The sequence below is a fragment of the Pseudoalteromonas sp. APC 3355 genome, assembly GCF_030407615.1.
GTDB lineage: Bacteria > Pseudomonadota > Gammaproteobacteria > Enterobacterales > Alteromonadaceae > Pseudoalteromonas > Pseudoalteromonas distincta.
This window is the reverse complement of sequence record NZ_JASDDB010000009.1, coordinates 124,391-182,061: the sequence shown is the minus strand read 5'-3', so window position 1 is coordinate 182,061 and position 57,671 is coordinate 124,391. Positions and strand designations below refer to the sequence as shown.

Below are 57,671 nucleotides of genomic sequence, written 5' to 3'. Positions count from 1 at the left end.
TTACAAAATTAAGAAAAAAATTACCGAAGTCGTTAAAATCTGCTGCAGTGGCTGTTTCTGGCCAAACAGTTATTACAAAAGTGATCTTCATGGATGTATCGTTAACAGATGCTGAACTTGAATCGCAAATTGAAATTGAAGCTGATAGTTTAATCCCTTACCCGCTTGATGAAGTGAGCCTCGATTTTGAGAAGCTTTCGACGAATGAGGCCGATCCTAGCAAAATGAATGTTTTGCTTTCGGCTGCTCGTACTGAGAGTGTTGAAGCACGGGTGGGCGCTTTAGAAGCCGCAAATTTAGAAGCCAAAATAGTAGATGTAGAAAGCTACGCATTGAGCCGTGCTATGGACGTTTACTATCAACAATTACCTAGCGATGCATTTAATAAGTGTGTGGCTGTGGTCGATATTGGCGCAGTTTTAATGCTTGTGAGTGTTGTGCAAGCTGGGGAAACCATTTATACCCGTGACCAAGTTTTTGGTGGCGATCAATATACAAATAGTATTGTTGCTTATTATAATAAAGGCTTTGATGAAGCCGAAATAGGCAAAACATCAGGTGATTTACCGCCAAACTATACCTTTGAAGTATTAGCCCCTTTTCAAACTTCGTTACTTCAACAAGTTCGCAGAGCTGTGCAAATGTTTTTAACAACCAGCGGTAAAGAGCAAATAGATTATATTGTATTAACGGGCGGTACATCGATGATAAAAGGTATCGACCGATTGCTTATTGAAGAACTCGGTATCCACTCCGTTGTTGCAGAGCCTTTTGTAAATATGGAAATTTCCCCAAAGGTAGATCGTAATATAATGCAGCGTCACAAAACGCAGTTTGCAATTGCAACAGGGTTGGCATTAAGGAGTTTTTCAACATGCCACATATAAATCTACTGCCTTGGCGTGAATCACAACGCGAAGAATCGAAAAAGAAATTTGTAACTATACTTGTTGGTGTCGTTATACTTTGTTTTGCAAGTATGTATTTATTAAGCTCTTTTTATAGTGCCTTAAAAGACGGTCAAAACTTAAAGAATAATTATTTAAGCTCAGAAATTAGCATGCTAGATAAAAAAATAAGTGAAATACGAAGCTTAGATAAAAGAAAGGAAAATTTACAACAGCGTATGAGGCTCATTGAAGAATTGCAAAGCAGCCGTAACTTGGGTACGCAAATAATGGATGAAGTTGCCAAAATAGTGCCAGGTGGCGTTTATTTAACAAAACTGGAGCGCAAAGGCAGTCAAATACATGTTTTAGGACGCAGTGAATCTAATAACCGCCTATCAACAATGCTCCGCCAAGTACAAAGCTCATATTTACTAGAGAACCCTTCAATGCAGGGCATTGTTGCAGGCGATCAATCTTCGCGTTTACTTAGTGATTTTAATATGGAATTTTATGTAAAACCATTTGATAAAATTGGTGAGGTTAGCGATGAACCTTGATTTTAAAGCACTGAGTGAAATTGATTGGAATGAAATAGAGCTTGATAACATTGGTGATTGGCCAATTGCTGTTAAAGCAATTTGCTGCACATTTGTTGCGGGCCTTGTATTGTTTTTTAGTTATAGCCTATTAGTTTCTGATGAAATTGACAGCTACCATAGTGCCGTGGCAAAAGAAGTTGAACTACGAACAACTTATCGAACTAAGTATGCAGTAGCGAGCAAGCTTGAAATATATCGTCAACAAATGATTGAAATGGAAGATAAGTTTTCACAGCTATTAAAGCGTCTACCCACTTCGAACGAAACTCCTGGTTTACTTGATGATTTATCATATGTTGGGACAACGAGTGGTCTGACTTTTTTAAAAATAGGTTGGCTGCCAGAAGTTGAGAAAGAATTTTATACCGAGCTGCCGATTAAAATCGAAGTAATAGGTAGCTACCATGAGTTTGGTGAGTTTGTAGGTAAAGTGGCCCAGTTACCCCGGATTGTAAGCTTACATGACTTTTCTATTTTATCATCGGGCGATAAACAGTTAACATTCAGTGTTGTTGCAAAAACATATCGTTATGAAGAAGGGGTTAAAAAATGAAACTCCTTCGCGTAGTACCTTTAGCTATAGCATTTGTTTTAGCGGGTTGTAATGATGACACTTCTGAGCAAAAAGAATTTATTGATCAGGTAAAAGCAAGCACCACACCAAGGGTTGAGTCGATTCCTGAGCTGACAAAGTTTGAAATATTTGAGTACAGTGCTGGTCAGCTACGCAGCCCGTTTGTAGCGCCTCAGCCTGAGATTATTCAAAATAAACTAACGCAAGTAAAAAACTGTTTGCACCCAGATCAAGAGCGTCGCCGCGAACCGTTAGAGAAATACCCGCTAGATAATTTAGCAATGAAAGGCACAATTGGTTCTAATGGACAAATATGGGCATTAATAACAGCAACAGATGACACTTTGCACCGCGTAACGGTAGGGAATTATCTTGGTAGTTATGATGGCAAAGTAAAAAGAGTAAGCAACGACTATATAGAATTAGTGGAATTAATCCCTGATGGGTCTGGCTGTTGGAAAGAGCGCCTGACGAAATTAGAAATGTTAGAGGCGGCAACAGATGGCGCAAATTAATAATAAAAAAGGTAAAAATAGGATGCATAAGGATGTACTTTGGCTTCATCGTATTTCACGGACATTACTGGCTGCTGTTGCTTTAGTCACTGTAAACTCAGCCATAGCTGGGCCATTGCTTTATGATGTTCGTTATAATCCATTACTTAAAGGCGAAACTGAATTACAGCTTGTTTTTGATGAAGAGTTAACCTTTGAACCAAAAGTTCAAGTGTTTAATAGCCCAGCCCGAATCGAAATGTTTTTTGATACTGCAGAGTTAGAGGTTGGTTTAAATGATGTTGAAGTTAATCAAGCTGGAATTAGCAGTGTTACTAATGTTTTAACTAACAGTGGTTTAAAGGTAACGGTAAACTTAGATAGATTAAAAATTTATGAGACTGAAGTTCATAACAATTTAGTATCGATACGTGTCTCTGATAACCCTCTTACAGAATCTGAAAATGAAGATGTAGTGATGGATTCAGGTGATGTAAGTGAAAATTACATTAACCGTATCCAGTCAATTGATTTTAGACGTGGTGAGAAGGGTGAAGCAAAAGTACTTGTATTTTTACAAGACACTCAAGCTGCAATTGAAGTCCATGAAAGTGGCGGGAAAATTTACGCTGACTTTCATCACACCGATATTTTAGACGATCTACTTTATGAATTAGATGTATTAGATTTTGGAACTGTTGTCAGTAATATCGAGACTTTTAAAGAAGATGGTTTAAGTCGTGTTGTTATCGAACCAAATGCTCAGTTCACGTTTACGTATCAGCAAATAGATAATATTTTAACGTTGACAGTAGAAAAAGATGAAACGCAAAATGCGTACTTAGATGGTGGTGTTGAGTATCAAGGTCGCCCTATGACCTTAAATTTTCAAGATATCTCTGTGCGTGCAGCACTGCAAATTATCGCGGGTTACAACGACTTTAACTTAGTAACCAGTGATTCAGTAACGGGCAATATAACGCTGCGCCTAGATGGTGTACCGTGGGATCAAGCGCTTGACGTAGTACTACGTATTAAAGGGCTAGATAAGCGCATGGATGGCTCTATATTAATGGTAGCGCCTGCAGAAGAACTTGCAGCACGTGAAGCCAAAGATTTAAAAGCTAAACAGCAAGTTGAAGACTTAGAGCCTCTATATAGTGAATACATCCGATTAAACTATGCTAAAGCCGAAAATTTTGCTGACTTATTAAAAACAGATACAAACAGTATTATAACTGCCCGTGGTAGTGTATCTGTTGATCAACGTACAAATACTTTGTTAGTAAAAGATACTGTTAAGAGTATAGAAAACATCCGCCGGATGATTGAAACGCTCGATATTCCAGTGCAGCAGGTTGTAATAGAATCTCGGATGGTAACGGTACGCGATAACGTTACTGAAGACTTAGGCGTACGGTGGGGCTTTAGTGACCAAGGCAGTAGTGTTGGTATTTCAGGCTCTCTTGAAGGCGCAGAAGGTATTTATAATGCGACATCTACTTCAAATGCACCAAGTATTTCAGACCGATTAAATGTAAATTTACCTATCACTAACCCTGCGGCTAGCATTGGCTTACACATAGCAAAACTGGCTAACGGTACGCTGATTGATTTAGAACTAAGTGCGCTTGAGGAAGAGAATAAAGGCGAGATTATTGCTAGTCCACGTATCATAGCGGCTAATCAGCAAAAAGCCCGAATAGAGCAAGGTACTGAAATTCCTTATACTGAGTCAGCTTCAAGCGGTGCTACTACCGTAAGCTTTAAAAAAGCGGTACTGAGCTTAGAAGTTACACCTCATATCACACCTGATAATAAAGTAATTCTAGATTTAATTATTACTCAAGATACACGTGGTGATACCGTACAAACAGGTACTGGTGAAGCGGTGTCTATTGATACTCAAGAAATTCAAACACAAGTGTTAGTCGAGAATGGCCAAACCGTAGTACTCGGTGGTATTTTCCAACAGCAAATCATTAATACTACGAGTAAAGTGCCAATTTTAGGTGACATTCCTTACGTAGGAAGACTATTTAAAACCACAAGTGAGTTTAATGAAAAGCGTGAATTACTTATTTTCGTGACACCGAAAATACAAATTGATTAAAATACAGTGGTTTTATGTTAACCAACGGGTGATTATTTAGATTAATTGCTCGTTATATGGCTTTTTATTCTAATTGACTTGAAATACCCCTGCAATTACTGAGATAATCCCCTCCTTAATTTTGGGGCCAGGTCGTTAGGCGGGGTTTTATTTCAAATTTTAGAGTTTGTTTGTACTAAAAGATATGGCTGAGAAACGTAATATATTTCTAGTTGGCCCCATGGGGGCTGGCAAAAGCACGATTGGTCGTCACATCGCTGACCAATTACACCTTGAATTTGTTGATTCTGATCAAGAAATCGAACGCCGCACAGGTGCAGATATTGCATGGGTATTCGATCTTGAAGGTGAAGAAGGCTTTAGACTTCGAGAAGAGTCTGTTATTGGCGATTTAACCGAGATGCAAGGTATTGTACTTGCTACCGGTGGTGGTTCAGTAATGAGCAAAGAAGTTCGAAACAAGCTTTCGGCTCGAGGTATAGTTGTATACCTAGAGACACCTATAGAAAAGCAAGTTGCACGCACGCAACGCGACAAGCGTCGCCCATTACTGCAAACTGAAGAAGCACCTCGTAACGTACTAGAGCGCTTAGCAGAAGAACGCGAGCCCCTATACAAAGAAGTTGCCGATTTTGTTGTACGTACCGATGAGCAAAGCGCTAAAGTTGTTGCTAACCAAATCATCGAGAAATTAGATTTTTAAAAACCAATAATAAGGAAATAACTAAGCATGCTTAAATTAACAGTTAATTTGGACGAGCGAAGTTATCCTATTTATATTGGGCAATCTGCACTTCAAGATAATGGCCGCCTGGTTCACCACATTGGTGATTGTCGGCCTATCATCATTACTAATGACACAATAGCGCCTTTATATTTACAAGCGTTACTTGACTCATTAGCAGATCAAAATCCGCTATCATTTATTATTCCTGACGGTGAACAATATAAATCACTTGAATGGTTTGAAAAAATATCAGCATTTTTACTACAAAATAACTGTGGCCGAGATACGTGCTTAATTGCGTTAGGTGGCGGTGTTATAGGTGATCTAACTGGTTTTGTAGCGGCGTGTTATCAGCGCGGCGTACCGTTTATTCAAATACCAACGACAGTGCTTTCACAGGTTGACTCATCGGTAGGTGGTAAAACGGCAGTAAATCATCCTTTAGGTAAAAATATGATAGGGGCATTTTATCAGCCTCAAGCGGTTTTTATTGATACACAAACATTACACACCCTACCAGCAAGAGAGTTTGCAGCAGGTATGGCTGAAGTAATTAAGTATGGTCTGATTTACGATACCGAATTATTTGCATACTTAGAGCGAAACGTAGCTAATTTGCAGCAACTAGATGAAACATGTTTACAGCATATTATTTTTAGATGTTGTGAAATAAAAGCACTTATAGTTGCGCAAGATGAAAAAGAGCATGGTTTACGTGCTTTATTAAACTTAGGTCATACATTTGCCCATGCAATTGAGGCAGAAATGGGCTACGGCGTTTGGTTACATGGCGAAGCTGTTGCAACAGGCATGGTATTAGCAGCTAAACTTGCCAAGACACGCCAAGATTTGAGCGCAAGTGAAGTTGATCGAATTATTAAGCTGCTTGAGCTATATAATTTACCAACAGAAATTCCAAAGCAAATGACTAGCGAGCAGTTCCTAACGCATATGCGTAAGGACAAAAAGAATAAAAGAGGCACTATACGCTTTATTCTACCTACCCAATTTGGCCAGTGTGCATTAGTTGATGATGTCTCTGATGACCAAGTTAGAGACTTAATCGAGCAGTAAATGCAGTCACAAATTTTACCAAGCCGTGCGGCTTTGGTGGATAGAATCGCACTGCAATTTGAGTACGGACAAAATTTAATAGTTTTACTTGGCACATCGGGGCTAGGTAAAAGTTATATGCTCGAAACCTTCATTACAGATAAATACAATGACTTTAATAAAGCGTTTGTGCAAGTAAGTGCACAAATGACTGACGCTCAGCTAATGAGCGATTTATTAGAGCAAAGCTTTAATTCCCCTTTAGTTGATCATAATTTAAGTTTACCTGAAAACTATTACCAGCTGCTTGAGCAACAGCAGTGCGGACCTTGTTTATGGGTGCTTGATGGCGGTAGGCAACTATCTGAAGAGATACTAATTGAGCTTGAGCTGCTTTCTAAAAATAGCCCTAATACGTTGTATATCATAATTGCATCACAGTCTAAACTTGCTTTAAATGACGCTGTCGAAATTTACTTGGAGCCACTAACGCTTCGAGAAAGCAAGATGTTATTGCAGTGGTACTTTACTGATTTACCTTATGATGAAGACCCTGTTTTTAGTACTTTTTTAGCCGAGGCTCATGGCAACCCCAGTTTATTGCTTGCTTGGCAACCTAGTGAGCACATAGCCGATATTATCGTTAAAGATAAAGTATCTTGGCGATTGCACTTATTGATTTTGATGTTGTTAATTATGCTTTTAATTATTGGCCTGCTTTATAAGTCTGATATGACGCAGTGGTGGCAACAATATTATCAGCAGGAAGAAACACAAGTCCTAAATACAGCAATATCTGTAGAGCAAGTAAGTGAGCCGGTTATAAAGCAAAATGACTCAGTAGTTACCTTAAATGACCCTGAAGTAGTTGAGCCAGATATTGAGCCAGAGAGCGTACACATTAATGATGTGCCTGCTATCATGCAAAGTCTTACCAAACCTGCAAATACCGTTAAGGCATTAGACAATGCTATTGATAATAGCGTTAAAAACAAAAGCAGTGAAGCAGGTGACGTTGTATCTAAAGCTCTAAAAGTAGAGAAAGTAAATACAGCAGAGCAAACTCAGATCAGCCAAGATAATATTTGGTACATGCAGCAAGCAGATACAAATAGTGTAATTCAATTATTAGCGGTAACTCAGCAGGAAGTTCGCGATAATTTCATTGCTCAATTCAATCTACAGCAGCAAGCACACACTTACCAAACGAAGCGAAATAATCAAATATGGTGGGTTGTTACATTTGGCAGCTTTGAGAGTATAAACGAAGCAAAATCAGCAATGGATACTTTACCCCCTGGGGTTAGAAAAAATAAACCTTTCTATAAAAAAATTAGTAAAATAAAGCAAGAAATAGCAGTCGTTGATCAGTAAAACACACTGCTTTAGTGTAAAATCGCGCAACACCAGATTGAAGTAAAGAGCCAATGCAGCAAAAAAGTAGAGCCTTCCTTAAATGGGCCGGCGGAAAATACAGCCTAGTTGAAAACATTAATGCGCGATTAAACCAAGCTAGCAAGCATGCTGATACTTTGGTTGAACCTTTTGTTGGTGCAGGCTCTGTGTTTTTAAATAGTGACTTTAAGCACTATATCCTCAACGATATCAATGCAGACTTAATTAACTTATATAAAGAGCTTAAAAGCTCTCCAGATGAGCTTATTAGTGACGCTAAAAAGCTATTTGTTGATTTGAATAATCACGCAGATGCGTATTACGAATATCGTGTGCAGTTTAATCAAAGTCGTGATGTATACGAACGTTCAATCTTGTTTTTATACATGAACCGCCATGGTTACAACGGACTGTGTAGGTATAATTTAAAAGGCATTTTTAATGTGCCTTTTGGTAAGTATAAAAAGCCTTACTTTCCTGAAAAAGAAATGTATTTTTTTGCTGAAAAAGCACAAAAAGCAACGTTCACTTGTTTAGATTACGATGACGTTTTTAAGTTAGTGCCTAACAATGCTGTTATTTATTGCGACCCACCTTATGTACCATTAAGTAAAACGGCTTCTTTTACGTCTTACGCTAAAGGGGGTTTTAATTTAGATGATCAGGCTAACTTAGCTAATTTGGCAGAACAAGCCGCATTTGAAAATAACACACCTGTGCTTATTTCAAACCACGATACCGTGTGGACGCGTAAAATTTATAGCCAAGCATCGCTTGAACAAATTCAAGTAAAGCGCACTATTAGCCCCAAAGGTGGCTCTAGAAATAAAGTTGACGAGTTGATGGCTATGTATTTAGCACCCAAGCAACCACTGCGTAAATTGCGATAACAAAAGCAACAAATAGTACAATCGCAATTAAAATGATGGATAAAGGGGAGTGTTGTTTAAAATCGACTTGGCGTTTATTTTCAGATTGAACACCAAAAAATGCAGCTAGCACACTTTGCAACGCGCTAAAAAATTGTAGCATTATTTAAAATAAAGGTTTTAAAGAAGGAGCGTTTTTAGAATCTTCAGAACTAGTAAGTAGTTCCAGTAAATCAAGGTAATGAAACTGAGCACTACGGCTATCGCCAGTTAACCACGAAAACCATGATGACTCTTCTTCAGCTTTAATACACGCAGTTAAAGTGTTTTGAGTACTTACCAGTTGTGTATTATGACAATTACTCACTGAGCTTAATTCTTGCTCAGAGCTTGAACCAAAGCTAAACGCCCCGATAAGCAGTAATGCCGACGCAATTAATATCCCAATTTTAAAAGCACGCATGATGAAATCCAATAATTTGTTACTTTTTTAATCATAGCAAATATTGGTTAAATATCAAACTTAAAGTTACCTAAAATGGGGGCTATTACGCCATATTACTTGGGTAACATCTTCAATTAAGTTACATTAACGCAATACACTATTTATTGATGGAGTTAATCATGTTTAACCCAGAACAAAAATATTTAATAGCCCCTTCTATTTTGTCTGCTGATTTTGCAAAGCTAGGCGAAGATGTTGATAAAGTTCTCGAAGCGGGTGCTGACGTGGTTCACTTTGATGTAATGGATAATCACTATGTACCTAATCTCACGATTGGTCCTATGGTGTGTAAAGCACTAAGAGATTACGGTATTACAGCACCTATCGACGTACATTTAATGGTTAAGCCTGTAGATAGCATAATACCTTTGTTTGCTGAGGCTGGTGCTTCTATTATTACTTTTCATCCTGAAGCCAGTGAGCACGTTGATCGCACAATACAGTTAATAAAAGATCACGGCTGTAAGGCAGGCTTGGTGTTCAATCCTGCAACAAGCCTAAGTTATTTAGACCATGTTATTGATAAGCTAGATACCATTTTACTAATGTCGGTAAATCCTGGGTTTGGCGGGCAAAGCTTTATCCCTCATACGCTTGAAAAATTACGCCAAGCAAAACAGCGTATTATTGAATCAGGCCGAGATATTCGCTTAGAGGTTGATGGTGGTATTAAAGTCGATAATATTGCAGCAGCGGCTCGAGCGGGTGCTGATATGTTTGTTGCAGGCTCAGCTATTTTTAATCAACCTGATTACAAAGTGGTGATTGATCAAATGCGTGAGCAGCTTGGAAGTGTTAAGTAATGAAGTACGATGTCGCCTTATTTGATTTAGATGGTACTTTGGTTGATAGCGTTTACGACTTGTATATCGCTATTAATTTAACCTTGAGCGATTTTGCTTTTCCTATTGTTAGTCAACGCTTGGTTGAAAGTTGGATTGGTAATGGGGTTGAAGTCCTTGTCAAGCGCGCTTTGAGTGGCGATATGCAAGTGAGTGAAAATCTAGATGAGTCACTTAGTGGCAAAGCAATATTACAGTTCTATAAATATTATGAACAACAAGTTGGTGAGTATAGTGTTTTGTACCAACATGTAGAAACAGGGCTTGCAGCACTTCGCAGTATGCCTAAAGCATTAATCACTAATAAGTCTCGAATTTTTACAGAGAAACTACTCGAAAAATTGGCACTAACGAGTCATTTTGATGTGGTTGTATGTGGTGACGACATGGCAAAAAAACCATCGCCAGAACCATTGCTATTTGCCTGCAAAAAACTAAATGCGGAGCCTAATAAAGCAATAATGATAGGTGATTCTAAAAGCGATATACTTGCAGCTAAAGCCGCTAATATAGACGTAATTGCACTTAGTTATGGCTATAACCAAGGTGAAAGTCTTGAGGATTATAATCCGCAGTACCTATGCGATAACTTCTTAGATATAATAGCTGTTCTAACGCAGCGTTAAATATTATTCATTAAGCAAAATAAAGGAAAATCATGAGTAAACCAGTAGTTTTAAGCGGCATTCAGCCAACCGGTGGTATGACAATAGGCAACTATGTTGGCGCTATTAACCAGTGGCTAAAGTTACAGGAAGACCACGAAAGTTTCTTTATGTTAGTAGACTTACACGCTATTACGGTTCGCCAAGAGCCTGAATTACTGCGCTCTCGAGTGTTAGATGGTATTGCTCTTTACGCGGCATGCGGCATTGATCCTGAAAAATCTGCGTTATTTGTACAATCGCAAGTACCTGAGCATGCACAATTAGCGTGGGTATTAAATTGTTACGCGCAAATGGGTGAGCTTAATCGAATGACTCAGTTTAAAGACAAGTCATCTAAGCACGCAAATAACGTAAACGTGGGCTTATTTTCATATCCAGTATTGCAAGCTGCGGATATTTTATTATACCAAGCTGATCAAGTACCAGTTGGGGATGATCAAAAGCAACACTTAGAGCTGACTCGCGATATAGCCACACGCTTTAATAATTTATATGGCGACGTATTTAAATTACCAGAGCCGTACATCCCTGAGTTTGGTGCACGCGTAATGAGCTTGCAAGATCCACTTAAAAAAATGTCTAAGTCTGACGAAAACCCAAATGGTTACATCATGTTATTAGATGAGCCTAAGCAAATTGTGAAAAAGCTTAAAAAAGCAGTAACTGATTCAGATGAACAAGCACGTATTTATTTTGATCGTACAGAAAAGCCTGGCGTATCAAACTTGCTTACTTTATTGAGTGTTGCAACTAAGCGCTCAATTGAAGACCTAGTTCCTGAATATGAAGATAAAATGTATGGCCATTTAAAGAAAGATACAGCAGATGCAGTTGTAAATATGATTGAGCCAATTCAAGCACGCTTTAAAGAGATCAGAGAAGATCAAAACCTACTTGATGGCATAATGAAGTCAGGTGCTGAAAAAGCAAGTGTACGCGCTGAGAAAACATTGAAATCGGTATACGATGCGCTTGGTTTTATTCCTCGCGGGTAAGTTTATTAAAATAAAAAAATGCCGCTTGTTAGCGGCATTTTTTATATAGCACATATCAACATGATAGACCCAAATAGAAACAGTAGCGATATAGCTAGTTTGTCTGTTTTATCCATTATTCAGCCCCTCTTACTGTTATATCTGCCGTGCTATCAATATTAACTAGAGAAACTTTATAGCCCTTGTTTTCAAGTAGGGTAAGTAAACTATCTTGTCCTGCAAGATGGGCAACTCCAACAAGTACAAACTCATTTTTGTCGTTGTTAAACATGGCTTCTACTTTTGGTAACCAATCATTATTTCTATCTGTAATGATTTGTTTATAGCTATTCGGATCATTTTTCTGCATATCTTCAAGTGCCACTTTATTCAGTGTGTCTGTATCACCTTTGCGCCAGGCAGCTAAAAGTCCTTTAAACATATCGCCATAGTTGTGCAGCTCGGCTAAGTTATGTTTAATGAAGTCGTTTTCGTTGCCTTGACCCATTTTTTTAAAAAGCTCTAACTGAAATTCCATTGTTTCTAAGTAATTTTTTGTTTTGTTATCTTCAGTCGCTTTTTTAGTAAAGTAAGCATCAACACCTTCACCCATTAAATTTTGCTTTTGAAGCTCCATCGACATTAAAACAATACCAACCATAGCAGGGCGAAAGCCATCTAACTTAGCGAGATTAGCGCCAAACTCGTTAAGCTTATTTTCAAGTGATGCCTTAATCTCGGGTTCTAGTTTTTGACTTAATGTTTCGTTATTTGTATACGATAGTGCGCCTAACATTTGCATTTGCGCATTAGTATCGGCTGGGTCAGATAACGGTGCTTCTAAAATAATTGTATCCGCTTGTTCATAAGCATGGTTGAACTCAGCGGGTAGTGGCATTTCAGCTTTAGGTAGTATGTGAACTGTACCGCCAATAAATAGTGAGTCATTACCATTGCTTACTTGCCATACAGAGCTTTGAGCCTGTGCTGTATTTGCTAAAAGACTACAGCTAAGTAATACGCTGGCAGATACTAATTTTTTTGTGAATTTTTTCATGATAATTCCTTTATGTAACTTTTAATTTTATTGTTTTTAGTTCGATAACACAGTGCTGAAATATGCAGTGATTGAGGATGTTACCTTTGAAAGGTTTTTATCAATTTGCGAGTTTATTTTGCTCATTGAAGAGTCAAGCTCAGCTGATATTTTTTCATCTATCGAAGAAAGTAACGTTTGTGTATCAACATTACTTTTTAAAGACTCAGTGGCGTCTATGTTGTTTGTTTCTTGCTGCTTTTTATTAACTGGGTTAATCGCCTCTACGCTTTCACCAATTATGCATTGATTAAAATTACTTTGAACGGTGTGTTGTTTAGCGTCAGCTGCAATAGCTGAAGTTGTATTAAAAGCAGTTGCTAGTAGTAAAGCCGGTAGTACTTTTTTCATTGTGCTATTCATAATTAAACCTTTTATATTTTTAATTGCAGCCAATTTAGAATCACAAATGATTTTTTACTAAGCTGCTTGTTGATGACGGTTTAAAGAATATCGCTGAATTTATTGAGAGTCGCTTATCTAGTTATGAGCAATTAATAGATAAGGTTTTTAAATTAAATAATTGTTTTAATTTAGAGGGTTAGCCTTAAACCTTATAATGCTAATATAAGGTTTAAAATGCTTTTTCTATAAAATAAAGTGTAGATGTGATACGGTTTATAAAAATAAAAATACGTAAAGACTATGAATTATCAAATCGGACCTTGGCAATTTATTAGTAATCGCTGTGTGATTACTTCAAACCATTTAGAAAGGGAATTAGATCCACTCTTAGTAAAGCTATTACTTCACTTTATAGACAAGCCTCAACAAATTGTTTCCCGCCAAGAGCTTATTGAGAGTGTATGGCAACAGAGCTTTGTTGATGATAATGCGATTAACCGTGCAATCTCAGAGTTAAGAAAGCAGCTTGCCCATCCAATTGAAAAAGCGCCGCTTTTAAAAACGCATTACCGTAAAGGATATAGCCTAACAGTAATACCTGAGCGTTTAACGAAAGCAAACGTTTCTAATGAGCCTGCAAACATTTTGCCTGACTCACCAGGTATTTCTGCCAAAAATGAAGAGATAGCTACTGCAACTACTTCTCAACCAGTTCAAAAAAAGAACAGTAAAAAGTTTTTGATTTATTCTTTACTCGTCATTATTTGCCTGTGCTCTTTAGTATGGTTTGGGTTGTTTTTTATTAATGCACCTTCTAGCGAAAAGATTAAACAGATCACGGTTAATAAGGTAGCAAGCACGTGGAATATAGGCAGTGAGGTTCACCCTGAGATGTCCTCAGATAAACAATATTTAGCTTATACAAATGTTGAACCTGAAAATGACGTAATGCATGCATTTGTAAAGCGACTATCTGATCAAAGGGAAGTTGAAATTACCTATCCTGGCTTTCAAGTATCTATTTTATCGTGGCAGTTAAATCAGCACGCAGTGCTTATACAAGCTACAAACTTAAAACAACAGCAGTGCGAAATGGTACTGGTTGATTTAAGCCAGTTTCCTATTGTTGGTGAGGCTACATTAATTAAAAAGTGCGACCTTAGATACACAGGTTATGCGCAAGTAGACGAAAGTGGTGAGCATATTTATTACACCGAATATAAAAATGAGCATGAGGGTTCAGGTTTATATAAATATGATTTAGAGTTACAAAAAGAGTCCATTGTTATTCCACCACCAGGTGTAATGTATGGCGTAATAATGCCGCGCTTATCTTCTTCAGGTAATAAAATAGCATATATACTTAGTCAAAAGGGTAAGCCTTTTTCTGTATTTAGCTACAACTTTGAGACCCATGAAACCAAGCGATTATTTAAAGCAAAGAAAAGCATAATTAGCTTCGCGTTTGACTGGCTTGCAGACGATAAAGGCGTGATTGTTTTTGAAGACTCTGACCTTTCAACCATTGTGTTTGATGAAAATAATATTATTAAACGCACACTAACGGTTACCCCAGCAATTTCACCTTATTATATTGCAGTTCAATCTGCTAATAGCCTCTTTTACTCAGCAAATAAAACACAAGCATTTTCGTTAATTAAAGCGACTAATCTTTTTAACGAAACTCCTGAGTATGAACCACTCTACAAAAGTGATGAAGACGACTACCACATTGTAGAAGTCATTAATGAGAAAGGGCCAGCGCATATTTTTGTATCCGAGCGCTCTGGCAGCAGTCAGTTGTGGTTATCTCAAAATGGACTTACAAAGCAACTTAGTAACTTTACTTATGAAGGGAAATCTACCTTTGCTATTGGCGGGCTAAGAGTATCGAGTAAGCAAGATCGTGTTTTATTAAGAGTTAATAGCGATATTGCATTTTTTGACGTTATGTCGAACAAACTCTATACCATAGCTGAGTTTAAAGGGCGAAAAATACTAAACTATGTATGGTCTAAAGATAATGAAAGTATAATTTATTTAGAGCGAAGTGGTTCAGAAAACCTATTTGCTCAGTTTAATTTATTAACGCGAGACACAACTATATTAGAGGATATTAAAGCCAACAAATTAATTTCAGGCGCTGACGGTACTAATTATGCAATTACTAATAATCAGTTAGTTAAACTATCAAATAAACAGAGTTGGGAATTACCCAAAGACGCGCGACAAGCACAACTTTTTGCCATTAATGGTAATTACCTCTACTACTCTGATGCTATTTCAAGAGTTGCTCGGCTTAATTTAGAAGATAAAACAGTAAAAGATGTGCACGTGGATTTTAAACCTGTCGCATTTTTTATTAGTGATAACAATCAAATTTTCTTTACAGAATCAAAATATAAAGACATGCAAATAATACAGATAAGTTGGAATAACTAGGGTCTGTTGATCTTTCAAGGTTAAATTTGCAGCAGTGTGTTGTTTTTCTTTAATAACATTTTCGATTGTTATACCAATTCGCTTAATTAAATAAGCTATTTTGAGGCTGGAAAAACGTGTTGGTAGCTAGGCAAAAAATTCGCTATTTAGTTGTTCTAAATGAGAATTTTTTAACACAGGTAGCGACACGTTTAGCCCCGCAAAATGATTAAGTATTATTGCGGATTGGTATTATGTTGATAAAAGAAAAATTAGAGCCAAAAAATAGCGAGAAGTGAATCTTCTCGCCATTTTTAATTAAGTGCAATCTCGACAGTTAAATAACCTCAAAGCCGATTAATTTGTCACAACTGGACCTCTATTTATTTAATAGAGGTTTTAAGTAATGCCCAGTATGTGAACGCTCACATTCGGCTACTTCTTCTGGCTTACCTGCAATGAGTATTTCACCACCACCAGCTCCGCCTTCAGGTCCTAAATCGATAACCCAATCTGCTGTTTTAATAACATCGAGGTTGTGCTCAATAACGACAATTGTATTACCGTGATCGCGCAAGCGATGAAGTACAACAAGCAGCTGTTCAATATCAGCAAAGTGTAAGCCTGTTGTTGGCTCATCTAATATGTAGAGTGTTTTACCTGTATCACGCTTTGATAGCTCGCGTGCTAGTTTTACACGTTGCGCTTCACCACCTGAAAGCGTGGTAGCGGCTTGACCTAAGCGGACATACGATAAACCAACGTCCATCAGCGTTTTAAGTTTACGCGCAATAGCCGGTATTTTATCAAAGTAATCATGAGCGTCTTCAACAGTCATCTCAAGTACTTGGTGTATGTTTTTACCTTTGTATTGTACTTCGAGCGTTTCACGGTTATAGCGTTTGCTCTTACACACATCACACGGTACATACACATCAGGTAAAAAGTGCATTTCAACTTTAATTAAGCCATCACCTTGGCACGCTTCACAGCGTCCGCCTTTAACGTTAAAGCTAAAGCGACCTACTTTGTAGCCACGTGAACGCGCTTCTTGTGTGCCTGCAAATAACTCACGAATGCCGGTAAATATACCTGTGTAGGTTGCCGGATTTGAACGAGGAGTACGACCAATTGGGCTTTGATCAATATCGATCACTTTATCAAAATGATCTAAACCGCTAATTGATTTATACGGTGCCGCTTCGGCAGTGGTTGCGCCATTTAGCTCTGTATGAGCTAGTTTAAATAAAGTATCGTTTATTAGCGTTGATTTACCTGAGCCCGATACACCAGTCACACAGGTCATTAAACCAAATGGAATTTTTAAATCCACATTTTTAAGGTTATTACCCGTTGCGCCAAATAGCTCTAGCCATTTGTCGTTCGTTGGGTGACGCTCTTTTGGTATTTCTATTCTACGAACGCCTGATAAAAATTGGCCCGTAACAGACTCTTTGCTTGCTAAAATATCGTCGCGCGTACCTTGAGCAATAATATGCCCACCATGAACCCCCGCACCTGGACCAATATCAATAATATGATCAGCAGCACGAATAGCATCTTCATCGTGCTCTACCACAATAACGGTGTTACCTAAGTCGCGTAAATGGATTAGTGTTTGTAGTAAGCGGTCGTTATCGCGTTGATGTAGCCCAATTGATGGCTCATCTAGTACGTACATTACACCTACAAGACCGGCACCAATTTGACTGGCTAAGCGGATACGTTGAGCCTCACCACCTGATAATGTATCGGCGCTACGTTCAAGTGATAAATAATTTAGGCCAACGTTAATTAAAAACGATAAGCGGTCGCGAATTTCTTTTAATATTTTTTCAGCTATTTGGCCTTTTTGTCCGGTTAACTCTAAACCTTCAAAAAATTCCATGGCTTCACCAATACTCATGCATGTGATTGCAGGTAAGTTGGTTTGTCCAATAAATACATTTCGAGATTCTTCGCGTAAGCGCGAGCCATGACAGCTAGGACACGCTTGGCTTGTTTGGTATTTAGCAAGCTCTTCGCGTACAGAGTTTGACTCGGTCTCACGGTAGCGCCGATTCATGTTATTTAAAACGCCTTCAAACTCATGGTTACGCGTAATTAAATCGCCACGGTCGTTACGGTAATTAAACGCAATTTTAGTGCTACCAGAGCCGTCTAATATAATTTTTTTCGAGTCGCTGTCTAAATCTTGATAAGGCACATCTAAATCAAAATTGTAATGATCTGCAACCGCTTGCAGCATTTGATAGTAATAAAAGCTGCGTTTATCCCAGCCTTTAATTGCACCGCCAGCAAGGCTTAACTCTGGGTTATGCACTACGCGATTAGGATCAAAATATTGACGTATACCTAAGCCATCGCAGGTTTGGCAAGCACCAGCTGGGTTATTAAACGAAAACAAGCGCGGCTCAAGTTCAGTCATTGCATAGCCACAAGTAGGGCAGGCAAAATTTGCTGAAAATAGAATCTCTTCAGCGCTGCTATCGTCCATATATGCTACATGTGCAACACCATTAGACATTTCAAGTGCAGTTTCGAACGATTCTGCTAAGCGTTGTTGTAAGCCATCTTTTACTTTAAATCTGTCTACAACAACTTCTATTGTATGTTTTTTATGAAGCTCAAGCGTTGGAGGATCAGATAAGTCACATACTTCACCGTCTATACGGGCGCGAATGTAACCTTGGCTAGATAGCTGTTCTAATAACTTAACATGCTCACCTTTACGCTCTTTTACTATTGGCGCAAGCAGCATTAATTTACTGCCCTCAGGTAGAGCCAAAACAGTATCTACCATTTGGCTAACGGTTTGCGCAGCAAGTGGTAAATCATGTGTAGGACATCGTGGTTCGCCAACGCGGGCAAACATAAGTCGTAAATAGTCGTAAATTTCGGTAATAGTACCTACGGTTGAACGCGGGTTATGAGACGTTGACTTTTGCTCAATAGAAATGGCAGGAGAGAGGCCTTCGATGTGATCCACATCAGGCTTTTCCATGAGCGATAAAAATTGTCTTGCGTACGCAGAGAGTGATTCAACATATCGGCGTTGTCCTTCTGCATAAAGCGTATCAAATGCAAGTGATGACTTCCCCGAACCAGATAGACCCGTAATAACTATTAATTTATCACGTGGGATGGTTAGGCTGATGTCTTTTAAATTGTGCGTTCGGGCGCCTCGGACTTCAATGTTTTCCATGCTATCTCGTTTATTACCAAAATTATTTACTCAGTATCGCATAATACGAAGCAATATTAATCCTTGATCAATGAAAAATCCTTACTTATAGGCGATTAATTATTGCCAAGCTTATGGTAGAATCCCAACCTCAATTTTTCATAGAGTAAGATCACGCAGATAATGACCGCATCTTCACTTAATTCACGAGAAAAACGCGCCGCTGTATCACTGGCGAGTGTGTTTGCATTTAGAATGCTCGGCTTGTTTATGCTGATGCCTGTATTGGCTATTTATGGACAATCGCTTGAAGGTTTTTCGCCTATTTGGATTGGTTTTGCCATTGGTGCGTATGGTTTAACGCAAGCTGTATTACAAATACCTATGGGTCGATTATCCGATAAGATTGGTCGTAAAAAGGTTATTGTTGGTGGCTTAGTTGTATTTGCTATTGGCTCTGTAGTTGCTGCATTAGCTGACTCTATCCAAATGGTTACTGTAGGCCGTGCTTTACAAGGTATGGGCGCAATAGCCAGTGCGCTACTCGCGTTTGCTTCAGATTTAAGCCGTGATGAGCAACGGCCAAAAGTAATGGCCGTTATTGGTATGAGCATAGGCATGAGCTTTGCTTTTGCTATGTTACTTGGGCCAATTGTCGCCGCTTCGTGGGGTATTGCTGGTGTATTTTGGTTGACTGCTATTTTAGCTGTCTTTGGTATATTTATAGTAACCATGTTAGTGCCAAAGGCGGTAAGTAAAGCGCCCAAAGGCGATACATTAGCAAGCTTTAGCGACATTAAAAAATTAATTAAACACCCTCAGTTAGCACGATTAAATGCAGGTGTACTGTTATTGCATTTAACGCTAACCACAATTTTTGTGGTACTGCCGAGTCAATTAATTAAAGATGGCTTGGTTGCCGACCATCACTGGTATTTGTATATTCCAGTGCTATTTTTAGCCTTTTTATTAATGGTACCAATAATGATTGTGGCCATTAAAAAAGAGAAAGAAAAACAAGCGTTCATTGGCTCAGTAGCCTTGTTAACTATTAGTATGTTAGCAATGTCGGTATGGGTTAATAGTGTAGTAGGCATTGCAGTGTGTATGCTGCTTTATTTTGTGGCGTTTAACTTTTTAGAAGCCACTATGCCTGCGCTTGTATCGCGAATAGCACCTGCAAGCCAAAAAGGTTCAGCAATGGGTGGCTACTCATCTAGTCAGTTTTTAGGCGCCTTTTTGGGCGGTATGTTAGGTGGCTATGTAGCACAAACTACAACGACGCAAGCTGTGTTTGCGGCAGCGGCACTTGTTGGGTTAATATGGCTTATTATTGCGTGGAAAATGCAAGTCCCACCCAAAAGTAAAGTTATTAGTTTAATGACCAAATTAGATTCTGAAGAGCATGCTCAAGTACTTGCTTCTCAGTTAGTTGCTTTACCAGGTGTAATAGAAGCAACTGTGGTTCGCGATGAAAGTCGCAGCTATTTAAAGATTAATGATAAAGAATTTGACCTAGACCAAGCGCGTAAAGTCGCTGGTTTAATCTAACATTTATAGGAGATGGTTCCATGGCACGCGGTGTGAACAAAGTAATTTTGGTTGGTAATTTAGGGCAAGATCCTGAAGTTCGTTATATGCCTAACGGCAACGGTGTAGCAAATATTACCCTAGCAACTTCGGATAGCTATAAAGATAAGAACACTGGCCAAATGGTTGATAAAACTGAGTGGCACCGTGTTGTATTTTTTGGCAAGTTAGCTGAAATTGTTGGTGAATATTGTCGTAAAGGTTCACAAATTTATGTTGAAGGTAAACTTCAAACACGTAAGTGGACCGATCAACAAGGCCAAGAAAAGTACACTACAGAAATAGTCGTAGATGGCTTTACTGGTCAAATGCAAATGTTGGGCGCACGTGGTGGCGATCAACAAAGTGGTGGTTACCAAGGTAATCAATCACAAGGTGGGCAACAAGGTGGTGGTTACCAAGGTAATCAAGCGCAAAGTGCTCAACAAAGCGGTGGTTACGGCCAAAATAATCAAGGCCAAAATAACCAGCAACAAGGTGGTTATGCTCCACAACAGCAAGCAGCACCTGCAGCGCAACCTCAGTCAGCGCCAGCACCACAACAAAATAATCAATACCAACAACCGCAAGGCGGCTTTGCACCACAACAAAATAGTGCACCGCAGCAGCAAGGTGGTTTCGCTCCTAAACCACAAAGTGCTCCGCAAGGTGGTGCATCAAACCCAATGGAACCAACCATTGATTTTGATGACGATATCCCGTTCTAGTTTTCCAACTTTTACAGTGTAAAGATAATTAGATTCTTTACACTTTTTACTCTAAACCCAGTATTCGTACTGGGTTTTTTATGCGTATTGCGCTGTGATGATAATCAAAAAACTATCAATATAAGACCTCATTAGGCTGTAAAGTGAAATAGTATTGTTGGTAATGTTAAATTACAGTAAATTTTATCTTGTATTTAATTGATATATATATCGTTAACACTTACCATTAAACTACTTTCCCCTGATTACACAATGAGAAACATGAAAACTAATATCTTATTTTTATTTCTTGTTTTTCAATTCTTGAGCCCTAGTTCACACGCTCAAACTCCTTCAAATGTTACTCATATTTTATTTATAAATTCAACAAATCAAGATATGCCTTGGTATAAAAGTGTTGAGCTTGGGCTGCGTACAGAGCTTACAAAACGTTCTTTTAGTTATGAACTATTTGTCGAAAATATGGATGTAAATCGCTTTGATGAAGTTAATCAAAAACAGTTAATGAAAGACTACCTCAAACAAAAATATAAAAATAAGCACATCGATATCATCGTTACTCAGTCGCCATCTGCAGCGACGTTACTATCTCAATTAGATGATTTTTTTATAAATGCTCCACGAATATACTTAGAGCCAGGCGCCCAGTTTAATCTACCAAAAAAGACCAGCGGAGCTGTGATCCAAGCTAAATTAGATTATGCGCAAGCAACAGCAAATGCTGTTAATTTAATGAAGCCTAAAAAATTGATCGTGATTTTAGATACAAAAAACGATATTGGTATGAGCTTTCATCGAGGACTATTTTCGGTTATTAACCGTGATTTTTCGTATTTAAATGTAGAAAAGTGGTTTGATCTTCCATTACCAGAATTACTCACCAGAGTAAGAAATGCCCCAGCAGATTCAATTATTTTATTTACCCCCATTTTTAGGCGTTACGATAATAAATCACTTAGCCCTTATCAGCTAGTAGAGCGATTAACTGAAGAAAGTCCGGCGCCAGTGTTTAGCTATTGGGAAGTACTATTAGGCTCGGGTGTTGTTGGTGGGTATGTTCTGTCGGGTGAAAAAATAGGTAAACGCATTGCCGATTCAATAGTTTTTTATAATGAAAACAAAGCGTTAAATGAAATTAGTGGTGAAGGGCTTAGTACATACTCATATGATTGGCGACAATTAAGTAAGTTTAATATTGCTCCGCAGAGCTTGCCAGAAGAGTCAATTATCTCTTATTACGAGCCAACTTACTTTGAGAAAAATAAAATATTAATTTACAGCGCTACTGCAATTATTTTTATTCTTAGCAGTTTTTTAGTTTTTGTTTTGTTTTTAAACCAACGCCGTATTCAACTTTTAAAAGAGCTTGATGAAGAAAAGCAAAGATTAGAGTCGCGCGTTAAAGAGCGCACTGAAGAGCTTTTGCACGCCAAGGAGGAAGCAGAGCATCTGACATCCGCTAAGTCTGAGTTTTTAGCAAATATGAGTCATGAAATTAGAACCCCTATGAGTGGAATTATTGGTTTGACTAATATTTTGCTCGAAAAAGGTTTACCTGGTGAGTATGAGCATTATTTAGATAAAATTAAATATTCCTCAGATCAACTCCTGGTGGTTATTAACGATATTTTAGACTTTTCAAAAATTGAGTCTGGAAACATTAACCTTGAAGAATTTCCCTTTTCTGTAAATTCGATTGTTGATTATATCAAAGCAACCTTCAATGAATTGGCCCAAAGTAAAGGGGTCACATTTGATATTGTCATTGATGAGGCAGTTAAACTGGACTTAATCGGCGATGTAGTGCGAATAAATCAGGTGCTGTTAAATTTATGCTCTAACGCAATTAAATTCACCCCTCACGGCACTGTATCGGTTTTAATTGAGTCAAGAAAGTTATTAGACGATCCGCAAAGTGTTTGCTTATATTTTACAGTTAAAGACTCAGGTATTGGCATCGCTGAGGATAATCTTAGCAATTTATTTGAATCATTTACTCAGGCAGATAGTTCTACAACTAGGAAGTTTGGTGGTACAGGGTTAGGTTTAACAATTAGTAAGCGTTTATGCCAATTGATGGGTGGTGATATAACAGTACACAGCACTCAAGGTGTGGGTAGTGAGTTTGTAGCTTCGGTGGAAGTTAAATTGAACAACCAAGCGTTGATTGATGATACGCCTAACCTAATCTTTACTGATCCGTTTGATGTATTAATTATAGATGATAATGAAGAGGACCTTAAAGTAATTGAAAATCAGCTTACAGCTATGGGTCTAGCATGTACTGCGTGCTCGTCTGCTAAGCAAGCTATTGATATTATTGAACAGAATAAAGAAAAATTTAAAGTCATTATTGTCGATTGGATAATGCCAGCGATGAGTAGTGAAACATTTTTAACGCGTATTTATAATATTAATCCCCAGCTTTGCAATAATATAATTGTACTTACAAGGGATCATGAGGTTTTACTTAATGATGTGGCTAACAAAATAAATATAAACACAATTTTGCAAAAACCTGTTTATTCGAGTGTCTTGTATGAGGAGGTTAAAAGTAGAGTAGTCGGTTCTTTTAATGAAGTGCCTAAAGTAAATACTGTGAGTGAACAGTCGCTGGCGGGTATTAAAGTATTAGTTGTGGAAGATAATTCAATCAATCGACTCATAGTTACCAACATACTAGAAAATAGCGGCGCTCAGGTTTACTTAGTTGATAATGGATTAGAGTGCATCCAAACAGTAAAATTAGAGCCGTTTGATATAATTTTAATGGATATTCATATGCCTATCATGGACGGTGTTGAGGCGACTCAAATTATTCGTAATGATAGTGATGAAACTATCGCAAATATTCCAATAATTGCCTTAACAGCTAATGTTATGAAAGATGATATTACACGATACTTATCCATTGGCATGAATGCTCATGTTGCAAAACCCATTAAAACACAAAAACTACGTGAAACTATAATTCGCTGTTTAAATAAATAGTTGCGCTATACATATAATTTAATATTTTTATCAAATACCTACCGCAATCCCTTCCATTGGCTTGAGCCGATTTGTTAATAACTCAAAAAAATTTATAAAATAGAATTTGACTCACGTGTGTATGTATGTGAAATTTCATATATTCGATTTTTCGTATATTAACTTGATAAAGGTTGAGTTATAAATGTCAGAAGTTAATGGGTTACCAAATACAAATAAAACACACAGCGTTGTTCCACATACTAAAAATTTTAACGTTAGTTTTTCTGAGCACAAACCTAAAATTTTATTGTTATATGGATCATTAAGAGCGCGTTCTTATAGTAAGTTGATAATAGAGGAGAGTGCACGTTTATTAACGTATTTTGGTGCTGAGGTTAAAATTTTTAATCCTGAAGGTTTACCTCAAACAGATAGTGAAGATGAATCACACCCTAAAGTACAAGAGTTACGAGATTTAATGCTTTGGTCAGAAGGGCAAGTATGGTGCTCTCCAGAACGTCATGGCTCAATGACGAGTATATTCAAAAACCAAATTGATTGGATACCACTTAATTTAGGTGGTGTAAGGCCAACGCAAGGTAAAACACTCGCAGTGCTGCAAGTTTGTGGTGGTTCGCAATCATTTAATGTAGTGAATCAGCTGCGTGTATTGGGGCGTTGGATGCGTATGGTAACAATACCAAATCAGTCCTCAGTGCCACAAGCTCATTTAGAATTTGAAGAGAATGGGCGCATGAAACCCTCTCCACTTTATAATCGGATTGTTGATGTTATGGAGGAGTTGATAAAATTTACTTTGTTATTACGAGATCAAAAAGATTACTTTGTAGATCGTTATTCTGAACGTGTGGAATCTGCAGAAGAACTTAGCCAACGCGTTAATCAAAGCTCTATTTAGGATAGAACAATGGGATTATTTGAACGTTATCTTTCTGTGTGGGTAGCCTTAGCTATTACTGTTGGTATTGTAGCTGGTTATATAATGCCAAGTGCATTTAGCTTAATTGCTGGTTTTGAATATGCCCATGTAAATATTGTAATCGCAGTACTTATTTGGTTGATGATTTACCCAATGATGGTGCAAATTGATTTTTCATCAATTAAAGATGTAGGTAAAAAACCAAAAGGGTTAGTGCTTACTATCGTTATCAATTGGCTTATAAAGCCCTTTACTATGGCGCTACTAGGCTGGTTATTTTTCAAAGGTATTTTTGCCGATTTTGTTGACCCACAAACAGCTACAGAATATATAGCTGGTATGATTTTGTTGGGTGTTGCGCCTTGTACCGCTATGGTGTTTGTGTGGAGTCAATTGACAAAAGGCGATGCTAATTACACCTTAGTGCAGGTATCAATAAATGACATAATTATGATTTTTGCCTTCGCACCTATTGCAGGGCTATTACTTGGTGTGACTGATATTAATGTACCTTGGGATACACTGTTATTATCGGTGGTATTGTATGTACTTATCCCACTGATAGCCGGTGCTGTTACCCGTAAAAAGCTTGATAAAGAAGATGACCATACGTGTTTAAATAACTTTTTAAAGGTAATGAAACCTTATTCTATTATTGGCTTACTCGCGACAGTAGCGCTATTGTTTGGTTTCCAATCGCATACATTAATAGAAAAACCAGAGGCAATAGTTCTTATTGCAATCCCGCTTTTAATTCAAACTTACGGTATTTTTGCGATTGCTTATATTGCAGCTAAAAAAATGGGGCTTGCACATAACATAGCGGCGCCTGCATGCATGATTGCCACTTCAAACTTTTTTGAGCTAGCTGTTGCGGTTGCTATTTCATTATTTGGTTTAGATTCTGGGGCTGCACTTGCCACTGTGGTGGGGGTGTTGGTAGAAGTCCCCGTAATGCTAAGCTTGGTATACTTTGCAAATAAAACACGCCATTGGTTTAATTAAGGCGGTATGCAGCATAATCTCTGCTGGCATACTTTTTTAAAATGATCTGTCGATGGCTTTCATCTATTTACAGAATAAAGGGCATAGCTGTTTATTTTTGTAAGCTCTCGTTTATCTGAGTGTTTTTTGTTTAGTGCTATTAATAAACGTTTAAACTTAGTTTGCAGCCTTGTGCTTCTATAGATATTGAACAACACTTTAGTTATTAATATAACGAGTGGCAGGCTATGCAAAAGAGTAAACTCTGGCTTTTAAAGTACTTCAAAGGTATCTCTTTTGTTTTGTTTTTGATGATACTTATTAGTTTTAATTTCATTTTAAATGATACATTACATCAAAAAGCACATGTTTCTGGGCAGCAGTTTGTTAAACGCATTTATGAATTAAATTTATCTCCCTCTATAAATAATGAAGTGTTGGTCGCATTAGCTAAAAATGAAGGCTTTAAGTTAGAGGTGCAAAATTCTTCAGATCACTTTAGGAACTTAGTAAATTTAGAACGAGAAGTTTTTACTTTTAAAACGTTAAGTTTGAGCCTTTATCACTATCCAGTGTGGGTAACACAAAGCTACTTATTTATATTTTTAAATCTGATTATACTAGGCGCTGCTAATTGGTCTTATCGCTGGTGGAGCCTGTTAAAAGTAAACCGTAAAGTAATGCTTAAAAATACAGTTATACAGCCGACTAAAATTATTCAACAAAGGCATAAAAATACTCAACTAATCGAACAGGCAAAAAAATGTGATTTAAGTTCTTTGTATGGAGTTAATACTGCATCACATAACTTATTTTTACTTATTGAGTGTAATTGTAGCTTTGATAAAAAAACGGATATAGAAGCCAATTTTAAAGTCTTAATTACTAAAAAATTAGCCGAACTTAAAGATGTGTCGGTAAAAATACTAAACTCTAATTACTTAGCGGTTACCTTACCAAACATTTCTATTAGCGAGTTGAATAGCTACGTTGAAAAGCTTCATAAAAATGTGTTTTTAATATGTCAAAATCATCAAAAAAATATTACTCATAAAAATATTAAAATAGGTGCGTGTGATTATCAATTAGGCGCTGATCAAGTGGCGGTTTATAAGTTAGCAAAATCAGCACTCGCGCTATCACAAAGCAGCCTATTGCAGCATTGCCACCGTCTAACGTTAAATCACTGCCAAGAAAAACACCTCTCTAGCAAGCAGGTTATAGAAAACATTAAAAAGAATAAGTTTATATTATTCTTTCAGCCTGTATTTGAACTCTCTAGTGGAGATATCCTGCAGCATGAAGCTCTTATTCGGGTGAGGCATAGCCAACTTGGTTTACTGGCCGCTCGTTATTTTATTAAACAGGTTTATAGTGATCAAGACGCTTTAATATTAGATAAAGCTGTAATAACACAAGTCAAAAAGCTAATGCTCAGTGAGTCTTCGGCTTTAACAGTTAGTGTAAATTTACACCCTAAAAATTGGTTTAATACTGTATTTTGGGAGTGGTTAGCCAGTCAAATGGCAGAGCTTAAGTTAAATACTAAATTACAATTTGAAATAAGTGAGGCAGAATTTTTTACTCATAGAGAGTCGATAACTAATGCACTTAATGTTATTAAAAAAGGGCATTCACATATTGTGATTGATAATGTAAAAAGCAGTGAGAAAGTAGCCATGCTAGTTGATTATAACCAAGTATGTGGGCTTAAGTTATCATACGAACTGGTTCATTTATTAAATGAAAAAATTCAAAATCAAAATAAAATAAAAAAGATAGTCGAAGCCGCTAGTCTTTTAAATCTACCCGTATACGCGGTGGGCGTAGAGACTCAAAAAGAGCTACTTACGCTTACCAAATTGGGAGTGGTAGGAGCTCAAGGTTTTTACTTTTCAGAGCCGCTTCAAGAGTTTACGCAAGCGGTATTTAATTAAGGTCTAGATTAACCCTCTATATTTAAGCCCATTTAATCCTTGAAGCCCGCCGGTATGAACAGCAATAATTTTACTCCCAGATGGGAAATAATCTTGCTCAATAAGCTGCCACAATGCATACATCATTTTTCCGCTATAAATAGGCTCAAGTGGCAGATTATAAGTGCGGCCCATATCTTGGCAAAACTGCCATAACTCAGGTGAAAACTTACCATAACCCCCATCATGAAACTCTGTGAGTAATTGCCAGTTAGTTTGGTTATTAGCTTTAGCGCTCAGCTTTTTTATTTCTTCATTTAAATATTCAGCTTGTTTTAATACCGCTATACCAATAACTTGTGTTGTTGAAGCACTGCCTTCTATTAGTCCAGCAAGCGTGCCACCACTACCTGTAGGACAAACTAAGTAGCTATGTTCGGGTAAGCTTTGTACTAACTCTTGACACCCTAATAAAGCATGTTCATTTGTACCACCTTCAGGGATGATATAAGCGTTTGGAAAACGCTCTTGCAGAGCATTAAGGTATTCGGTGTCGTGACGTTTTCGATATTCTATACGATTAACAACATGTAGGTTCATACCACAATGTTTTGCAAACTGAATTGTTGGATTGTTGTTATCAAGTTCTGGTCCGCGGATAATCGCGTGAGTTTTTATATTAAATTCTTTTCCCGCAGCTGCGCAGGCGTGAATATGGTTTGAAAATGCACCACCAAAAGTCAGAAGTTCTGTCTTATTTATCTTTTGCATGTACGCTAAATTATATTTTAATTTACGCCATTTATTGCCACTTATTAACGGATGAAGCAAATCATCACGTTTTATACCTAAATAAATATTTCTCTTTTTTAGAAACGAGCTATCTATTTGTTGTATTTGGTTATTTTCATCTATTTTGAATGTTTCATGCATTTTGTTGGTTTTCAATTTGGCAAAGTAGTTAAAATGTACGACACTTATTTCATACATAATTAACATTAGTAGCTATATGAAAGAAAAGCTGTTTTCGTGGTTAAATCGTAGTTTAGATCCAAATACAGCTATTGGTGTTGCAACTTACGCAGATACTGTTAACGCAGTATGTTTAAAAAAACAAAGCGACCAATGGATGGTTCACAGTTCTCACAGTGTTAATGTGTCTGAGCAAACTGATTATACCGCTGCAATTGTTGCTTGTACAAATGAGGTTTCTACTGATATTTGTGCCGTTAATTTAGTTATACCGCACTATTTTTATCAAATAGTGCAAATGGATAAACCAAATCTCAGCGATGAAGAAATAATTCAGTCACTCCCTTGGACTACAAAAGATTTAGTTGATATAGCCCCTGAAAATATTGTGGCTGATTTTATTGATTACCCAATAACACTCACAATGCAAAGCAGCAAAATGAATGTATTTATTACTAATAAGCTGCAGCTGCTTCCGTTTATAGACAGCTTTGGACAGACCAAGCCCGTTTTACGTGCAATGACCTCTGAGGAGATGGTGTTAGTCACCTTGTTTGGTACGCATAAAGAGGCACACATGCTGATTGTGCAGCATGCTAGTCATGAGCCTCGAATCTTAATTATTCGTGATGGGCAATTAGTTTTAGCTAGGCGATTAAACGGTTTTTTAGGTATTGCTGATAAAGATCAAAACCAAGAGTTAGTAGATGCGTTAGGGTTAGAAATTCAGCGTTCGATGGACTTTTTTGAAAGCCAGCTCAAGCAACCACCAATTCGCAGCATTCAGTTACAGTGCGACGATTTATCGTCATTAACTCTTAGAGCTGGCCTTGCAGAGTTTTTACAAGTAAAGGTTGTAGATTTTGAGCCTAACTTAGAACTAGCGCAGCAATTAGAGCCAAATTTTTATTATGCACTCGGTGCAGCCTATCAATTAACAGATCCTGAGTCTGTGCTATGAAAACCCGGATTAACTTTTATCATAAAACCCTTCGAGTGCGGCGAGACCCAGTCCCTTTATCGGGAATGATTACGTTGTGGTTAGGTGCGCTATTAATCATTGCAATCACGTGGGCTTTTTATAGTTATAAAACATATTCTAATAAGCTTGATTTAGAACAAAATAAGGAATACCTCAAGCAAGGAAAAGCTCAGTTAGAAGTTGTAAAACAGCAGTTGGCAGAGAAGCAAAATAAAGCACTATTTATTAATGAGCTAAAAACACTTCAGCAAGAGGTTTTGCATAAGCAGCAAATATTTACCTATTTAGAGCTAAGCACAGATCAATCTACAACCGATTACGCTCAGGTAATGCAAGATTTGGCAAAGTATCACGAACCTAACATTTGGTTGACCCACATTAAGTTTGCAGGGAAAAGTGTGACGCTTCAAGGACAAGTATCGCAGTCAAAATTTTTACCTATTTGGTTTAGTAATTTAAAACAATCGTCATTTTTTATTGATAAAGAGTTTTCAGTTTTAGAGCTTTCGACGCAAGACGGTGTGAGTAAATTTAATGTAGCGACAGACCTTAGTGATGAGGGCGATAGACCATGAGCCAAGAAGCAATTAGCCCGAACAATAAAAGCAAAGGTTCGCCATTGTGGGTCAAATATAAAACGCAGTTTGCATCGCTACAAAAACGAGAAAAGTATTCCACCTTATTTGTTGGTCTGTTTATAGTGATTTACCTCGGTCTCTGGTTTGTTATTTTTCCACAGCAAGATGAAGTTGCCAATATACGTTCAAAGCACAATATAACGCTGCAAGAGTTGCAGCAGATAAACACGCAACTTTCCATGTTAAATCAAGCACTAAACTACGACTACACTAAGGTTTTACGCGGGCAAATTGCACAAACTAGAGACGAATTAGCCGAAATAAATAATCAACTTAATAGTTTTAGCCAAGGCTTTGTTGCTGCTAAAAATGTACCTGCCGTTTTAAAAGATTTGCTCGTAGATAGTAGCGATGTGAAAGTAAGTAGCTTTAATGTCAAACCAGCACGGGCTATCGATGTAGAAAAGCTCGGTGAGCATGATACGCAAACATTATTTTTTGAGCATCAAATGGTGGTTACTTTACAAGGCAGTTATTTCGACTTACAAAAATATTTAGCTGCATTAAAAAACAATCAAAATAAGTTATTAATACAAGAGTTTAGTTATCAGGTACTAGAGTACCCTCAAGCTGAACTCGTCCTACATATAGCTACAGTGAGCGCTAATGAAAAATTTATCGCGTTATAGTATTTGTACTTTGGCTTTTTACATTATTGCGCCGAGTGCGCTTGCGCAACTTCGCGATCCGACTCAGCCAAATATGTTCGTGAGTAACAATAGTCCCACTAAGCAAAGTACAGAACTTAAATTGCAATCTATTATTAAAAACAGTACAGCATTTAAGGCTATTATTTCCGGCCATATTTATCGAGTGGGTGATGTTGTAGACGATTTTCGGGTGCTAAGCATTAACTCAAAACACGTTGTGCTAGCAAATGATGATAAACAAATAAAATTAGAATTATATGACTATGAAATTAAAAAATAATTTATCTCACCCGTGGCTTGTTCTCTTTTTGTTGCCTACGTTTTTAACGGCTTGCCATAGCTTTAAACCAGGTAAAGAGATTAAAACGCATATAGAGCAAGAGTTAGTAGAAAAACCAACAAAGCCTAAAGCCATTGCGCCTCTACAAATGCCAAGCGAACTTACACAAAGCTTATTGTCATCTATAAATAATGAGCAAACGATAAGTGATGATTTATCTATCAAGCGTTTTGATGTTGCTGCAAATGATGTTGAAATAGGCGCTTTTTTTGCAGGCTTAACAGACGATACTCCTTTTAGTGTTGCTGTACACCCAGAAGTAAATGGCACAATTAGTTTAAACCTAAAAAGCGTTACGTTTAACGAAGTCATTGCTGTTATTAAGCGTATGTACCCTTTAGATATTGTAAATGAAGGGCGAATTGTACAAGTATTACCAGCCAAAATGCGCACAGAAACGATACCTGTAAACTACTTGATGATGCAACGTCATGGTCAATCTACAGTGAGTGTTGTTGCTGGTGGGGTTAGTCAGTTTGCACAAAGTGGCAATGGATCGAGTAGTTCAAATTCAGGCAGTGGTAACCAACAAAATAGTAGCTCTGGTGGTGACAACCAAAGCTTGGATTTAAATGGCTCTCGTATCCAAACAATTAATAAAAATGATTTTTGGCAAGAATTAGAAGTAGCCCTTAAGTCTTTAATTGGCGCAAGCGATGGGCGCTATGTTGTTGCAAGCCCACAAGCTAGTTTGGTTACAGTAAATGCATTGCCCAGTGAAATTAGTCAGCTAAAAGAGTTTTTACGTCAAAGCCAAGAAAACCTGCAACGCCAAGTTATTCTAGAAGCAAAAATAATAGAAGTAACTTTAAAAGATGAGTACCAACAAGGAGTTAACTGGGAGCGTATAGCCAGTGGTTTAGAAGGTGGGATTTCGTTTGCTACAACAGCGGGTTCTACAATTAGTAATAGTATTTCGGCTGCAATTGGCGGAGCGTCATCGCTAACCATTCAAAAAGGTGACTTTAACGGGGTTATTAATTTGCTAGAAACCCAAGGCGATGTGCAAATGTTATCTAACCCTCGGGTTACGGCTACAAACAATCAAAAAGCAGTTATAAAAGTAGGGCAGGACGAATATTTTGTTACTAACGTATCAAGTACGACGGTAACAGGTACTGCTACAACTACCTCGCCTGAGATAGATTTAACGCCGTTCTTTTCTGGTATTGCGCTTGATGTAACGCCGCAGATTGATAAGTATGGCTCAGTCATTTTGCATGTTCACCCTTCAGTAACTGAGACAGAGGAGCAACTAAAGGTAATTACTTTAGACGATCAACGTTTTGAGTTACCTCTAGCGCAAAGCAACATTCGAGAGTCAGATACCGTTATTCGCGCTCAAAGTGGCGAAATAGTGGTTATTGGTGGCTTGATGCAAACGTCAACTCAGGATGAAGAATCTAAAACACCGGTGCTGGGTGATATCCCGCTATTTGGCAATTTATTCAAAAGTATTCGTAAACGCCAAGAGAAAAAAGAACTGATTATCTTAATCAAGCCAACCGTTGTTATGCCCGATACTTGGAAAAAACAACAAGGTGAAAGCCGTCAGCTTTTAAAAACATGGTATGAAAACTAACTATGTATTTAAGCTTTTTTAATTTAAGTGAAATGCCTTTCACGTTAACCCCTAACACACAATTTTTTTGTGCGCTTGAGCCGCACCACGAAGCGATGCAAGTGCTAACAACAGCCATTGAAATGGGTGAAGGGTTTATTAAAGTCACCGGTGAAGTTGGGACAGGTAAAACGTTGCTTTGTAGAAAGTTATTAAACCAACTTGAGCCAGATTACATTGTGGCTTATTTACCTAACTCTTATTTAAGTCCTGAAGAGCTTAGATGGGCGATTGCAATTGAACTGGGTATGGATGTAGATAAAGCATTGGACCAACAAGCACTAGGGCAGCTTATAAATCATCACTTACTCGACTTACAAGAAGATAATGAGCGCGTAGTGCTTTTGATTGATGAGGCGCAATGCTTGAGTTGGGAGACTCTAGAGGCGTTGAGATTATTTACAAACTTAGAAACAGAAAGCGAAAAGTTGATTCAAGTTGTGTTATTTGGGCAACCTGAACTTGATGAAAAACTGGCAAACAATAAAGTAAGGCAGTTACGCCAACGTATTAGTTTTTCGTATAAGTTACGGGCGATGACTGGCGCTGAGGTTGTTTATTATATTAATCATCGCTTACAAGTTGCAGGATTTAATAGGCCTCCTTTATTTAATAATAGTATGGGGCTTAAGATTGCCAGAGCAAGCCGTGGAATTCCTAGATTAGTTAATATTTTATGCCACAAAGCACTATTACAAGCGTACGGTGAAGGATTAAATACAATAACAAATCGCCATATTCAGCTTGCCATAAAAGATACCGAAGACTGCGCAAAATACCGAACAGGCCAATATTGGAGTTACAGCGCGTTAATGTTTAGTGTTTTAGCTGTTGCTGCCATATGGGTTTGGAGGCAGTGGTTATGAGCGTTATAAATAATATGCTTAAAAATATTGAGCAACGTGAAGCTAAGCAGGTAAGTATTCAAGAAGGTGTAAGCGTAAAGCCAATATATGATGTAAGAAACATTGTATTTAAAGCCGTAATTTTACTTATTATGCTAAGTGTCATTTTTTTAGCATACCTGTATTTACCTATCGCCGACAAAAAAGAGACCCAACGTGAGGCTGTGTTACCAAAGCAAAAAATGGTCGCGGTTATAACCTCTAATTTATCTGACTCCCAATATGAAAAAAGCCCTGCAGAACCTTTGGTTGAGCAAGAAGCTGTGAAGGCAGTTATGCCAATTGAGCAAATAAAGCCAAAAGTGAATGATTTAGCTGAACCCAAGTTGAGTGAAGCTACATTATTGGTTTCTCAGCCAGTAGTTGAGCCGGTTGTAATTGCCGAGGTTAAACAAAGCTCTGCACTAGCTAATAATAAAGAGTTAGCCGCTAGCGAAGTTACTGTGAGTAAGCCAAAAATTACGCCAATTACTAAAGCTAAGCCTCAAAATACTATGATTAAAAGCGTGGCAGAAGCTAAGTCGCCACAGGCTTTATTGGTTGAGCAATTAGCGGCAGCTAAGCAGGCAATACAGTTTGGCTTATACAACGAAGCTATAAGTGATTTAAACGTGATTTTAGCGCAATCGCCTTTACATGTTGAGGCTCGAAACTTACTGGCTGCAACTTACTTTAAACAACAAGACATAAATTCTGCACAGCAGGTTTTGCAAGCGGGTATTCGCCAAAATCCTCACGTACTTGAATGGCGTGTAATGCTAAGCAAAATACTTATTATGCAACAACAGTATGAAGGGGTATTGCTGCTTTTAAGTGATGAATTTGAGCCTCAAGCGAATCTTGATTTTTGGGTGCTGCAAGGGACTGCCGCGCAAAGTGCAAGTAAGCACCATAAAGCACTTGAAAGCTTTAAACATCTTACAAAGCTTCAGCCTAGTCAAGCCAAGTGGTGGCTTGCACTTGCAACCTCAAAAGATGCACTGGGAGAATATCTGGATGCTAAACAACTTTACAAAGTAGCTCTAGATTTAGGTGGATTAAATACTGCTATGACTCAGCATGCATTACAGCGTTTAGTTGCGCTAAAGGAGGCCGTATGAGACCTAGTTTAAAAATGCGCTTAGGCGATTTACTTGTTCATGAACACATGATCACCGAAGCGCAACTAAGTGAAGCATTAAATGTTCAAGCAGCGACAGGTCGTAAATTAGGTTCGACACTTATTACCCTTGAGTTTATTAGTGAGCCACAACTATTACGCTTTTTAGCGCAGCAATTACAGGTACCTTTTTTAGATATATCACAGCGAAAAATATCACATGATGTATCTAAGCTTTTATCTGAAGTATATGCGCGTCGTTACAGAGCATTAGTAATTGAAGATAATGGTGACTCTGTTTTGCTCGGGATGAGCGATCCTGCTGATTTAAGGAGCCTTGATCAACTTGCGACTATGCTTGCTCCTAAACGAATAGATTTAGCTGTTGTTCAAGAAAGCCAAATTATGGCTGCGTTTGACAACGTATATCGCCGTACAGATGAAATTACCAACTTTGCAGCACAACTTCATGAAGAATATCAAGACGTAGAAGAGTTTGATTTAAATTCTTTAGGTGATGAGACATCAGATGCAACCGTTGTAAAGTTACTGCAATCAATATTTGAGGATGCTGTACAAGTTCGTGCATCCGATATTCACATTGAGCCAGATGAAGGTTTGCTTCGCATTCGTCAACGTGTAGATGGCATATTACAAGAGCACACTCTTAACCAAGTAAAAATAGCATCGGCATTAGTGCTACGTTTAAAGCTTATGTCGGGATTAGATATATCTGAAAAACGCCTCCCTCAAGATGGCCGGTTTAATATAAAAGTGCGCAGCCATAGTATTGATGTGCGTTTATCTACCATGCCGGTTCAGCATGGTGAATCAGTTGTAATGCGCCTGCTTGACCAATCCGCAGGATTACTATCATTAGATGAAACGGGTATGCCTGTACACATATTAAAACGTGTGCGCAGCATTATAAAACGTCCACATGGGATGGTTTTAGTTACCGGGCCAACAGGTTCGGGTAAAACAACCACACTATACGGTGCACTAAGTGAGCTGAATCAACAAGAAAGTAAAATTATTACAGTAGAGGATCCTGTTGAGTATCGTATCGGTCGTATTAACCAGGTACAAATAAATAATAAAATAGGGCTGAGCTTTGCCAGTATTTTACGGACCGCTTTAAGGCAAGATCCTGACATTATAATGGTTGGCGAAATGCGGGACCAAGAAACCGTAGATATTGGGTTAAGGGCCGCTTTAACAGGTCATCTTGTGTTATCAACGCTACATACTAATGATGCAATCACTAGTGCTATGCGGCTAATTGATATGGGGGCACCGGCTTACTTAGTGGCAAGTTCACTGCGCGCTATTATTGCCCAACGATTAGTAAGGCGAGTATGTAATGACTGTAGAGTACCGTACTTGCCAGATCATCAAGAAATAAGCTGGCTAAAATATTTAGGCGAAGATGTTACTGAAGCTCAATTTTCTAAGGGGCAAGGTTGCACTGCATGTAACCATAGTGGTTATAAAGGGCGTGTAGGTATTTTTGAGTTGCTCGAAATGGATGATGCAATGATGGATGCATTACGAGTTAACGACACACAAGGTTTTGCAAAAGCCGCTAAAAATAGCGCGAATTTTTCGCCGCTCTCAACAATGGCATTAAACTACGCCAAGCAAGGAATTACCTCTTTAGATGAAGTATTTAAAGTGGCTGAATATATCCCAGAAATAGTAGGGGATATTGATGCAACTATATAGCTACAAAGCGAAAGACAGCAAAGGTATGTTGGTTAAAGGCCAATTAGAAGCGAGTAACCAAGCTGGCGTAGCTGATAGTTTAATGAAGCGTCAATTTATACCAATATCAATCTCTTTAGTTGAAACGAAAAATAACATCAAAATTTTTGATAATTTATTTGTCGAAAAAATAACGCTAGACGACATGATTATGTTTTCTAGGCAAATGTATTCGCTATTAAAAGCAGGTATACCAATTATACGAGCAATGGTTGGGTTGGCAGATACAACACAAAATAAAAAATTTAAAAATGTACTAATAGAAGTTACCAAGCAGCTTGAGCAAGGCCGCGACTTATCCAGTGCAATGGCGATACATAACGAGGTATTTAGCCGTTTAACAGTATCAATGGTAATGGTTGGTGAAGGCTCTGGACGATTAGAAGATGCGTTTTATCAACTCGCTATTTATTTTGAGAAAGAACAAGAAACCCGAAAGCGTATAAAAGCAGCTATGCGCTACCCTACTTTTGTTATTTTGGCTCTAGTAGCGGCTATGATTATTTTGAATATTTTTGTTATTCCTACCTTTGCCAGTATGTTCGAAAAATTTGATGCTGAATTGCCATTAATGACTCAAATATTAATTGGCACTAGCAGCTTTTTTGTTAACTACTGGTGGTTATTATTGGTGATGGGTATTGGTTCTGTTTTTGCTTGGAGGCGTTATTTAAATACAGAGCCTGGACGCTTTAAGTGGGATCAATATAAATTAAAAATTCCATTTATTGGGGATATTTTAAAACGGACATTGCTTGCGCGCTACAGTCAAAGTTTAGCTATGGTATTGCGCTCCGGTGTGCCTATGACCACTGGTTTATCACTAACAGCGCATGCCGTAGATAACAGCTATATGGAAAAAGCGATTATTACTATGCGCCAAGATATAGAAAAGGGCGATAGTTTGCTTAGGGCATCAAAAAGTTCTCAGCTGTTTTCTCAGCTTGTATTACAGATGGTGGCGGTAGGTGAAGAAACGGGCCGGGTTGATGAGCTACTTCAAGAAGCTGCTGATTATTATGAGCGTGAAGTTGATTATGACTTACGAAGTTTAACCGCAAAAATAGAACCTATTTTAACTGTGTTTGTTGCCATTATGGTGCTGATTTTAGCATTGGGTATTTTTATGCCTATGTGGAACATGATGTCGGCAATCAAAGGGAATTAAAGTGAACACAACAATAACTTTCTCAAAAGGTTTCTCGTTATTTGAGTTAGTTATTGTTGTTATTTTACTGGCAGTCATTTTGAGCTTTGCTATACCTCAATATATAGGTATTAAAAATCAAGCGCATAATGCAAGCGTTGACGCTATAGCAGGTAGTTTTTCATCAGCTGTTGGCATGGTTAGAGGACAATGGGAGTTAGAAGGTAGGCCAAACAGCAGGTCAAACAAAACATTTGTTAACTATGCAGGGGTAATAGTTGGTGTTGATGGGACGTTAGGTACACCAACAAGCGATGAAACAGAAAAAAAAGATACTCGTGCAGAAGTTATAAGTGCGAATAAATGCCGCCAAGTTTTAAATATAATTTTACAAGATGCACCCAGTAGTACGTTAAGTAATGAATTATCGATAATAAAAAGTGTAAGTTTTTTAGTTAGGTACAATGCAGAAAATACGCAATGCGTCTACTATTTAACTCACACCATTGATGTTAAAAGTATACCTACCAATACAGGGGAAATATCAGGTCTAACAGGTTTTTCATACTTTGCTAAAACAGGCAAAGTAAAAATATTTAAAAACTAAGTAATTAAAAAGAGGCTTATTTATGAAAACGCAATCGTTAAAAAGTTTACCAATAAATAAACAAGCAGGTTTTACACTTGTTGAATTGATCATCGTAATTGTTATTTTAGGCATTTTAGCTGTTACCGCAGCACCTCGCTTTTTAAACTTGCAAGGTGATGCCAATGCTTCAACACTTGAAGGCTTACAGGGCTCTATTCGCAGTGGTATGAATATTGTGAATGGCAAATCTATTATTGCTAGTGATCACAAAAAGGAAACGGCTGAAGTTACTGTAGATACAGGGGATGCAGTCGATACAGTTTATGGTTACCCAGCAGCAACCCTTGCTGCATTTGAAGCATTTTTAGATGTTAGTTTCGCTACTGATGATTCTGCGGATTTTAATCTAGATGATTCAGCAACCGATGGTACTTTAATCATTTACCCTAACAGTTATGTAAAAGGAGATGATTGCCGTATCGATTATAAGCAAGCTACTGCAACGACAGGCCCTGTAGTTGTAACTCCTCCAGTAATTACACTTGTTACTACGGGCTGTTAATTACATAAATGATAAGCAGTAGTAAGCAACGATTGCGTGGCTTCACACTCATTGAGTTAATTATTACTCTAGTGATATTGGGAATACTGTCGGTAACGGCAGTTCCTAAATTTCTGGGCAGCTCAACAGAAGACGCCTATTCGTATCGAGACCGTACTTTAAATGCACTTAGGACAGTGCAGCTACGTGCAATGCAAAACACAGCAACAACAAGTTGCCATACCCTTTATATAACCTCCACACTTATTGCTCCCCCCACAACTGATACATGTAACGGTGGCGCTGATGTAAACAACACCGATCATTTAGTGGTGCAAATAGACACACAAAGAAGTGATATAACATTTAGTGCTTTAGATAGTAACGCGAATATATTTACCCAAATTAGTTTTGATCCATTAGGCAAATCAAATCAAACCTGCACTACGCAATGTCGAATCGATGTTGGATTAGCTGGTGTATGCATAAGTGGAGAAGGGCTAATATATGCGTGCCCTTAAAGTAAAAGGTTTTACTTTAATTGAGCTTATTATTGGCATAGTCATGTTTGCGATTGCATTGAGCATTATTACCGCTTTAATTGCCCCACAAGCCAAAAAAAGTGCAGAGCCGATTGTGGCTTTAAGAGCCTCTGAATTTGGTCAATCACTAATGAACGAAATTCAAAGTAAATCATTTGATGAACACAGCGACAGAAGCTCTCCTTTTAAGCGGTGTGGCGAAATATCTATAGGTGCTGAGGCTTGTACCGCACCTGCTGACTTCGGAGTAGATAACTCAGAAACCAGAACCAGTTATAACGATGTAGATGACTATATTGCACTGTCTAACCAGCCTATTACTAATAGCCTAGGTGAGGTGTTAAGCCAATACAATGACTTTAACTTAGTTATTACAGTCCAGTACGATAGCGACTTTAACGAATTGACCATTAACGATGGCACAACCTTTAAGCGTATTACTATAGAAGTAACATCACCCTTAGGCGAAGTTTACGGATTTAGTGCTTATAAGGGGAATTACTAATGCAAAGAGCCAAATATCAAAATGCATTTACCCTTATAGAGCTATTACTTGTGATGGTTATTATTGGTATTTTAGCCGTAAGTGCATTTTCGTTTATTGGTGCCGGAGTCAGTATTTATTCGCAAGGGGTTGAACGTCAAGAAGCTGTAGCCCAGGCCCGCTTTTTAATAACGCGACTTAGTAAAGAACTTCGCCACGCTACACCAAATTCATTAAGGCTTTCTTGCGATAACAGTACTAGCGGAGCATGTAGTGCTCAGCAGTGCTTAGAATTTACGCCGTTTTTATCGGCCACTCACTATACAAATTACTTACCAACCGTAGCGCCTTTTAATGTTAGCGCTGTTGATTTTGAACTTAATAATTTAACGCAGCCGCAAGCTGGAGATTGGGCAACAACTTACCCGTTAAGCAGCTCTGATATATACGATGAGAATAATAATAAACGTTTAAAAATATCAGCATTTAATAGCTCCACCACTAGTGCAATTGATGAGTGGCAATTTAGCAAAGCCTTTGCCCAAGAGTCGCCAAGTAAGCGCCTTTATTTACTCTCTCAACCTGTAAGTTTTTGCGTTGAAGGGCAGTATTTATATAGATATACCAATTACGGTTTTACTGTTAATCAATTAGATGCCGTGAGCTTACAAATAAGCAGTGGTGTTAAACGTGATTTATTAGGTATTTACATTGCTAACAATTTAGCGAGCGATTTATTTTTTACTCTTGATTCACTCTCTCTACAAAGAAACGCTGTGCTTAATGTGAATGCGCAAATGCAATTTAACGGTACTGAAGTAATGAGCTTTAACCATGAGGTACATATTCCTAATGTACCTTAAAAAAAATCCTCACGGAAAAGCCTTACCCAGTAAGCAAAAAGGAAACTTAATAATAGTTTCTTTAGTCATTATTGTTGCTTTATTAGCACTAGGATTAGCATTAGTTAAAGTGCTTTCTGGTGCATCTCAACAAAATACCATTGAGTATTACGGCGCTCGCGCTTTTATGGCGGCGCAAAGTGGATTAGAAAGTGGCTTAACGCAACTATTTCCAATAAATAGCCCAGTTAAAAGCTGTACATCAGTTACTACTGATTTAACCTTCCAAACTGCATATTTAGCTAACTGTAAAGTAGTGGTGAGTTGCGATGAATATATAGACCTACCAGATAGCAGTACAACAAACGGGCTTGTGAATATATATTACTTACAAAGCAGTGCAACGTGCGCCGCAATTGATTGCCCTGCAGGGAGTAGCTGCAGAAAAGATTATTGGCAAACACAAAGAACGCTTAGTGTGGAGGCTAAAACCTTACCATGATGAAAAATGTATTGGTCACTATATTTTTTAGCTGCGTGTTACTTTGCAATTACGCAAATGCAGTGCCTCCAAAAATTGAAGGGCGTTATATAGAGCTGCAAGATACATATACATCGCCTGTTTGGACAAAAGTTAATTTTCAACAGCAATATATAACGCCTCCTGCTGTTTTTATGCTCTCAACAAACCAAGGCGGAAACCCTGCAATAATAAGAATACGTAATATAACCACAACTAGCTTTGAGGCCCTGCCGCTTGAACCCTCTGGGGAGGACGGTGGGCATATTAGTATGGGGGCGCACTATTTAGCTGTTGAGTATGGTGTGCATCAATTTCCTGATGGGACAATTATGGAAGTGGGTAGTACAGACTTATTACTCGAATTACAGTATGGCTCTAAGTCTGGTTTTGCTCCACTAACACCTAAAGGCTATAAGTCTTTAACATTTGCTGAACCGTTTACTCAAAGGCCAAACTTTTTTCATTCATTACAAACACTCAATAGCATAGACAGCAATCCACCAACGCAAGCATTAATACCGTTTTTAACAGTTGCAGTAGAAAGTAATTCTCTATCTGCCAGCGGCGTTAATATTGCTTTAGAAGCATCAGAAACAGCACTTGGGATTATAAAAACCGAAACTGTTGCCTATATGGCCGTAGAGCCTGGAAGTAATCGCATATTTTCTGACGATAATGGCGTTGAGGTGTCATGGGAAACTTTTTTCACAGGCTTTGAAGTCGACGGCTGGAGCAATGGCTGTAATTACTTTAGTTTTACTAATAATTTTAGTGTGGCTCCGTTAGTTGTAGCGAGTAAAAACTCACGCCAAGAAGATGATGGCGGGTGGCTACGCAGCTGTAACCTAAGGACTGACAGGCTAGGACTTGTTGTTGACGAAGATCGTGATGGCGATAACGAGCGCCGTCACGTAAACGAGGAAGCATCAATACTCGCCATGACCAGTACCTTTGTATTTAACGGTGATATTTTAGATTGTGATACGTTATTCCCTGGCGCTATTTCTACCTATAACAATGGTGAGGTGCAGTTAGTTCAGGGGGTAGAAATAACAGATGGCAATGCGCAGTTTGTCACCACCACAAGTTTAATTTCTACAGCGCTGACGAGCCCTCCTTTGTGTAATGGTCAGGCGTGTGTTGCTGGTGGTTATAACTCTTTAGAACCGAATCAAGCGGCGCAGGTGCCAACGGTTACAAATGATGGTAGCTCAACAGGGCCCGTACCTACTTCTTTAGCTGGCGACTATTATTACGATGAGTTGCAGTTAAGTATGCTGGAAACAAAGTACAGAGTAACAGCGCCTACACGTATTTTTTTAAAAGACACAACCTCACTATTATCAACTTCATTTTTGAATATAGGTAAAACAAATATAGTAGTAGAAACTGGCGCGTACTTGGCTATTTATGTGGATGGTGCGGTTGCTATTGCAGCCGATGCCAATATTGCGGGCTATATTGTTGCCACTGGTGAGGTCAGAATCGCACAAAATGTAACGTATCAGGGGTCAATTACATCGGCTACTCAAATTATTACCGAAGGGAGCTCAACGTTTGACGCTCTACCAGTACCTGAAAGTATCCCTGGTTTTTGTGGTATTTATACACCACAAACCCTAGATCATTATCGTTTAACAATAAGCGATAACAATGCTCTAACGTGTGAAGCTAAAGAGATGACACTCACAGCCTGCGCTAATGATGCCTGCGACTTATTATTTGCGGAACCCTCTAGTTTAAACCTTTCTCCAGATAATAGTGGGCAACAAAGCTGGGTTACAGGAGAGAATATTAATTTTACAGGATCAGCGGTTGTCGAATTTGCTAAACGCACCACAGGCAGTGTTACATTTGGATATAACACTGCAGAGCCTTCTGCACCTCTTCGTTGTTATATTGCAGGTAATAATGTTGGATTAAGCGGCTGTAAAGTTACATTTTCTGATGCTGGATTTATTTTTAATAATGATACAGATGGAAATACTACAATTCCAACTCAGCTATCAGCAAAGCCTTCAAATACTGGATTTAATGCAAAAGCGTTATCTATCCAGGCGGTAAAAACTAATACCACTACGGGCGTATGCGAAGCTGCATTTCCCGCTGGTGGTGATGTAAGCTTAGATTTATCGTATACATGCAGCGCGGGTGCAAGTTGCTCTGATACGGTTTCACTTAGTAATAACAATAATACCTTTGCGGTAGAGCAAGCTTCTAAATCGTTCATACTAAACTTTGATAGTGAGTCTAAAGCCCCGATTGTTATAAATTATCCCGACGCAGGAATGTTGAGTTTAAATGTAAATACCAATTTAATTTTAGACCCAGTCACTAATTTATCAGTAAATTTAACGGGTAGTTCAAATGAGTATGTTGTAAAGCCATTCGGATTAGCGATAGAAATTGCAAGTGATGGTTATGCAGCAGACGCTGATGGAAGTTTATTTAGATTAACTGGCGAAGCATTTGATTTAAAGATGAATGCGGTGCAATGGCAAACAGGGCAAGACACTAACAACGATGGTTACCCAGATAACTACAGCAATATAACAAATAACACCATTGCCAAGCACTTCATTACAGAGCAACCACTTGTAGAGCCATTACTTAAAGCGCCTACGCCAGGCATTCAAGGTACGCTTGAAGCGATGAGTACTGTTGCCTTTAGTGACACTGGTAGTTTGAGTGAATCTATATCGCAATATAATTACGACCAAGTTGGCATCATTGATTTAACAGTAGGTCTGCAAGATGCCGATTATTTTGGTGCGGGAGATGTAAAAGGTGAACTATATAACGTTGGTCGTTTTGCACCTTCGCAGTTTCAGGTAGTGGGGGTTCAAGCCGCCGCGCAATGCACGCAATACGGCAGTAATTTAACTTACCTTGATCAACCTTTTGAACTTGGCTTTACAGTACAAGCACAAAATCAAAATGGTGAGCTAATGGCTAATTATAAAGAGGGCTTTGATAAGTCCAGTGTAGCCATTAATGCCGAAAATAATGAAGTAGCTAACTATGTACCTGCAACTAATTTTGCTAGCCGCTTAGTAAACCTAGGGAATAATAACTGGGGAGATATAAGCGACGGCCAATGGCAAATGAGTCAAATAAACACCACACTTCAAAGATTAGGTGTAGGGCAAGCAGACGGACCGTTCGCTATGGTCAGTTTAATGGCAACGCTTTCTAACATAGAAGGAGCAACGCTCATTGATGCAAATGATAAACCTAATACACAAGCAGCATGCTCGGGTGGCTGTAATAGCGTACGACTAAATACATTACCAATAGAGTTTAAATTTGGACGCTTAGTCCTTGGTAATAACGCAGGCTCCGATCTCGACCCTTTACTTATTCCTATGCAGGCTCAGTATTACAACGGCAGTGGATTTGTAAATAACGCAGAAGATAACTGTAGTGTATTTGATCATACCCAAATCACTCAAATATCACCTAACAGCCCGCAGTTAGCCTATGAATATGGAACGGGTGTATCTGGCCAGTTAGAGGCGGGAGTGTATCCGGCAAACAATGGTATTTGTGCACAGCCAAATGGTTTGGGTGAATTTACCTTAGAATATAATACTTATGATTGGTTAAAGTGGGATTGGCAGGGGGATGAAACACAGCTTGATCCTCGTACTATTTTACAATTTGGACGCTTTCGAGGAAATGATCGGGTTATTTACTGGCGTGAAACACGCGAATAGTTGTAAACTAAGATAATAATTGAACAAAGCTTGTGTTTTGTGCTGCAAGTACATAGCATAAGGCTTTAATTATAAAAAATAATAACGACCAAATAATTGCCGCTTTTTGGGACTGGAATATATGCGAATTACTCCTTTATCTCTGTTAATTTCAGCTAGTTTGTTAGCTAGTAGTGCATTTGCACAAGACACAGCTACAGTAACTGGAATTGAGTCAGAGATTAGTGTTAAACAGACAGAATACGATAACTCGACAAGAATACTTGAAAAACATCTTAAAGAAGAAAGTCAGTTACAAAATCAACTAGAGCTACTTCGTTCTCGTTCTACAGAGCTAGATAAAGAAAAAAACCAAGCGCTCGATGCGATGAACGAAATGTACCGTCGTTTAATTGACGATCCCACTATTAATATTAGTGCGGCTCAATCACGCTATCAAAAAGCGGTGATTGATCATAAGCAAAATAAAGATGATATTTCTATGCAGTTGGCGGCAATTGCATCCCACCGTAAAGATATAGAGCAAATTCGTGTTGCTAAGCATACGCTTTTAAATACTTTAGAAAGTTTAAAAGAGCAGTTAACTACAGCCAGAGTAGAGCGTTTACGTAACGAGTTTACACGTGAAGGCACGCTTGAAGTTAACCATACGATTAACTGTAAGCGAACAGAAACTCTAGCAGCATGTGAGCAACGCGGTCAGCAAATGGGTTTACAAAAAGCAACTAAACGCTTTGTAGATCAAATATTTGCAAATCTAACAGAAGAGCGCATTGTTGAGCCAAAACGTAATTTGGCGGGCGCTCAAGTACAAATATTAAGTAGCCATGTAGTTAACAGTGCATTTAGCGGCCAAGGTAACTACAACGTTAACTTAAGCGTAACCATGCGCGGCGAAGTAAACAGTAGCCGTTTATGTAGCTTATTAAGCATTGATAACCGTTATTGTTCTGAGTACGGCACGCCACTTACTGCTGCTTATCAACCCGCGTATAACAATACATTTACTGATAGTCAGTTAACATTCAGTAATAGCGCGGATAATAGCAACACGGTGTCGGTTTCTCGTTTAGAAAAGCAGCCAGTACGTGATTATTCAGTTAAACCTGCATCGGTGAAAGAAGATTACCCTTCTATCCTTAATAAGAAGAAGGATCAATCAATAGAGCTGACATTACGATCAAACGTATACGACGATGAAGTGTTTATCGATGGTGTAAGCTTTGGCTCAACACGCTTGATCACACGTTTACCGCCGGGTATTCACAACATTGAAATACGTAAACTTGGCTATAAGCCTTATCAAGTTCGTGTTGATTTGAATAAAGCACAAACAATTAATGCAAATTTGGTAAAAAAGCCTAAGTCGATTGCTGCACCGACCTATACTCGAGAGCAACCAGAAGTAACAACACGCCAGGTTAGTGAAAACGTTAATGTATTAAATGCAAACGTTGAAACGCCGGTTGTCGTTATTCCTGCAGGCAAATTTAAAATGGGCGATATCAATGGCAATGGTTTAGCTAATGAACGTCCAGTAATTGAAAAAGTAATAGCAAATTCTTTCGCTATGCAAAGTAAAGAAGTAACCGTAGGTGCCTACGAAAAATTTGTAGCAAATACAGGTTATAAAACTCAAGCGGAAAAAAATAAAGGGTGTGCGTATTATTTAAACGGCGAACCAGTATGGGAAGCAAATTTAAATTGGCGTAATCCTGGTTTTGAGCAAGGCAGTGACTTTCCTGCTGTATGTTTAACTTATAACGATGCAAAAGCTTACGCTGAGTGGTTATCGGGTCAAACAGGGCAGCAATTTCGTTTACCTAACGAAGTTGAGTGGGAATACGCAGCACGTGCAGGAACCGAAACAGAATACCCTTGGGGTAACGAAATTGGTAAAAACCTAGCTAACTGTGGTTGGTGTGGTAGTGAATGGTCAAATAGACGTGCATCACCAGTAGGTTCTTTTTCTCCAAATGCATTTGGATTATACGATACCGTAGGCAATGTATGGGAATGGACCGATAAAGAATCAGGTGAGTCTGATGTAGCAGTAAGAGGCGGAGCGTGGAATTTTGCACCAAGCCTTGCTCGTGCATCTACGCGTTTAATTTTAGCGCCTGATTTTAGATCTAACTACATTGGTTTTCGCTTAGTTCGCGAACGATAAACTCAATTAAGGAAGCTTTGCTTCCTTTTTTCACAAATTCACAAAGGCGCTGCGCTTTATATTGCTCATATAGTTGAGCATGTTAAAGTGAGGCAGCTAATATAAGAACGTATTTCAAAGGTCATCCAGCCTCATGTTTAAAAAACTCCGTGGTATTTTTTCTAACGATCTATCGATCGACTTGGGTACAGCCAATACCCTAATTTATGTAAAAGAAGAAGGTATTGTATTAAACGAACCTTCTGTTGTTGCTATTCGCCAAGAACGCGCTGGTGGACCTAAAAGTGTTGCATCTGTAGGTACAGAAGCAAAACAAATGCTAGGTCGTACACCGGGAAATATTAAAGCAATCCGTCCAATGAAAGACGGTGTAATTGCTGATTTTTATGTAACTGAAAAAATGTTACAACACTTCATTAAGCAAGTGCATAACAATAACTTTATGCGCCCAAGTCCGCGTGTACTAATTTGTGTACCGTGTGGTGCTACTCAAGTAGAAAAGCGTGCAATACGTGAATCTGCAATGGGTGCTGGTGCTCGTGAAGTTTACTTAATTGAAGAACCAATGGCAGCAGCTATTGGTGCAGGTTTACCAGTATCAGAAGCAACAGGTTCTATGGTTGTTGATATTGGTGGTGGTACAACTGAAGTGGCTATTATTTCACTTAACGGTGTTGTTTACTCATCATCTGTTCGTATTGGTGGTGATAAGTTTGACGAAGCTATTATTAATTATGTACGCCGTAACTTTGGTAGCTTAATTGGTGAAGCGACAGCTGAAAATATTAAACATCAAATTGGCTCTGCGTTCAAAACTGATGAGCCAATCGAAATTGAAGTGCGCGGTCGTAACCTTGCCGAAGGTGTTCCGCGTTCATTCACGCTTAACTCACACGAAATCCTAGAAGCTCTACAAGAGCCGTTAATGGGTATTGTGAGTGCAGTAATGGTTGCGCTTGAGCAATCACCACCAGAGCTGGCATCAGATATCTCTGCGCACGGCATGGTACTTACTGGCGGTGGTGCATTGTTAAAAGATTTAGACCGTTTATTAATGGAAGAAACGGGTATTCCGGTTGTTGTAGCTGATGATCCACTTACGTGTGTTGCGCGTGGTGGTGGTAAAGCATTAGAAATGATCGATGTTCATGGTGGTGACGTTTTTAGTTACGACTAATGAAATTAATGTTTGGACGCACAGTCTCTTTGCAACTGCGACTTTTTGTCGCAGTGCTTTTGAGTATCGTACTCATAGTTGGAGACAGATATACGCAAGGTGGTACCGTTGTTCGTACCAGCCTTAATACTCTAGTTAGCCCACTAATCTATGTTGCTAATTTACCCTACGAATTATTTAGCTTAAGTGCTAAAAGCCTGCATACGCGGGATCAACTTCTTACTGAAAACGAAGCGCTGAAAAAAAAGCAAATGCTACAAAGCGAGCAACTTCAGCAGTATCAATTTCTAGCCAGAGAAAATCAAAAACTGCGCGCCTTATTAGGCTCATCTGCAAAGCAATCAAATCGTAAAATTATTGCTCAGGTACTTTCTGTACATTCAAACCCGTATAGTCATCAGGTTGTTATTAACCGTGGTACAACTGACGGGCTTAGTGAAGGCCAAGCTGTAATTGATGAAATGGGTGTAGTAGGGCAGCTTACAAAGGTTGGTTCAACAACTTCACGCGTGCTACTAATGACCGACACCACACATGCCACACCTGTGCGTATACTTCGTAACGATGTACGAACGGTTGTTGAAGGCATAGGTAAAATTAACGTCGTTAAGCTCTCTCACGTTCCACACAGTTTAGATGTGCGAATTGGCGATGTACTTGTTACATCGGGTTTAGGGGGCACATTCCCTGAAGGATACCCGGTGGCAGTAGTAACCGAAATAAATCGTGATGAAGGCCGACCGTTTGCACAAGTTTTTGCAGAACCTATTGCGCAACTAGATCGCATTCGTTTGCTGGTTATTTTATGGCGTAATCAACAGGAGCAAATCAGCGATGATTAACCGTTATTCATTGTTAATTGCGCTAAGCATCTTTTTTGCGTTAATAATGGCACTAATGCCACTTCCATTTTCGTTTGAACCATTTAGACCTGACTGGGTTTTACTTGTACTTATGTATTGGTCGCTAGCAGTACCGCATCGTTTAAATATTGGTACTGCTTGGGTTGTTGGTTTATTAATAGATTTAGCGTCTGGCTCACCGCTGGGCGTGAACTCGCTTACATTCTCGGTATGTATTTTTGTAACCGCGAGCAACTTTCAAAAAATTCGTAACTTTTCGCTTTGGCAACAAAGCCTACTAATTGGTTTATTTTTAACGCTGTATCACTTAATGCAGTTTTGGCTAAATCACTTTTTGTTAGGGGTTTACTTTAATCCACAGTACTTATGGCCAGTAGCAACCGGAATGGTTAGCTGGTTCTGGGTCTTTTTACTACTTCGTAAATATCGCAGACATTTTAGGATCAGGTAATGACTACCGCAGTATATTTGGCATCAGCCTCTCCCCGTCGTAAAGAGTTATTAAGCCAATTAGGTGTCGAATTTACACAATTTAGTGTTGATGCAGATGAAAGCCCACTTCCAAACGAGCAACCTAGAGCACTTGTTGAGCGTTTAGCGCGCTTGAAAGCCCAAAGCGGTGTAGAGCTTGGTTATACCGATCGCCCTGTACTTGGTAGTGATACCGTGGTTGTTATAGATAACGAGTCATTGGGTAAACCTCGCGATAAAAACGATTTTACACACACGTTAAAACGCCTATCGGGTAACACGCATCAAGTTCTTACCGCAGTTGCATTTGCGACGCAAAATGATGTGCTTAGCTGTGTTGTAAGCACAGATGTTACTTTTAAAACCTTAACAGATGAAGAAATTAATGCTTATTGGGAGTCAGGTGAGCCACAAGATAAAGCCGGTGGCTACGGTATCCAAGGTTTAGGCGGCCGCTTTGTAACTCACATTGCGGGTAGCTATTTTTCTGTTGTAGGCTTACCTTTATATGAAACCGAACAATTATTAAAAACATTCTTAAGAAGGTAACATGAGTACAGAATTACTGATCAATGTCACACCGAGCGAAAGCCGTGTTGCCCTAATAGAAAACGGTGTACTGCAAGAAATACAGCTAGAGCGAATCGGTAATCTAGGTATTGTAGGCAATATTTACTTAGGAAAAATAAGCCGTGTACTTCCGGGTATGCAGGCTGCTTTTGTTGATATCGGCCTTGAAAAAGCTGCATTTTTGCATGCATCCGATATTGTAAATAGTGCCTCTATTGTTGAAGGCGTAGACGACGTACCAATAAAAAAAGTACAAGATATTAGAGAGTTAGTTCGTCAAGGCCAATACATTATGGTGCAAGTGGTAAAAGATCCGCTAGGCACTAAAGGCGCAAGACTCACCACTGATATAACTATTCCTTCTCGCTATTTAGTGTTTATGCCTGATGCGACGCATGTAGGTGTTAGTCAGCGTATTGAAACTGAAGAAGAGCGCTCACGTCTTAAAAAAATAGTCGCAGAATATGGCGATGAAAATGGCAGTTTTATTGTACGTACAGCAGCTGAAGGTGCTAGCGAAGCTGAATTACGACACGATGCCGGCTTTTTAAGAAAATTATGGGAAAAAATAACATCACGTCGTAGAAAAACGAGTAAAGCTAGTATCCTACATGAAGATTTAACGCTTGCCTTTAGAACCCTGCGTGACTACGTAGGCGAAGATATGGAGCGCATTCGCGTTGACTCTAAACTCAGCTATGAAGAACTAAAGTTATTTACTGAAGAGTTTGTTCCACAGCTTTCTCAAGTGCTTGAATACTACCCAGGCGAGCGACCTATATTTGATTTGTTTGATGTTGAAAACGAAATTCAAAAAGCACTACATCGTAAAGTTACGCTAAAATCGGGTGGTTATATAATTATTGACCAAACAGAAGCAATGACGACTGTTGATGTTAATACAGGTGCATTTGTAGGACATCGTAATTTAGAAGAAACCATTTTTAATACCAACGTAGAAGCAACCTCTGCAATTGCTCGCCAGCTTAGGCTGCGTAACTTAGGCGGGATTATCATTATCGACTTTATCGATATGGTAAGTGAGGATCATAAGCGACGGGTGCTTCATTCACTTGAATCAGCCCTTGCAAAAGATCGCACTAAAACGAATATTAATGGGCTTTCAGCGCTTGGCCTTGTTGAAATGACGCGTAAACGTACACGCGAAAGCTTAGAGCATATTTTATGTGATGTATGCCCTGCATGCTCCGGTCGTGGTTCACAAAAAACAGTTGAAACGGTTTGCTACGAAATACTACGTGAAATAGTGCGTGTGAACCGAGCATACGCAGCGGACAAGTTTATGGTGTATGCAGCGCCTGCTGTAAGTGAGGCCCTACTAAACGATGAGTATCATAATCTTGCTGAGCTTGAACTATTTATTGGTAAGCAAGTCAATATTCAAACCGAGAGCTTATACAGCCAAGAACAGTTTGATGTGGTAATGATGTAATGAAAGCAAAAGCGGTCTGTTTTTTTTGTTTTAGAAAGTTATGGCAGACCTGCGCCATAATTTTGGTATTACTGGCCGTTATTGTTTCAATTTTAAAATATACCCTCCCGTATGCAAACGAATACAAAGGTGACATAGAAGGCTATTTACACGAAAAGTTTGAAATAAGCTTATCTATCGGTGAAATATCAGCTAGTTGGCAGGGCAGTGGTCCTGCATTAGTGCTAGAAAATTTATCGTTTAAAGATAACGAAACCGCGCCAATATCACTCACCATAGCTAAAACCAGCTTAGAGCTAAACCTATGGGAAAGCTTTAAAGCACTGCAACTTAGATCTAATTATTTTGTTATTAATGGTTTTCATACCAGTGTAAATATCACCAACTTATTTAAAACCGGTGATAACGACGAAGTTTCTTTTGAGCAAAAAGAGCTAATTGAAGAACTGTTTTTGGGTAAAACGGGTCATTTTGCAATAGAAAATTCCAGTATTAACTTTATTTTAGAAGATGGTAAAGAACGTAAATTACTTCTTCAAAACATTGTTTGGCAAAATGAAGATGAGCAGCACCTTGGTAGTGGAAGCTTAGCACTGCCGGGTATTTCGGTCGGAGACTTTGACGCGCGCATAGCACTTACCGGGGATACTCTAGAGCAGGTTGCGGGCGACATTTATGTGCAGGCTAATAAGGTCGATGTATCTAACTGGTTAGCGCAATATATAAATACGCAAAAGCAGCAACTGCATAGCGATATTAATTTACAAGCATGGCTAAAACTAGATAAAGGTTTTGTAAGCGATGTGAAAATGCAGTGGTTACCAAGCTTTGTACGCTGGCAGCGAGAAGAGCAAAGCCACCAAGTTAGTTTGAGTGAAGGTGGATTCCATCTATATCCAGAACAAAATAGCTGGCACTTAAAAAGCACCGGTTTAACATTTAATAGTAATGATAAAGCATGGCCAAGTTTAGAGTTTGAAGCCCAACTAGGGCTGCAAAATAAGGTGTGGCTGCATCAAGTTGATTTTGAATTACTGAGTAACCTAGCCGGGCTAAGTAATTTTAATGCACTTGAACCATTTTTAGAACGCCAACCTAGTGGGCAAATAGATCAAGCTTATTTAAGTTTTTCTAATGCACAGCAATGGCAATTATGGTTTGAGGCTAACAATATTGGCTGGCAAGAATTAAGATCGGTACCAGCAGCGCAAGGACTTAGAGTAAATGGTTTACTTACCCAAAGTAGTGGTCGAATAAATTTATTTGGTGAAAGTGGCACATTAGTTACAGGCGAAAGCTTTAGTAACGACATAAATTATAATCAGCTACATGTAGAGCTAGATTTAGCTAAGCGAGATGATGGCTGGCATATAAGTAGTGACAATATCTGGTTTGATAATGATGAAGTTACTCTTGCTGCAGAATTACAAATTAGTCTAACAGATGATCCTCGATTAGATCTTTACGCAGAAGCGTTCGCTCCAGATGCCAATATTGCAGGTCATTACTTCCCATTAAAAGCGATGAGCCCTGAACTTGTTAGCTATTTAAATGGTGCAATTAAAGGCGGAGAAGTATCTAAAGCACAGGTCTTATTTGCAGGGCCTTTGTCTGGTTTCCCATTTACTGATGGTAGTGGTCAGTTTGATGTATTAGCACAAATAGACAATGCAACCTATGAGTTTGACCCTGATTGGCCTGCGGTCACTAATGCTGATGTACAGCTACATTTTGCTAATGAGCGGATGGACATATATAGCCAGCAAGGCAAGTTGGTTAATTTAGATATTGGTAATAGTGTACAGGTGAGCATTGCCGATTTAATGAATGCTGATGAACTTATTGTGCAAATTGATAAAAAAGCAGAGATGGAAAAGTTACATGACTTTTTTGCAGCGACACCTATTGCCAAACCTCTTGCTGAAATTTTTAAAGTTGTACAGGGCAAAGGCGAAGCCGATGCCAGTATTGAGCTTTTAGTAGGCTCTAAGTTTAAAGGCGGAGCCAGTGTTAGCGGCAAAGTTAATTTAAATGACTTGCCAGTATTTATAGCAACGCCAGGTATTGAGCTTAAAAACTTAACTGGCGAGCTTAATTTTAAAAACGACAACATCACACTTAAAAATGCGACTGCGAAGTGGTTGGGCATGCCGCTAAATATTAATTACAGCAGTAAAAGTGATGCTAAAAATTACCAAGCAAACATAGATATAAACGCCAAAATTGACGCCGATACACTAATTGATAGTGGACAAGGTATATTAAAAAATTATTTAAGCGGGCAAAGCGATGTTGATATTGGTTTAGTACTTAATTTTACCGAACAAGGCTTTAATTACCGTGCACAGGTAAACTCAGAACTACTTGGCTTAACGAGTAACTTACCCGCACCTTATAATAAAAATAGCGAACAAGCGTGGGCGCTTGATGCAGTAGTTCAAGGTGATGATATTTCTAATCTCATTACAGCAAACGCTAATCAACAGTTTTACTTTAATGCTATTTTAGAAAATGGAAAATCACAGTTTAGTAATGTCCATTTTGTGCTCGGAAAACAAGATTTAGGATTAAACCAAAAAGACTTAAGCGTAAATATAAATCTTGAGCAGAGTGAATTAGTGCCTTGGTTTGATCTGATTGATCAAATAATTAAAGCAGGTAAAGCAAACCCAGATCAAGAATCAAAAGGGATTATGCCACCGCTTAATGAGGTGGTCGCAAATATAGGTATGCTTGATGCAAGTAACATCATCTTTAATGATTTTGAAATGCGTTTAGCACCATCAAAAGACGATTTATACCTAAAGTTAAATGCTAAAGAACTTAGAGCTGGGGTTTTTATTCCTACATCACAACCTAGCCAGCCTATACGAATTAATGCCGATTACTTAAGGCTTAACTTTGCACAGCCTAGCGAGCAATTAATCGAAATAACAGATGTACTTCCTGAGGAAGACTTGAGCTGGCTTACTAAAATACCTGCCATTGAGTTTGAATGTAGTGACTGCAAAATTGATCGCTATCAGCTTGATAAAGTGAGTGCGTCATTATTAGGTGATGGCGAGCGCTTATCGATATCAGAACTTGTAATCGATAAAGGAGATCATGTACTGCGCACTAAAGGGCAGTGGCAAAATGGTTTAACAACGCTAAGAGGTGAGCTTAAAAGTGATGATATAGGCGCATTGTTTGGCGAGTTTGATATTACCTCTGCAATTAAAGATTCTAAAGCTGATCTAAATTATGATCTTACTTGGCAAGCTGCACCTTATGATTTTGATGTGAAAACTTTAAGTGGTGAAGTTACTTGGGATTTAGGGGAAGGTCACTTAACTGAAATCAGTGATGGTGGTGCACGCGTATTTTCGCTGTTGAGCCTTGATTCACTCGTACGCAAACTGAAACTTGATTTTAGAGATGTATTTTCAAAGGGCTTTTTTTATAACAGCATGCAAGGCTCTATGCAGTTAGAAAACGGTATCGCTTACACTAAAGATACTAAAATGGATGGTGTGCCTGCCGATTTAACTATTAAAGGCTACGCAAACTTAAATACGCTAGATATAGATTACGACCTTGCTGTAGCGCCACAAGTAACCTCAAGCATTCCGGTTATAGTGGCGTGGATGGTTAATCCAGTAACAGGGCTTGCTGCTTTAGCACTTGATAAAGTTATTCATTCTGCGCGCGTCATCTCAGAGATCAATTTTAAAGTAACGGGTAAAATGAACGATCCTATTGTTCAAGAACTCGACAGAAAAAGTCGTGAAGTTACGCTTCCTCAAGCTGCGCAAAATCAGCCACAAGCATCAGTCGATTTAAAACTTAAAGATGCACAAGTAACAGTAACGCAATGAACAAAACTGAAATACTAAGCACTCCCACAATAGTTGCCCTGCAAATGTGTTCAGGGCTAAGCCCTGATGACAACATAGCAAGCTTAAAGCGTGCACTTAAAACACTCCCCGCAAAAAGACCATTACTTGTTTGCTTGCCAGAAGCTTTTTTAGTGTTTAGTAAAACTGGTAACGATACGCTACGTGTTGCTAAGCAAGTTGAGCGATACAAACTACAACTTAGTGAATTGTGCCAACACCATAATATTTGGTTAAATGCAGGCACAATGCCTGAGCCATTTAACGAACATAAGTATTACGCAGCATCGCACTTATATAATAATCAAGGCGAGCTGGTTGCAACGTATAACAAAATACATTTATTTGATGTAACCGTTGATGATAAAACAGGTAGCTATCGAGAGTCAGATTTTACCCAAGCTGGAAGCGATGTAGTGGTTGTTGATTCTCCCTTTGGTAAAATTGGCTTAACAGTATGTTATGATCTGCGTTTTAGTGGCTTATTTAACGAACTAGTACGCCAAGGCGCCGATATTATTTTAGTACCCAGTGCATTTACAGTCCCTACAGGGCAAGCGCATTGGCAACCGCTATTAGCAGCTCGCGCAATAGAAACACAATGTTATGTAGTTGCAGCAGCTCAGTACGGTACACATGAAAATGGCCGACAAACATATGGCCACAGTATTATTATTTCACCTTGGGGCAATACCCTGAGTGAATTGCCAACAGGCACCGGTTTTATAAGCTGCAACGCAGATTTAGACCAGTTACAAAAAATTAGACGAGATATGCCCGTGCAGTCTCATCAACGATTTAGAGAGCATTTATTATGAATTCGGTTGAACAGCATTTACTACAAGACAGCCAGCTAAATAGAGAAGAGCTCGAAAAAACGCTCGCTTACATACATCAGCATAAAGTGGATTACGCCGATTTATATTTTCAATCAAGCCACCACGAATCATGGGTGCTTGAAGACGGCTTAGTTAAAGAAGGCTCTTATAACGTTGAACGTGGCGTTGGTGTACGTGCTGTAAGCGGCGAAAAAACAGGTTTTTCTTACTCTGATGCAATAAATCTTGAAGCACTTAATAAGGCGGCTACAGCGGCTCGTAGCATCGCAGATGCTGGCGAAGATAGAGCGATTAAAGTATTTAGTGATGTTAAAGTTAAAGAGCAGTTTGCAGCGCATCAGCCAATTTCGAGTATGAGCGATACCGACAAGGTGAGTTTATTACGCGAACTTGAAAACTATATTCGTGAACTAGCACCCGATGCAGAGCAAGTAATTAGCTCAATGTCAGCGGTATACGAAGAAGTATTAATCGCAGCTAGTGACGGTACGTTTGCCACCGATATTCGCCCGCTTATTCGTTTAAACTGCTCAGTGCTGCTTGAAAAAAATGGTCGCCGTGAACGCGGTGGCGCAGGTGGTGGTGCACGTTTAGATTATGGTTACTTTAAAGAGCTTGTTGATGGTAAACCACGTTGGATGGAATTTGCAGAAGAAGCTGTACGCCAAGCTAAAGTAAACCTTGAAGCTATTGATGCACCTGCAGGCACGATGGAAGTTGTACTTGGTAATGGTTGGCCTGGCGTGCTTTTACACGAAGCAGTAGGGCATGGACTTGAAGGCGACTTTAACCGCAAAGGCGCGTCTGCGTTTAGTGGTAAAGTGGGCCAAAAAGTTGCATCTGAGCTGTGTACTGTTGTTGATGATGGCACCATGGCTGATCGCCGTGGGTCACTTAATGTGGATGATGAAGGCACACCAGCCGCTTACAACGTACTTATTGAAAACGGTATTTTAAAAGGCTATATGCAAGATAAGCTAAACGCGCGTTTAATGGGTGTAAATCCTACCGGTAACGCACGTCGTGAGTCGTATGCACA

At 38.7% G+C, this 57,671-nt stretch carries 50 protein-coding genes (2 of these 50 running past the window's edge); 44 read left to right on the top strand and 6 right to left on the bottom strand.

What is annotated here, in order from left to right; all coding sequences use genetic code 11:
• The 9 genes from QMA08_RS13390 to QMA08_RS13350 form a co-directional block, all read left to right on the top strand.
• Nucleotides 1–887: the 3' portion of a pilus assembly protein PilM gene (locus QMA08_RS13390; RefSeq protein ID WP_024596029.1), read on the top strand. The gene continues 193 nt to the left of window position 1, outside the view; the window shows 887 of its 1,080 coding nt (coding positions 194–1,080); its start codon lies beyond the left edge, outside the window; the stop codon is at nt 885–887.
• Nucleotides 875–1,447, top strand: coding sequence for a PilN domain-containing protein (locus tag QMA08_RS13385; protein ID WP_002958376.1), 573 nt, complete (start codon nt 875–877; stop codon nt 1,445–1,447). The genes QMA08_RS13390 and QMA08_RS13385 overlap by 13 nt, the downstream gene beginning before the upstream one ends.
• Nucleotides 1,437–2,042, top strand: coding sequence for a type 4a pilus biogenesis protein PilO (locus QMA08_RS13380; RefSeq protein WP_024596028.1), 606 nt, complete (start codon nt 1,437–1,439; stop codon nt 2,040–2,042). The genes QMA08_RS13385 and QMA08_RS13380 overlap by 11 nt, the downstream gene beginning before the upstream one ends.
• The gene (locus tag QMA08_RS13375) at nt 2,039–2,578 is read left to right on the top strand and encodes a pilus assembly protein PilP (RefSeq protein WP_290174714.1); all 540 of its coding nucleotides are present in this window, start codon (nt 2,039–2,041) and stop codon (nt 2,576–2,578) included. Before QMA08_RS13380 ends, QMA08_RS13375 begins: the two co-directional genes overlap by 4 nt.
• The gene (locus tag QMA08_RS13370) at nt 2,565–4,670 is read left to right on the top strand and encodes a type IV pilus secretin PilQ family protein (protein WP_290174713.1); all 2,106 of its coding nucleotides are present in this window, start codon (nt 2,565–2,567) and stop codon (nt 4,668–4,670) included. The genes QMA08_RS13375 and QMA08_RS13370 overlap by 14 nt, the downstream gene beginning before the upstream one ends.
• 184 nt (nt 4,671–4,854) lie before the next feature.
• Nucleotides 4,855–5,373: a shikimate kinase AroK gene (gene aroK, locus QMA08_RS13365; RefSeq protein ID WP_004589350.1), complete on the top strand. Its 519-nt coding sequence runs from the start codon at nt 4,855–4,857 to the stop codon at nt 5,371–5,373.
• 27 nt (nt 5,374–5,400) lie between these two features.
• The gene (gene aroB / locus QMA08_RS13360) at nt 5,401–6,471 is read left to right on the top strand and encodes a 3-dehydroquinate synthase (RefSeq protein WP_024596026.1); all 1,071 of its coding nucleotides are present in this window, start codon (nt 5,401–5,403) and stop codon (nt 6,469–6,471) included.
• Nucleotides 6,472–7,824 (top strand): AAA family ATPase, encoded by a 1,353-nt coding sequence (locus QMA08_RS13355; protein ID WP_278382626.1) that lies wholly within the window; start codon nt 6,472–6,474, stop codon nt 7,822–7,824.
• 53 nt (nt 7,825–7,877) lie between these two features.
• A complete protein-coding gene (locus QMA08_RS13350; RefSeq protein ID WP_002958383.1) occupies nt 7,878–8,735 on the top strand; it encodes a Dam family site-specific DNA-(adenine-N6)-methyltransferase in 858 nt (285 codons plus the stop codon).
• Here the strand turns inward: QMA08_RS13350 and QMA08_RS13345 are convergent.
• Nucleotides 8,692–8,877 carry a DUF2970 domain-containing protein gene (locus QMA08_RS13345; protein WP_002958384.1) on the bottom strand — a complete coding sequence of 62 codons (186 nt, stop codon included), beginning with the start codon at nt 8,875–8,877 and terminating at the stop codon, nt 8,692–8,694. The genes QMA08_RS13350 and QMA08_RS13345 overlap by 44 nt on opposite strands.
• Nucleotides 8,878–8,880: 3 nt before the next feature.
• The gene (locus tag QMA08_RS13340) at nt 8,881–9,177 is read right to left on the bottom strand and encodes a hypothetical protein (RefSeq protein WP_039485830.1); all 297 of its coding nucleotides are present in this window, start codon (nt 9,175–9,177) and stop codon (nt 8,881–8,883) included.
• Nucleotides 9,178–9,338: 161 nt separating this feature from the next.
• Between QMA08_RS13340 and rpe the strand changes: the two genes are divergently transcribed.
• Genes rpe through trpS form a run of 3 tightly spaced genes read left to right on the top strand, consistent with a single transcriptional unit; the run spans nt 9,339 to nt 11,724 of the window.
• A complete protein-coding gene (rpe, locus tag QMA08_RS13335) occupies nt 9,339–10,022 on the top strand; it encodes a ribulose-phosphate 3-epimerase (protein ID WP_002958386.1) in 684 nt (227 codons plus the stop codon).
• The gene (locus tag QMA08_RS13330) at nt 10,022–10,687 is read left to right on the top strand and encodes a phosphoglycolate phosphatase (protein WP_290174712.1); all 666 of its coding nucleotides are present in this window, start codon (nt 10,022–10,024) and stop codon (nt 10,685–10,687) included. The genes rpe and QMA08_RS13330 overlap by 1 nt, the downstream gene beginning before the upstream one ends.
• A 32-nt stretch (nt 10,688–10,719) precedes the next feature.
• Complete coding sequence (gene trpS, locus QMA08_RS13325; RefSeq protein ID WP_002958388.1) at nt 10,720–11,724, top strand: tryptophan--tRNA ligase; 1,005 nt, start codon at nt 10,720–10,722, stop codon at nt 11,722–11,724.
• A gap of 115 nt (nt 11,725–11,839) precedes the next feature.
• Here the strand turns inward: trpS and QMA08_RS13320 are convergent, their stop codons facing one another.
• Nucleotides 11,840–12,760 (bottom strand): TraB/GumN family protein, encoded by a 921-nt coding sequence (locus QMA08_RS13320; protein WP_290174711.1) that lies wholly within the window; start codon nt 12,758–12,760, stop codon nt 11,840–11,842.
• Nucleotides 12,761–12,796: 36 nt separating this feature from the next.
• Nucleotides 12,797–13,162 carry a hypothetical protein gene (locus QMA08_RS13315; RefSeq protein ID WP_290174710.1) on the bottom strand — a complete coding sequence of 122 codons (366 nt, stop codon included), beginning with the start codon at nt 13,160–13,162 and terminating at the stop codon, nt 12,797–12,799.
• A 282-nt stretch (nt 13,163–13,444) separates the two neighbouring features.
• Between QMA08_RS13315 and QMA08_RS13310 the strand changes: the two genes are divergently transcribed.
• Entirely contained in the window at nt 13,445–15,586 is a 2,142-nt protein-coding gene (locus QMA08_RS13310; protein ID WP_290174708.1) for a winged helix family transcriptional regulator, read from the top strand.
• A 358-nt stretch (nt 15,587–15,944) separates the two neighbouring features.
• Here QMA08_RS13310 and uvrA read toward each other — a convergent pair whose 3' ends face one another.
• Nucleotides 15,945–18,770, bottom strand: coding sequence for an excinuclease ABC subunit UvrA (gene uvrA, locus QMA08_RS13305; RefSeq protein WP_290174707.1), 2,826 nt, complete (start codon nt 18,768–18,770; stop codon nt 15,945–15,947).
• A 162-nt stretch (nt 18,771–18,932) separates the two neighbouring features.
• Here uvrA and QMA08_RS13300 point away from each other — a divergent pair, with 162 nt between their 5' ends.
• The 6 genes from QMA08_RS13300 (at nt 18,933) to QMA08_RS13275 (ending at nt 27,880) form a co-directional block, all read left to right on the top strand.
• The gene (locus tag QMA08_RS13300) at nt 18,933–20,300 is read left to right on the top strand and encodes an MFS transporter (protein WP_193225743.1); all 1,368 of its coding nucleotides are present in this window, start codon (nt 18,933–18,935) and stop codon (nt 20,298–20,300) included.
• Between the two features lie 20 nt (nt 20,301–20,320).
• Nucleotides 20,321–21,046, top strand: coding sequence for a single-stranded DNA-binding protein (gene ssb, locus QMA08_RS13295; RefSeq protein WP_039485810.1), 726 nt, complete (start codon nt 20,321–20,323; stop codon nt 21,044–21,046).
• A 261-nt stretch (nt 21,047–21,307) separates the two neighbouring features.
• Nucleotides 21,308–24,037, top strand: coding sequence for a response regulator (locus tag QMA08_RS13290; RefSeq protein WP_197120459.1), 2,730 nt, complete (start codon nt 21,308–21,310; stop codon nt 24,035–24,037).
• A gap of 184 nt (nt 24,038–24,221) precedes the next feature.
• Nucleotides 24,222–24,938, top strand: coding sequence for an arsenical resistance protein ArsH (arsH, locus tag QMA08_RS13285; protein ID WP_290174706.1), 717 nt, complete (start codon nt 24,222–24,224; stop codon nt 24,936–24,938).
• 9 nt (nt 24,939–24,947) lie between these two features.
• Nucleotides 24,948–25,964 (top strand): ACR3 family arsenite efflux transporter, encoded by a 1,017-nt coding sequence (gene arsB / locus QMA08_RS13280; protein WP_290174705.1) that lies wholly within the window; start codon nt 24,948–24,950, stop codon nt 25,962–25,964.
• 227 nt (nt 25,965–26,191) lie between these two features.
• Nucleotides 26,192–27,880, top strand: a complete 1,689-nt coding sequence (locus QMA08_RS13275) for an EAL domain-containing protein (RefSeq protein WP_290174704.1) — start codon at nt 26,192–26,194, stop codon at nt 27,878–27,880.
• A gap of 3 nt (nt 27,881–27,883) precedes the next feature.
• Here the strand turns inward: QMA08_RS13275 and QMA08_RS13270 are convergent, their stop codons facing one another.
• A complete protein-coding gene (locus QMA08_RS13270) occupies nt 27,884–28,792 on the bottom strand; it encodes a pyridoxal-phosphate dependent enzyme (protein WP_290174703.1) in 909 nt (302 codons plus the stop codon).
• A 76-nt stretch (nt 28,793–28,868) separates the two neighbouring features.
• On the opposite strand from QMA08_RS13270, the gene QMA08_RS13265 reads away from it, so the two are divergent.
• The 25 genes from QMA08_RS13265 to tldD all read left to right on the top strand — a co-directional run.
• Nucleotides 28,869–29,792 carry a hypothetical protein gene (locus QMA08_RS13265; RefSeq protein WP_039485798.1) on the top strand — a complete coding sequence of 308 codons (924 nt, stop codon included), beginning with the start codon at nt 28,869–28,871 and terminating at the stop codon, nt 29,790–29,792.
• Complete coding sequence (locus tag QMA08_RS13260; RefSeq protein WP_231619674.1) at nt 29,789–30,388, top strand: PilN domain-containing protein; 600 nt, start codon at nt 29,789–29,791, stop codon at nt 30,386–30,388. Before QMA08_RS13265 ends, QMA08_RS13260 begins: the two co-directional genes overlap by 4 nt.
• Complete coding sequence (locus QMA08_RS13255) at nt 30,385–31,080, top strand: agglutinin biogenesis protein MshJ (RefSeq protein WP_290174702.1); 696 nt, start codon at nt 30,385–30,387, stop codon at nt 31,078–31,080. Before QMA08_RS13260 ends, QMA08_RS13255 begins: the two co-directional genes overlap by 4 nt.
• Nucleotides 31,058–31,381 (top strand): agglutinin biogenesis protein MshK, encoded by a 324-nt coding sequence (locus QMA08_RS13250; RefSeq protein WP_290174700.1) that lies wholly within the window; start codon nt 31,058–31,060, stop codon nt 31,379–31,381. Before QMA08_RS13255 ends, QMA08_RS13250 begins: the two co-directional genes overlap by 23 nt.
• Nucleotides 31,365–33,023: a pilus (MSHA type) biogenesis protein MshL gene (mshL, locus tag QMA08_RS13245; protein ID WP_039486073.1), complete on the top strand. Its 1,659-nt coding sequence runs from the start codon at nt 31,365–31,367 to the stop codon at nt 33,021–33,023. Before QMA08_RS13250 ends, mshL begins: the two co-directional genes overlap by 17 nt.
• Nucleotides 33,024–33,025: 2 nt before the next feature.
• A complete protein-coding gene (locus QMA08_RS13240; protein ID WP_290174699.1) occupies nt 33,026–33,928 on the top strand; it encodes an AAA family ATPase in 903 nt (300 codons plus the stop codon).
• Nucleotides 33,925–35,067 carry a tetratricopeptide repeat protein gene (locus QMA08_RS13235; RefSeq protein ID WP_290174698.1) on the top strand — a complete coding sequence of 381 codons (1,143 nt, stop codon included), beginning with the start codon at nt 33,925–33,927 and terminating at the stop codon, nt 35,065–35,067. Before QMA08_RS13240 ends, QMA08_RS13235 begins: the two co-directional genes overlap by 4 nt.
• On the top strand, nt 35,064–36,791 hold the full coding sequence (locus QMA08_RS13230; RefSeq protein ID WP_290174696.1) for a type II/IV secretion system protein: 1,728 nt from the start codon (nt 35,064–35,066) through the stop codon (nt 36,789–36,791). Before QMA08_RS13235 ends, QMA08_RS13230 begins: the two co-directional genes overlap by 4 nt.
• Entirely contained in the window at nt 36,778–37,998 is a 1,221-nt protein-coding gene (locus tag QMA08_RS13225; RefSeq protein WP_182754083.1) for a type II secretion system F family protein, read from the top strand. The genes QMA08_RS13230 and QMA08_RS13225 overlap by 14 nt, the downstream gene beginning before the upstream one ends.
• A 1-nt stretch (nt 37,999) precedes the next feature.
• The gene (locus QMA08_RS13220) at nt 38,000–38,584 is read left to right on the top strand and encodes a prepilin-type N-terminal cleavage/methylation domain-containing protein (RefSeq protein ID WP_290174695.1); all 585 of its coding nucleotides are present in this window, start codon (nt 38,000–38,002) and stop codon (nt 38,582–38,584) included.
• 22 nt (nt 38,585–38,606) lie between these two features.
• Complete coding sequence (locus tag QMA08_RS13215; RefSeq protein WP_193225757.1) at nt 38,607–39,128, top strand: prepilin-type N-terminal cleavage/methylation domain-containing protein; 522 nt, start codon at nt 38,607–38,609, stop codon at nt 39,126–39,128.
• A gap of 8 nt (nt 39,129–39,136) precedes the next feature.
• Nucleotides 39,137–39,628 carry a type II secretion system protein gene (locus QMA08_RS13210; RefSeq protein WP_290174694.1) on the top strand — a complete coding sequence of 164 codons (492 nt, stop codon included), beginning with the start codon at nt 39,137–39,139 and terminating at the stop codon, nt 39,626–39,628.
• A complete protein-coding gene (locus QMA08_RS13205) occupies nt 39,615–40,154 on the top strand; it encodes a type II secretion system protein (protein ID WP_193225759.1) in 540 nt (179 codons plus the stop codon). Before QMA08_RS13210 ends, QMA08_RS13205 begins: the two co-directional genes overlap by 14 nt.
• The gene (locus tag QMA08_RS13200; protein WP_290174693.1) at nt 40,154–40,996 is read left to right on the top strand and encodes a type II secretion system protein; all 843 of its coding nucleotides are present in this window, start codon (nt 40,154–40,156) and stop codon (nt 40,994–40,996) included. Before QMA08_RS13205 ends, QMA08_RS13200 begins: the two co-directional genes overlap by 1 nt.
• The gene (locus QMA08_RS13195; protein ID WP_290174692.1) at nt 40,986–41,477 is read left to right on the top strand and encodes an agglutinin biogenesis protein MshP; all 492 of its coding nucleotides are present in this window, start codon (nt 40,986–40,988) and stop codon (nt 41,475–41,477) included. Before QMA08_RS13200 ends, QMA08_RS13195 begins: the two co-directional genes overlap by 11 nt.
• A complete protein-coding gene (locus tag QMA08_RS13190) occupies nt 41,474–45,214 on the top strand; it encodes an H-type lectin domain-containing protein (RefSeq protein ID WP_290174691.1) in 3,741 nt (1,246 codons plus the stop codon). Before QMA08_RS13195 ends, QMA08_RS13190 begins: the two co-directional genes overlap by 4 nt.
• 121 nt (nt 45,215–45,335) lie before the next feature.
• The gene (locus tag QMA08_RS13185) at nt 45,336–47,384 is read left to right on the top strand and encodes an SUMF1/EgtB/PvdO family nonheme iron enzyme (protein ID WP_290174690.1); all 2,049 of its coding nucleotides are present in this window, start codon (nt 45,336–45,338) and stop codon (nt 47,382–47,384) included.
• A gap of 133 nt (nt 47,385–47,517) precedes the next feature.
• Nucleotides 47,518–48,561: a rod shape-determining protein gene (locus QMA08_RS13180; protein WP_002958401.1), complete on the top strand. Its 1,044-nt coding sequence runs from the start codon at nt 47,518–47,520 to the stop codon at nt 48,559–48,561.
• Entirely contained in the window at nt 48,561–49,403 is an 843-nt protein-coding gene (gene mreC, locus QMA08_RS13175; RefSeq protein ID WP_173400216.1) for a rod shape-determining protein MreC, read from the top strand. Before QMA08_RS13180 ends, mreC begins: the two co-directional genes overlap by 1 nt.
• Nucleotides 49,396–49,875, top strand: coding sequence for a rod shape-determining protein MreD (gene mreD, locus QMA08_RS13170; RefSeq protein WP_002958403.1), 480 nt, complete (start codon nt 49,396–49,398; stop codon nt 49,873–49,875). The genes mreC and mreD overlap by 8 nt, the downstream gene beginning before the upstream one ends.
• On the top strand, nt 49,875–50,444 hold the full coding sequence (locus tag QMA08_RS13165; RefSeq protein ID WP_002958404.1) for a Maf family protein: 570 nt from the start codon (nt 49,875–49,877) through the stop codon (nt 50,442–50,444). The genes mreD and QMA08_RS13165 overlap by 1 nt, the downstream gene beginning before the upstream one ends.
• A gap of 1 nt (nt 50,445) precedes the next feature.
• A complete protein-coding gene (gene rng, locus QMA08_RS13160; protein ID WP_002958405.1) occupies nt 50,446–51,918 on the top strand; it encodes a ribonuclease G in 1,473 nt (490 codons plus the stop codon).
• Complete coding sequence (locus QMA08_RS13155) at nt 51,918–55,775, top strand: YhdP family protein (protein ID WP_290174688.1); 3,858 nt, start codon at nt 51,918–51,920, stop codon at nt 55,773–55,775. The genes rng and QMA08_RS13155 overlap by 1 nt, the downstream gene beginning before the upstream one ends.
• A complete protein-coding gene (locus QMA08_RS13150) occupies nt 55,772–56,611 on the top strand; it encodes a carbon-nitrogen hydrolase family protein (protein WP_138488453.1) in 840 nt (279 codons plus the stop codon). Before QMA08_RS13155 ends, QMA08_RS13150 begins: the two co-directional genes overlap by 4 nt.
• A protein-coding gene (tldD, locus tag QMA08_RS13145; RefSeq protein ID WP_138488454.1) for a metalloprotease TldD crosses the window boundary here: on the top strand, nt 56,608–57,671 show its 5' portion. The gene runs 376 nt beyond the window's last position; 1,064 of the gene's 1,440 nt are visible here — the first part of the coding sequence; the start codon lies at nt 56,608–56,610; its stop codon lies off the right edge, out of view. Before QMA08_RS13150 ends, tldD begins: the two co-directional genes overlap by 4 nt.

Excerpts from the sequence above, each read along its gene's own strand:
- QMA08_RS13385 (WP_002958376.1), top strand. The coding sequence starts at position 875 with ATGCCACATATAAATCTACTGCCTTGGCGTGAATCACAACGCGAAGAA.
- QMA08_RS13380 (WP_024596028.1), top strand. The coding sequence starts at position 1,437 with ATGAACCTTGATTTTAAAGCACTGAGTGAAATTGATTGGAATGAAATA.
- QMA08_RS13375 (WP_290174714.1), top strand. The coding sequence starts at position 2,039 with ATGAAACTCCTTCGCGTAGTACCTTTAGCTATAGCATTTGTTTTAGCG.
- QMA08_RS13370 (WP_290174713.1), top strand. The coding sequence starts at position 2,565 with ATGGCGCAAATTAATAATAAAAAAGGTAAAAATAGGATGCATAAGGAT.
- aroK (WP_004589350.1), top strand. The coding sequence starts at position 4,855 with ATGGCTGAGAAACGTAATATATTTCTAGTTGGCCCCATGGGGGCTGGC.
- aroB (WP_024596026.1), top strand. The coding sequence starts at position 5,401 with ATGCTTAAATTAACAGTTAATTTGGACGAGCGAAGTTATCCTATTTAT.
- QMA08_RS13355 (WP_278382626.1), top strand. The coding sequence starts at position 6,472 with ATGCAGTCACAAATTTTACCAAGCCGTGCGGCTTTGGTGGATAGAATC.
- QMA08_RS13350 (WP_002958383.1), top strand. The coding sequence starts at position 7,878 with ATGCAGCAAAAAAGTAGAGCCTTCCTTAAATGGGCCGGCGGAAAATAC.
- QMA08_RS13345 (WP_002958384.1), bottom strand. The coding sequence starts at position 8,877 with ATGCTACAATTTTTTAGCGCGTTGCAAAGTGTGCTAGCTGCATTTTTT.
- QMA08_RS13340 (WP_039485830.1), bottom strand. The coding sequence starts at position 9,177 with ATGCGTGCTTTTAAAATTGGGATATTAATTGCGTCGGCATTACTGCTT.
- rpe (WP_002958386.1), top strand. The coding sequence starts at position 9,339 with ATGTTTAACCCAGAACAAAAATATTTAATAGCCCCTTCTATTTTGTCT.
- QMA08_RS13330 (WP_290174712.1), top strand. The coding sequence starts at position 10,022 with ATGAAGTACGATGTCGCCTTATTTGATTTAGATGGTACTTTGGTTGAT.
- trpS (WP_002958388.1), top strand. The coding sequence starts at position 10,720 with ATGAGTAAACCAGTAGTTTTAAGCGGCATTCAGCCAACCGGTGGTATG.
- QMA08_RS13320 (WP_290174711.1), bottom strand. The coding sequence starts at position 12,760 with ATGAAAAAATTCACAAAAAAATTAGTATCTGCCAGCGTATTACTTAGC.
- QMA08_RS13315 (WP_290174710.1), bottom strand. The coding sequence starts at position 13,162 with ATGAATAGCACAATGAAAAAAGTACTACCGGCTTTACTACTAGCAACT.
- QMA08_RS13310 (WP_290174708.1), top strand. The coding sequence starts at position 13,445 with ATGAATTATCAAATCGGACCTTGGCAATTTATTAGTAATCGCTGTGTG.
- uvrA (WP_290174707.1), bottom strand. The coding sequence starts at position 18,770 with ATGGAAAACATTGAAGTCCGAGGCGCCCGAACGCACAATTTAAAAGAC.
- QMA08_RS13300 (WP_193225743.1), top strand. The coding sequence starts at position 18,933 with ATGACCGCATCTTCACTTAATTCACGAGAAAAACGCGCCGCTGTATCA.
- ssb (WP_039485810.1), top strand. The coding sequence starts at position 20,321 with ATGGCACGCGGTGTGAACAAAGTAATTTTGGTTGGTAATTTAGGGCAA.
- QMA08_RS13290 (WP_197120459.1), top strand. The coding sequence starts at position 21,308 with ATGAAAACTAATATCTTATTTTTATTTCTTGTTTTTCAATTCTTGAGC.
- arsH (WP_290174706.1), top strand. The coding sequence starts at position 24,222 with ATGTCAGAAGTTAATGGGTTACCAAATACAAATAAAACACACAGCGTT.
- arsB (WP_290174705.1), top strand. The coding sequence starts at position 24,948 with ATGGGATTATTTGAACGTTATCTTTCTGTGTGGGTAGCCTTAGCTATT.
- QMA08_RS13275 (WP_290174704.1), top strand. The coding sequence starts at position 26,192 with ATGCAAAAGAGTAAACTCTGGCTTTTAAAGTACTTCAAAGGTATCTCT.
- QMA08_RS13270 (WP_290174703.1), bottom strand. The coding sequence starts at position 28,792 with ATGCATGAAACATTCAAAATAGATGAAAATAACCAAATACAACAAATA.
- QMA08_RS13265 (WP_039485798.1), top strand. The coding sequence starts at position 28,869 with ATGAAAGAAAAGCTGTTTTCGTGGTTAAATCGTAGTTTAGATCCAAAT.
- QMA08_RS13260 (WP_231619674.1), top strand. The coding sequence starts at position 29,789 with ATGAAAACCCGGATTAACTTTTATCATAAAACCCTTCGAGTGCGGCGA.
- QMA08_RS13255 (WP_290174702.1), top strand. The coding sequence starts at position 30,385 with ATGAGCCAAGAAGCAATTAGCCCGAACAATAAAAGCAAAGGTTCGCCA.
- QMA08_RS13250 (WP_290174700.1), top strand. The coding sequence starts at position 31,058 with ATGAAAAATTTATCGCGTTATAGTATTTGTACTTTGGCTTTTTACATT.
- mshL (WP_039486073.1), top strand. The coding sequence starts at position 31,365 with ATGAAATTAAAAAATAATTTATCTCACCCGTGGCTTGTTCTCTTTTTG.
- QMA08_RS13240 (WP_290174699.1), top strand. The coding sequence starts at position 33,026 with ATGTATTTAAGCTTTTTTAATTTAAGTGAAATGCCTTTCACGTTAACC.
- QMA08_RS13235 (WP_290174698.1), top strand. The coding sequence starts at position 33,925 with ATGAGCGTTATAAATAATATGCTTAAAAATATTGAGCAACGTGAAGCT.
- QMA08_RS13230 (WP_290174696.1), top strand. The coding sequence starts at position 35,064 with ATGAGACCTAGTTTAAAAATGCGCTTAGGCGATTTACTTGTTCATGAA.
- QMA08_RS13225 (WP_182754083.1), top strand. The coding sequence starts at position 36,778 with ATGCAACTATATAGCTACAAAGCGAAAGACAGCAAAGGTATGTTGGTT.
- QMA08_RS13215 (WP_193225757.1), top strand. The coding sequence starts at position 38,607 with ATGAAAACGCAATCGTTAAAAAGTTTACCAATAAATAAACAAGCAGGT.
- QMA08_RS13210 (WP_290174694.1), top strand. The coding sequence starts at position 39,137 with ATGATAAGCAGTAGTAAGCAACGATTGCGTGGCTTCACACTCATTGAG.
- QMA08_RS13205 (WP_193225759.1), top strand. The coding sequence starts at position 39,615 with ATGCGTGCCCTTAAAGTAAAAGGTTTTACTTTAATTGAGCTTATTATT.
- QMA08_RS13200 (WP_290174693.1), top strand. The coding sequence starts at position 40,154 with ATGCAAAGAGCCAAATATCAAAATGCATTTACCCTTATAGAGCTATTA.
- QMA08_RS13195 (WP_290174692.1), top strand. The coding sequence starts at position 40,986 with ATGTACCTTAAAAAAAATCCTCACGGAAAAGCCTTACCCAGTAAGCAA.
- QMA08_RS13190 (WP_290174691.1), top strand. The coding sequence starts at position 41,474 with ATGATGAAAAATGTATTGGTCACTATATTTTTTAGCTGCGTGTTACTT.
- QMA08_RS13185 (WP_290174690.1), top strand. The coding sequence starts at position 45,336 with ATGCGAATTACTCCTTTATCTCTGTTAATTTCAGCTAGTTTGTTAGCT.
- QMA08_RS13180 (WP_002958401.1), top strand. The coding sequence starts at position 47,518 with ATGTTTAAAAAACTCCGTGGTATTTTTTCTAACGATCTATCGATCGAC.
- mreC (WP_173400216.1), top strand. The coding sequence starts at position 48,561 with ATGAAATTAATGTTTGGACGCACAGTCTCTTTGCAACTGCGACTTTTT.
- mreD (WP_002958403.1), top strand. The coding sequence starts at position 49,396 with ATGATTAACCGTTATTCATTGTTAATTGCGCTAAGCATCTTTTTTGCG.
- QMA08_RS13165 (WP_002958404.1), top strand. The coding sequence starts at position 49,875 with ATGACTACCGCAGTATATTTGGCATCAGCCTCTCCCCGTCGTAAAGAG.
- rng (WP_002958405.1), top strand. The coding sequence starts at position 50,446 with ATGAGTACAGAATTACTGATCAATGTCACACCGAGCGAAAGCCGTGTT.
- QMA08_RS13155 (WP_290174688.1), top strand. The coding sequence starts at position 51,918 with ATGAAAGCAAAAGCGGTCTGTTTTTTTTGTTTTAGAAAGTTATGGCAG.
- QMA08_RS13150 (WP_138488453.1), top strand. The coding sequence starts at position 55,772 with ATGAACAAAACTGAAATACTAAGCACTCCCACAATAGTTGCCCTGCAA.